This is a genomic window from Acinetobacter sp. YH12058, from assembly GCF_013419805.1.
Classification (GTDB): Bacteria; Pseudomonadota; Gammaproteobacteria; order Pseudomonadales; family Moraxellaceae; genus Acinetobacter; species Acinetobacter towneri.
In genome coordinates, this window is sequence record NZ_VOZL01000005.1 from 57,218 (window position 1) to 114,888 (window position 57,671).

Sequence of the window (57,671 nt, forward strand, 5' to 3'; positions counted from 1 at the left end):
GGACGATTTAAAGTGTTGTATGACCAACCTAAATTTAGGTTATACGTAAGGAAATCACCTTTAAATTCTTTGCCGTAAGGAATTGGATTTGCACAAGGCTCATACCCTACTACATCACCATTTGCATCTTTAATAGGGACTAAATCATCTGGACAATATTCGTCACTTTTGGTTTCTTTACCCCCATGGCGCTCTAAATAGTCTGCGACATAAGTTGAAACATAAGGACCTGTGGTTACTTCGGTCTGATCAATGTTTAAACCTGCACTAATGCTTTGGTTTTCATCAATTGGGTAACCGAAGTTAATTCCACCACCTAAACTGTCAGTCACATAGTTGTTAACGTTATAGTTATCATCTAACTTGGTTTTACGGTAGTACATGTTGTAACCACGACGCACACCATCAATCGTGAAGTATGGATCAGTCACACTCAGGTTATAGTAATCTTGTGTTTCAGAACGTGATAAATCAATCGAAACCGAATTACCCGTACCTAAGAAGTTAGTTTGGCTTAAACCAGCTTGGAACGTCACACCACCGCTTTGCGAGAAACCTACCGCTAAAGTACTGGTACCTGAGTGCTGTTCTTCTACATTAACATTTAAGTCAATTTGGTCTGGCACATTAGGAATACGTACTGGCTTAACATCGACGGTTTTAAAGAAACCTGTACGTTCTAAACGAACTTTAGACAAGTCAATTTTTTCATTGCTTGCCAATGCGCCTTCCATTTGACGCATTTCACGACGTAGCACTTCATCGGCAGTTTTACTGTTACCTGCGAAGTTAATACGACGCACTGTAACTTGCTGACCTGGATTAATGTAGTAGTTTAAATCGACCAGTTTAGTTTCTTTGTCAATTTGCGGAACAATATTCACTTCGGCATAGTAATAGCCTGCATTACCATATTTACGCAGCAACAATTGTTTCACCGCATTCACTTTTTCTTGTGAATAGGTTTCACCATCTTTATAAATTTTCAGTGCCGTAAGTTCTTCTGGTTTGTATAAAGCATCGCCCAAGAACTTGCTTTCGCCAAACTTGAATTGCTCGCCTTCATCCACCGAAACTTCAACAAAAATATGCTTTTTGTCTTCGCTCAAATTCAAGCTAGAGTTAGTGATATTGAAGTTGATATAACCTTTATTAAGATATAACGCACGTAATGCTTCCAAGCTTGCTGCCATTTTTTCGCGTGCATAGCGGTCATTACGGGTAACAATCGAACTCCAGCTACTTTCTTTAACTGCAAACGCCTGCTTAATGTCGCTTTCTTTAAATACCGTATTACCAATGATGTTGATATCTACCACTTTGGCAGCTTTGCCTTCAACAAACTCTACAGTTAAATCTACACGGTTATTTGGACGTGCTGTGGTAATGACACGTACATCCGCATCATAACGACCTTGCTGCATATACTGCTGTTCAAGTTCAGATTCTAAAGTTTGTAGTGCTGACTTTTTCAGTACTTCACCTTCAGCCACACCCATTTTCTTTAAACCATCTTCCAACGCTTCTTTTGGAATCAGTTTATTGCCTTTAAATTCAACCTTAGAAATGATTGGGCGCTCAACCACTTTAAACACTAAAGTGTCGGCTTCACGACTGGCCTGAATGTCATCAAACAAACCTGTGGCATAGAGTGAACGAATCGCATTGGCCAACACTGCTTCATTGACACGATCACCACTATTCACTGGAATCATTCCATAGACATTGGCTGGCGTTAAACGAACAAGACCATCTATTTTTATATCTCGCGCAATAAATTCATCTGCTGCATATACTTGTTGTGTTGCCGCCATTGCACTAACCAGTGCCAAGGGCATAAATAAATGTGTGTGCTGCATGCCAGTCTTTTCCAGTGTTAAATTTATTTCGTATCTACGTTGTTATAAACGCATAATGTCATTAAATAATGCAAGGAGCATCATACTTCCAAGCAGTACCATACCAATTTTTAAACCAACTAATTGTATTTGTTCAGAAACAGGTTTTCCACGAATCAGCTCGATAAAATAATAAACTAAATGCCCGCCATCCAACATTGGAATTGGCAATAAATTTAGAATTCCTAAGCTTACGCTCATAAGTGCCATAAAGGAAATAAAAGTTTGCCACCCCATTTCCGCACTTTGCCCTGCGACTTTGGCAATAGTAATTGGGCCTGATAAGTTATCTAAACCAATTAAACCACGTACCATTTTGACAATAGAATTCAGAATCATGCTAGACAGCTGACCTGTTTTATCTACCGCCATAAATAAAGCTTCACTCGGGCTGTATTGAATGGTTTGCTTAAAATCTTCTGGAATGACAATTTTTCCAGGATCACTTTGCACACCCAATACACCCGAAACATTGCCCATATTGTCACGTTTGCCTTGCGGCATCACTTCCAGTTGCTGTACTTGATTGTTACGCAGCACATCTACTTTCAGTAATTTTTCTGGCGATGCTTGAACAACTTGTACCACATCGTACCAGTCATTCATTTTGACGCCATCAATCGCAATAATTTGATCGCCGACTTGCATACCTTGACGAATGGCCGCACCATCTTCACTTAACTTACTGACAATTGCAGGAATTTGTGGGCGATACGGTGTAAAACCCAAGATATCTAAAGGTGATTGGGATTGATCATTTAAGAAATTTTGAATGGGTAAGCTAAATGTTTTGATTTCACCTGCACGTTCGGCCTGTACCTGAATCTTGCCTGTTTCACCTACACGATCTACCAAGGCAAAGTTCAGCTTTTCCCATGTCGTCACAGGCGTACCATCAATGACGGTAATCTTATCACCTACTTGCATTTGCGCTGCCGCCGCAGGTGTATCTGCCAGTACCTTACCCACACGGGTATTCAACTGTTCTTGAGAGGGTAAAAATAATAGCCAGAACAATAATATGGCAAAAATCAGGTTGATTAACGGACCTGCTGCCACAATCGCAATACGTTTCCACGGATGCTGACGGTTAAAGGCATAAGGTAGGTCTTCTTCTGCAACGCTTTCTTCGCGTTCATCTAGCATTTTGACATAGCCACCCAAAGGCAATGCCGAAAGCTGATATTGAATCCCCGATTTTTTAGAAGTCCATTTTAAAATGGTCGGTCCAAAGCCGATGGAATACACCAAAACTTTGACACCTAATTTACGTGCAACAAAGTAGTGCCCAAACTCATGAATTGCAATTAAAGGTCCTAGCAAAAGAATCGCTGCAACCACAATAAATAAGGCACTCATGCTTTAGCTTCCTTTATTCAACACAAAATGCTGTGCAACAGCACGGGCATTTTGGTCTGCCTGCAAAATCAGTTCAATGCTTTCTGCGGCTGAATTTTGTATTTGGTTCAGGGTATGCTCAACCACTGTCGCGATTTCGGTAAAACGAATTTTTTGCTGCAAGAATGCTGCAACTGCAATTTCGTTTGCTGCGTTTAAAATAGCAGGTGCTAAACCACCTTCTTGCATGGCTTGACGTGCCAGACTTAAAGCAGGAAAACGGGTGGTATCGGGTGCTTGAAAATCAAGCTGATGATTGACAAACAAATCTAAAGGCGGAACATGCGTTTGGATACGCTGCGGCCACGCCAAAGCATGCGCAATTGGCGTACACATATCAGGATTACCCATTTGCGCCAAAGTTGAACCATCCACATATTGAACCATGGAATGAATAATACTCTGTGGATGCACCACCACTGTAACAAAGTGTTCTGAAATTGCAAAAAGATGACACGCTTCGATTAATTCCAAACCTTTGTTCATTAAGGTTGCAGAATCTACCGAAATTTTTTGTCCCATAGACCAATTTGGATGTTTGCAAGCTTGTGCAGGAGTAACGTGTTGCAGTTCTTCTAGGCTGTGGTTTAAAAATGGGCCGCCCGAAGCAGTCAGTAAAATTTGTGATACACCTAACTTAGGTTGTCCATTCCGCTCAGCCTGTAAATAATGTTCAGGCAAACATTGGAAAATCGCGTTATGTTCAGAATCTACAGGCAATAACAAAGCTCCATGTTCACGTGCCGCCTGCATCATGATGTCACCCGACATCACCAAGGCTTCTTTATTGGCCAATAACACGCGCTTACCCGCTTTAACCGCAGCCAGTGTAGGCAATAAACCTGCCGCACCGACAATGGCTGCCATCACCACATCCACTTCAGGATGTTCGGCAACTGCGATTAAACCCGCCTCATCGCTTAAAATTTCAATCCCTGAAATGTGTTGCTGTGCAAGTAACTGCTGCAATTCATCAACTTTTGCCGCAGGTACAACCACAATTTTAGGATGGTACTGTTTGCATATTTGAACCAGTTCTTGAATTCGGCTATGTGCCGTCACGGCAAAAACTGAATACTGCTCAGGATGTTGTTGCAGTACTTTTAGGGTGCTTTGTCCAATTGAACCTGTCACACCCAAGATACAAACAGCTTGTGACATTTATAAATCTACGCCAATAAGTTTTAAAACATACATACCTGCAGCAAAAATTGGAGCTGCTGCAAGTAAAGAATCAATCCGATCTAGCACACCACCATGACCTGGCAAAACTCGCCCAGAGTCTTTAATACCTGCACGGCGCTTGATCATGGATTCAAACAGATCGCCCAATACTGAGCTAAATACCGTAAATACCGAAAGAATCAAAAATAAAATATGTTGTGCCAAAGTTAGGTCCAAATACACCACTTCGACAACAATCACAATTAGCATGGCTGTAAACACACCGCCATATAAGCCTTCTACTGACTTGTTTGGACTGACATTTGGTGCAAGTTTTTTCTTGCCTAGTTTGCGTCCAACAAAATAAGCACCTGAGTCTGCACCCCAAACCAACAAGAACAAGTACATTAACCACCACGGCGAACTATTCCATACGGAAAAAATTGCAGTGACCGCAGCAGAAATTAGAATAAAACCAATAAAACTTAAGCTTGGGTTATACCATGCATCGTATTCTGGATAAGACTTGACCCAATAAATACTGAGTAACCATGTCAAAATAGAAGCTGCCCAAAGTAACAAGGCAATATCACTAAAATAAAGTGCCATTGCTGCCAAAGCGGCAGTCAATACACCAAAGCCCCAAGCCACAGGTTTGAGGACATATTTAGTTTTTCTTGGCATGAGTTTGAACCACTCATAGCCCGCAACCCCTGCTGCAACAATCATCAGCATAAACATTGGATAGTGCGACTGAGTTGCAAACATACAACTCAACACCACAGCAACCAATACCAATGCGGTAATAATCCGCTCTAACATGTATTAATTCTCAATTTTCTCTTGTTGAATTTGCTCAGAAGTTTTACCAAAACGACGTTCGCGACCACCAAATACTGCCAGTGCATCGTCAAATTCTTCTATGCTAAATTCAGGCCACAAGGTTTGGGTAAAATACAATTCAGCATACGCAGCTTGCCAAAGTAAAAAGTTGGACAATCTAAAATCGCCACCTGTACGAATCAACAGATCGACAGGTGGTAGGTCTGCCAGACTGACATATTGACCAAAAAGTTGTGTATCTATTTGTTCAATATCAATTTTATGCGCCACAACATCTGCAGCAATTTGTTTTGCAGCTTGTGCCATATCCCACATACCACCATAACTAATGGCAATTGTGAGTGTCATGCTGTTGAAATTAGCAGTCCTTTGTTCGGCATGCAACATTAACTCACGCAAATGCGGCGACAAACGTGAACGGTCACCAATAAAACGTAAGGCAATATTGAATTTTTCCATGCGTGGTAATTGCTCATGAATTGTGGTTTCCAGCAATTGCATGAGTAAATCCACTTCAAACTGCGGACGATTCCAGTTTTCACTCGAAAAAGCAAAAACGGTTAAAGCTTGAATGTGTTTTTTTCTACAATGTTCAACAATCGGGTCAAGTACATCTTTACCAGAGCGATGTCCTTCCCCTTTTTGCATTTGATTTTTTTTTGCAAAACGATTGTTGCCATCCATAATGATGGCAACATGTTTTGGCAAAGACGCGCTGTCTTCCGATGTGGTCATTGATTAGACCTTCATCAACTCAGCTTCTTTTGCAGCAAGACGCTTGTCTACTTCTGCAACGTATTTGTCTGTGATTTTTTGGATGTCATCTGCTGCACGGCGCTCATCATCTTCAGAAATTTCTTTTTCTTTCAATAATGCTTTGATGTCGCCCAATACATCACGGCGGATGTTACGAATAGCAACTTTGGCATTTTCTGCTTCAGAACGCGCAACTTTTTGCATGTCACGACGAGTTTCTTCAGTCAATGCTGCAAGCGGTACACGAATTGCATCGGCTGTGATTGGGTTTAGACCCAAATCTGACTCACGAATTGCTTTATCAATTGCAGACACCATTGAACGCTCAAATGGCTGAACCAATAAGGTACGTGAATCTTCTACACCAATGTTGGCTACTTGGTTAAGTGGCACATCGGAACCGTAGTAAGAAACCATCACACCATTTAAAATTGATGGATGTGCACGACCTGTACGTACTTTGGCAAAACCATGTTCTAAAGACTCTAAAGTCTTGCTCATACGTTCTTCGCTGTCTTTTTTAAGATCGTTAATCATAAGATCTTCCTTACTGTATTCTAAAATTTGAGTCAAAATATAGGGTTAAATTAAACCGTAGTATAAAGAGCTTTGTGGCTCACGTACATTAGTTCGTAACGTGAGTTCCTTCTTTTTCGCCCATCACTACAGAAAGCAATGCACCTGCTTTATTCATATCAAAAACTTGCAACGGCACATTGTGATCGCGGCATAAGCAGATTGCAGTTAAATCCATAACACCTAATTTTTCATCCAACACCTGGTCAAATGTAAGTGTGTCATATTTCACCGCATCTTCGTATTTGCTTGGATCTTTGTTATATACGCCATCTACTTTGGTCGCTTTTAAGATCAAGTTAGCTTCGATTTCGATACCACGTAAACATGCTGCTGTATCTGTGGTAAAGAATGGATTGCCTGTACCCGCAACGAACACACACACTTCACCTTGAGTCAGGTGACGAATCGCATCACGGCTTGAGTAAGACTCAACCACTGTACCAATAGGCAATGCAGACATTAAACGGGTTTTGATGTTACGGCGCACCAAGGCATCACGCATGGCTAAACCGTTCATCACCGTTGCCAACATACCCATTTGGTCGCCTGTTACACGGCCGACTAAACCATCTTTTTGTAATTGGCTGCCACGGTATAAGTTACCACCACCGACAACAATACCCACTTGCACACCTAAACCGACCAAGTGTGCAATTGCCAAAGACATTTGATCGAGCACTTGCGCATCAATCCCCATGTCTTTATTACCCGCAAGTGCCTCACCCGATAGTTTCAACAAGATACGTGCATAACGTGGCTTTTTTGAATCTAACATTGTCATTACTCCAATTCTAAATTCTAAACTTTAATTTTTTACAATTTGTATGGCTTACAGCTAGCAATCCAAATCTGCAAAGCATTATGCAGATTTGACCTGAATCAGCTTGGCAAATAAGTCGTATTCATCGGCATCGGTAATTTCAACTTCAAGTAAATCACCTGCTTTAATCACGCTCTTGTCAATATCTTCTACAAAGACGTTGCCATCAATTTCTGGCGCATCTGCATAAGAACGTGCCACTGCGACTGGAAATTCTTCTTCCAAATCATCTACCAACACGGTCATGGTTTGACCAATACGTTTTTGCAGTTTAGCTGCTGAAATTTCTTGCTGAACCTGCATAAAACGCTCATAGCGTTCTTGCTTGATTTCTTCTGGCACATGATCTGGCAAGTCGTTTGCTGCCGCACCTTCAACAGGTGAATAAGTAAAGCAACCAACACGGTCTAATTGCGCTTCTTTTAGCCAGTCGAGCAAAATTTGGAAATCTTCTTCTGTTTCGCCTGGAAAACCCACCACAAAGGTTGAACGAATCACCAACTCAGGGCATTTTTCACGCCAAAGTTTTAAACGCTCCAACGTGTTTTCGCTGTGCGCAGGTCGCTTCATCAACTTTAATACTTTCGGGCTGGCATGTTGGAATGGAATATCCAAATAAGGTAAAATTTTGCCTTGTGCCATTAAATCAATTACAGCATCCACATGCGGATATGGATAGACATAGTGCAAACGCACCCAAATACCCAATTGCCCTAAGGCTTCACACATATCATAGAATTTGGTTTTAACAGGCTGACCGTTCCAAAAGTCCAATTTGTATTTGGTATCTACGCCGTAGGCAGAAGTATCTTGAGAAATTACCAATACTTCTTTTACGCCTGCACGTTTCAGTGCTGCAGCTTCTTCTAATACCGAACCCACAGGACGCGAAACTAAATCGCCACGCATGCTTGGAATGATGCAGAAAGTACAGCGATGGTTACAGCCTTCTGAAATTTTAAGATAGGCATAATGTTTAGGCGTCAAACGAATGCCTTGTTCAGGTACCAAATCAATAAATGGATTATGTTTTGGTGGCTCAGGAACATATTGATGCACCGCTTCCATCACGTCCTGATAAGCAGCCGCGCCAGTCACTTTTAATACGTTGGGATGCATTTGACGAATTTTATCTTCATCTTTACCCAAGCAACCTGTCACAATGACACGACCATTGGCATTCATGGCTTCGCCAATCGCGTCTAAGGACTCTTGTACTGCAGATTCAATAAAACCACATGTATTGACAACAACTAAGTCAGCACCTTCATAATCAGATGCGACATCATAACCTTCAGTTTTTAACTGAGTTAAAATTCGTTCGGAATCTACCAATGCCTTAGGACAACCTAAAGAAACAAAACCGACTTTGGGGGATTTCATAGAATCTGCACTCCACTAGAATGCGCGTATTGTATGACTTTTCTTTGCATAAAAATAGAGAAATAGCCGACTCTTTGCATAATGCACCAAAATACAACCATTCAGGCTGAATGATTTAAATATTGCACCATTTTAATGCATTTTTTATTTACAGTGTTTCTGTTATCCGTTATATCTTGAAAATTCAGTCCAGTTCCTGCGCATTTTTCCGATTCTTCAGTGATAAATGCACTAAAAACGAAAAGTTGGCGTGCATTTTGCTTAATTCGCCTCAATTCGATCCAAATTTGGAACATGGCTGACAGATGACAATGCCCTTGCACAATATTTCATACAGGAAGCATTCACGAATGGATCAGACCCAGAGCATTGACTATCGTCTTTTGGTGGATAACCTCAGCACCGCAATTTTACTGGTTGATCGTGACCTGAATATTTTTTATTTAAACTCGTCTTGTGAAGCATTGTTTGATATCAGTTTAATTCGCGCTTCGGGGCAACCCGTTTTAAATTTGCTGCACATGCCTGATGATGAGTTCAATACGCAAGAGGCTTTCCTGAATACCATCAAAACTGGTCAACCCTACACCCGCCGTGAAGCGACCATTAATGTCAATTTTAAAGATATTCATGTCGATTACACTGCATCACAGTTAAATGCAGGCAAGCCTTATCATCCTCTTTTGCTGATTGAATTGAATCCGATTGATCGGATGCTCAAAATTTCCAAAGAAGAAAACTTTATTCAACAGCATCAAGTCGCACGTCAGCTGATTCGTGGTGTGGCACATGAAATTAAAAACCCGCTTGCAGGAATTCGTGGTGCGACACAACTGTTAGCACGAAGTTTAAATGACCCGAAATATGATGAATTTACCGACATTATTATTAGCGAGGTAGATCGTTTAAGAAACTTGGCCGATACCATGCTCGGCTCACGCCAACTACCAAGCTATGAACTGGTCAATATTCACGAACCTTTAGAACGGGTGCGCAGCCTGATCGTCAATCAAACTAAAAACAAAATAAATATTATCCGTGATTATGACCTTTCTTTACCTGAAGTCATGGCAGACCGCGATCAATTGATTCAAGTCATGCTGAATATTTGCGCCAATGCAGTACAAGCCATGACCGAACATCCCGATTTCTTTACCGAGCATCGACCTGAATTGATTTTAAGAACTCGTATTCAACGCTTGGTTACCATTAATGGTGTGCTGAATCGTTCTACCGTACGTGTTGATATTGAAGATAACGGCCCAGGCGTACCTGAAGACATTTTAGAATCCGTGTTTTATCCATTGGTGACTGGACGCGCAAACGGTACAGGACTTGGTTTGAGCATCGCACAAAATATTATGCATCAACATAACGGAATGATTGAATGCCAATCCATTCCAGGAAAAACAATATTTAGCTTATATTTACCTTGGGAGGCGAGTCATGTCGCGAAATAAAATTTGGGTGATTGATGATGACCGTGCAATGCGCTGGGTACTGGAAAAAACTTTTAGAGAAGAAGGTTTTGAAGTCACCAGTTTTGAAGAAGCACAGTCTGCACTAGATGAGTTAAACCAAGATGCACCCGATGTAATTTTGACCGACATTCGCATGCCTGGAATTGATGGTTTAACTTTTCTTGGCAAAGTCAAAGTCAGTTATCCCGACTTGCCTGTGATTATTATGACTGCGCACTCCGATTTAGAATCGGCAGTATCTAGCTATCAAACAGGTGCATTTGAATACCTACCCAAGCCTTTTGATATTGATGAAGCACTTGCTTTAGTCAATCGTGCAATTTTGCATATCACCAAACTACAACAGCAAGAATCTGCAAAATCGACAGTGCAGCCAATTCAATCGACAGAAATTATTGGTGAATCGCCTGCCATGCAGGAAGTGTTTCGTGCGATTGGTCGTTTATCGCAATCACACATTACTGTGCTCATTAATGGTGAATCAGGTACAGGCAAAGAGTTGGTGGCGCATGCACTGCATCGCCACTCACCGCGTAGCAGCAAACTATTTATTGCGCTGAATATGGCAGCCATTCCGAAAGATTTGATTGAAACCGAACTTTTTGGACATGAAAAAGGTGCATTTACAGGTGCCAATACACAACGTCAGGGACGCTTTGAACAAGCCAACGGCGGCACCTTGTTTTTAGATGAAATTGGTGATATGCCTTTTGAAACCCAAACCCGCTTATTGCGCGTCTTGGCAGATGGTGAATTTTATCGGGTTGGTGGACATATTGCTGTCAAAGTGGATGTACGGATTGTCGCAGCAACACATCAGGATTTGGAAAAACTGGTACAAGATGGACGCTTCCGTGAAGACTTATATCATCGCCTGAACGTCATTCGGATTCATATTCCTAAACTGGCGCATCGCAGTGAAGATATTCCAATGTTGGCACAGCACTTTTTGGCACGTGCAGGCAAAGAATTAGGCGTGAGTCCAAAAATATTGCGTCCTGAAACAGTCGAATATATGCAGCAATTGCCGTGGCAAGGTAACGTGCGCCAATTGGAAAACACTTGTCGCTGGCTTACCGTGATGATTACAGGACGTGAGGTCTATCCTGAAGATTTACCAACCGAACTCAAGCAAATTCCAATTGAAAAATTAGCCGAACATTCTGCGCTTCATGTGGCAGATCGGGTATCTATGCAGCATTGGGATGAATTACTTGGGCAATGGGCAGTACAAAAGTTAAAAAATGGCGAGATGAAACTTCTGGATATCGCCATTCCAATGTTTGAACGCACCTTAATTAATGCTGCACTGCAACAAACCCGTGGACGTAAACGTCATGCCGCTGAATTATTGGGTTGGGGACGTAATACTTTGACGCGAAAACTCAAAGAATTAGGAATGGACAGTGCCGATGATGAAATAGAAGAAGATATGGAGAGCTAAACGCAGAAAAAATATCTAATCCATCAAAATATAGGGAAATTCAGCTTTTGAATTTCCCTATTTTTATATCTTAGACTCTCTAAGTTAAGTGCAATTAAGCCGCGGTAAATCCAACATAGCGAGATAAACCTTGCACGCCTAAATCCGTTTTATAAATCAAATATTGCGGATAACGACTTGAAGTCAGTTCTTGCCACATATCCAACTGATCATCATGTGCATGAATTTCATCGACACTGCGTGGCATGCTTTGTTCAAATACATCTGAGGCATATTCAAAACCCAAATCCATTGCGACAAACAAAGTATGCTCGCAAGGCTGAATATATTGTTCTTCTGCCCAATCAATAACAGCATGTTGGCAATGTGGGCAAAGCAAATTTTCAGTCGCAGGCGTATTCAGTTCAATGAGTTGATATGGCATAGAGCAGCATCACCAATAGTAAAATAGATAAACATAAAATCTGTTTGCATCATAACAAGCAATTTCTATATTTTGCGCTAAGCACGGCTTATAATTATAGAAATTTTTTTAATTATACTTATGGCAACTCTAGAAAATGCAATTACACTTGCAGTACAACAACATACAGGGCAGCTAGATAAAGGCGGTCAGCCTTATATTTTGCATCCCTTACGTGTAATGTTGCAATTACAACAGCCCGATCAGCAAATTGTCGCTGTACTGCACGACATTCTTGAAGATACCCACACCACAGCACAAGACCTGCAAAATTTAGGATTTCAAACGCATATTATTCAAGCAATTCAGGCTCTCACCAAACTGCCGCATGAAACTCGTGTTCAAGCGGCTATGCGTACTGCACAAAACCCGCTTGCCTGTGCTGTAAAAATTGCAGATGTGCAAGACAACATGAATTTAACGCGGATTCCCAATCCTACAGCACGTGATTTAGCCCGTTTAGAAGAATACCGACAAGTTTTAGAGATTCTGCAAAAAAGCACAGCAATAAAGCACAATTAAAGATTGACAACATGCAACGATGCCACTTTAATTTAAGTATTGTTGCATAAATGGAATTTAGTCATGCTTACAGATTTGGATGATTTTTATTGTTTTGCCCAAGTGGTCGAACATGGTGGATTTAGTGCAGCAGAACGCGCCACCGATATTCCAAAATCCAAACTTAGCCGACGCGTACACAACCTAGAAGAACGCTTAGGTGTGCGTTTAATTCAGCGCAGCTCACGTCATTTTGCGGTCACAGAAATTGGTATGAATGTGTATCGGCATGCGCAAGTAATGATGAATGCTGCCCAAGCCGCGCACGACTTGGTCGATCACCTAAGTATTCAACCGCGTGGTGTAATTAAAGTCAGCTTACCTGTTTCAATTGCACAAAATGAAATTGCCAAAATCTTGCCTGAGTTTTTGAAAGCCTACCCTGAAATTAAAGTACAGCTAATTGTCAGCAACCGTCGTGTCGATATCGTCAACGAAGGGATCGACATTGCCCTGCGTGTCCGCTCAAATTTAGATGATGATCCAAGTTTGGTGATTCGCAAATTCAGCAACATCGAACAACATCTATTTGCCAGTCAGGCTTATTTGAATGAATTTGGCGATTTGAAAAAACCTGAAGATTTAAGTCATCATAAAATTTTAAGCATGTCGGATGAGCATTTAGATCAATACATGGTTGTGCATGATCAACAACAGCAACCGAAAAAAATTAAGGTCAACCCTACAGTCATGGGTTCAGATTTAATGATGCTAGCGCAATTGGCACGACAAAATTGTGGCATTGTGTTGTTGCCTGACACGATTGTTGAAGATTATGTTGCATCGGGTGAATTGGTTCGTGTTTTACCCGACTGGCACGCACCGCATGGTATTTTCCATGCCGTCTATCCATCACGCCGTGGTTTATTACCTGCTGTACGTGTATTTATCGACTATTTGGTCGAAAAGCTAACCATTCGTTAGCACATAGGATCTTTTGATTTCAGATACGAAACAGCAAAAAAAAAAGCTTATCTAAGACAGATAAGCTTTGAAAACTACAATCTAAAATAAGAAAGCTAAAACAAAGAAACTACAGCAAGTATCTTTGACTTCAATTATAGCGATTGTTCATTTTTTAACAAATAGTTTAAAACTAAAGTCTAAGATGTTTTATCTATCAGTCTTAACCTGAAAGCATTCGTGCATTAAATTTCAGGATAACTCCCCGTACCTTCTGGCCACGGCGATAACACTTCAAAGCCTGTATCAGTCACAGCAACCATGTGTTCCCATTGTGCAGAAAGTGATTTATCTGTCGTCACCACCGTCCAGCCATCTTTCAGTTCTTTCACCCGCGCTTTGCCCGCATTCACCATTGGCTCAATGGTAAATACCATGCCTTTTTTAAGCACCAAGCCTTGTCCAGGCTGACCATAATGCAGCACACTTGGTTGTTCGTGATACACCTGCCCAATACCATGTCCGCAATATTCACGCACAATGCTAAACCCTTCACGATGCGCCACACTTTGAATGGCATAGCCAATATCGCCCAAAGTCGCGCCCGGTTTCACCGCATGAATCCCTGCGCGCATCGCCTCATAAGTGGTATCGACCAGTTTTTTCGCTTCTGGTTTCACCTGACCCACATAGTACATACGACTGGTATCACCATAAAAACCATCTTTAATCACTGCCACATCAATATTAATAATGTCGCCATCTTTTAAAATGGTTTTGGATGATGGAATACCATGACAGACCACTTCATTGGGTGAAATACAGGTGGTTTTGGTATAACCGTGATAGCCCACATTGGCAGGAATGACTTTTAAGATATTTACAATATAATCGTGACACAAATCATCTAAGTATTCTGTCGTGACTCCGGGTTTGACATGCTCACCAATCATCTGCAACACCTGAGCAGCCAAACGCCCCGAAATGCGTAATTTCTCAATATCTTGCTCTGATTTAATGCTGACTTTAAGGGCGCGCATGATGAACTCCTGACCTGAAGCCTGAGATTATAGCCGTTATTTAAAACCTACTCAAACCTACTCAATGTGGGTTTGATGTTTAATTCCTACTTCACCATCAAGAACCTAAAACATTTGCTTTAGGGATTACCTCAATTCCATAGGCTGTCACGGTGTAACTCACCGCCTTAATCACCACTTATGCAGTGATTAAATCTTTATCCGCATATCGCAGGATATTAATTGATGCATTAACATCACGATTTTGGATGGTTTGGCAAACTAAGCACTTCCACTCTCGCGCAGAAAGTGTGAGAGATTGATTTAATTCACCACAGCACGAACACATTTTACTACTTGGGAAGAATCGACCAACCGAAAGTACCGATTTTCCATGCTGTTTGGCTTTATAAATCAACTGCCTTTTAAACTCATAAAAACCCATATCGGATATAGCTCTTGCGAGTTTACGATTCCTCAACATGCCTTTAACATTCAAATCTTCAATCGCAATCACATCAAAACGTGTTACCAAATCCGTTGTGACTTGATGAAGATTATTCTTGCGTAGACAGGCAATTTTATAGTGCAGGCGAGATAGCTTGGCTTTTGCTTTTTCTCGATTCTGACTACCTTTTTTCTTACGACTAAAAGACTTGTTGAGTCGCCTTAGTTTTGCAAGCTGTCTTTTAAGTGGTGCGTTAGAAGGAATAACCTCACCATTTGAAAGGGTGGCAAGATTAGAGACACCCAAATCAACACCGATACTTAAACCTGTTTTCGGTTTAAGCTTTTCGATCTGGGTGAGTTCGACAGCGATTGATACAAACCACTTACCACCTTGTTTAAATATTTTGGCCGAGAGAATTTTACCCTTATAGCGCAGATTCTCAGTCATTTTCACCCAACCCAAATTAGGGATTTTAATAGACCGACCCTTTACGCTAAATTGATCATTTGATAATGAAAAACGGTCATCCTTGCCTTTTTTTCTTGGCTTGGGGTATCCTGATTTGCCGTTAAAAAATCTATCAAAAGCACTACCCAACTGCTTAATCGCCAACTGTGGTGCGCACTTAGTCACTTTCTTCATGAAAGGATATTTTTCAAATTTAAAAGTGTTTAGGTGCTTTCTTAATTTACTCTCTTTAGGTCTATTAAGAAGCATTTCATTCACCGCAACATCATAATACTCACACTGATCTCGATATTCCTTATCAGCCTTGTATTGTCGCTGCCACTCTCTTAAAGCCCAATTATACGACAAACGAGCAACACCACTTGCCTGAGCAAAATGGCTTGCTTGTTTATTATTGGGCATCAATTCAATGATATGCCCTCGTATAAATCGACTCATAGTGCTTCTTTGACCACCTGTATTAGCTTTTGGTTCTTTTTACTTCGGCTTCCATATAATCGTGCTGAAAATACAGTGATAATTTCCAGGACATCTTGAGACAGTTCCTCCTCAAAACTCAAATTTTCACCCTGATTAATAATTACAATTTCAACATTCCGAGCTTCACATAAAGCAAAAACCAATTCAGCACCAAAACGTAATAATCGATCTTTGTGGGTTAAAACCAATCGACCAATTTCATTATTAATAATTCCATCCAAAAGAGCCTTAAGCCCTTTTTTGTGATAATTCATCCCTGAGCCTAAATCACTAATAATCTCAAATGTCCATCCCTGCTTGGCACAGTACATTTCCAAAACTTGTTTTTGTCGCTCAAGATCAGCCTTTTGATCGTGACTAGATACTCTTGCATAAGCAATAGTTTTTCGGCTGTTCTGAATTGATAGATCATGGATAAGTTCAGGTGTGATCTTGCTTAGATCGTAACGTCTGTGATTTTTTGGGGTTCTATCTGCGACTAAAGTGCCTTCCTCATCCCATCTTCTTAGGGTTTGGATGGAAACACCCAGTGTTTTAGCTGCAACGCCAATACTAACATATCTACTCATTTGTATATAATAATATAGAAATAGGTAGATTTCAACTAGCAGTTATTAACCCTTTCGGCTTGTAAAATCAGCTCAAGCTGCCAAACAAGTATCCATCGTCATGCGACCAACAGTTTTGTTTAAGAACTGCGCATTTAAAATAGCAACCAAAACTTATACTAGATAAGCCATCTATACTATGTGGGATCAGCATTTTTCAAAAATACATCAGATAAACAGTAAGTTATTTAATTTTTATAGTGAAGATTAAAATAGCCTACAAACACATATCATAAAAAATATTCATATGACCTATAAAATAAATTAGAAAATCATAGCTCGATCTACTAAAATCGCTTTCTTTTGTTTACATCTTATTTCTCTCCCATGACGAATTTACGCACACGGGATATTATTGCCTTGGGTTTTATGACCTTTGCGCTGTTTATTGGTGCAGGTAATATTATTTTCCCACCTATCGTGGCACAGCAAGCGGGCGAACACGTCTGGCTTGCTGCGCTCGGTTTTCTCATTACCGCAGTTGGCTTACCCGTGATTACCATTATGGCGTTGTCACGTGTCGAAGGTTCTATACAAATTTTAAGTTCGCCTTTAGGCAAAATCGCGAGCTTAATTTTAACAGTCGTCTGTTATTTAGCGGTTGGCCCGCTTTTCGCCACACCACGTACCGCTACCGTATCTTATGAAATTGGTTTCTCTGCCTATTTTGGCGATTCCGCGAGCACCTTATTCATTTATAGCGCCATCTATTTTGCCTTGGTGATGTTAGTTTCACTGTATCCACACAAAATTTTAGATACAGTGGGCTATGTACTTTCCCCGCTTAAAATTCTGTCATTACTAATTTTAGGCATCACTGCATTTATTATTCCGACAGGTACAATTTCACCTGCCATTCACAATTATGTGAACAGTCCTGTATCTGAAGGCTTTATTAACGGTTATCTCACTATGGATACCTTAGGTGCATTGGTATTCGGGATTGTGATTATTAATGCGATTCGTTCACGTGGCGTAACTGATAAAAAACTCATCACCCGCTATGCGGTATGGGCAAGTTTAATTTCAGGGATCGGTTTAACTTTAGTTTATCTAAGCCTATTTAAACTGGGGATGGGCAGTCACGATGTTGCCGCCAATGCCAGTAATGGTGCAGTCATTTTACATGCCTATGTGCAACATGCTTTTGGCGGATTTGGCTCGGTATTTTTAGCTGCAATGATTTTTATTGCCTGCATGGTTACGGCAATTGGACTGACATGCGCATGTGCTGGATATTTTGAGCAAATTACTAAAATTCATTATCGCCGTTGGGTATTTATTTTAGTGGGCTTTGCCTTTGTTATTTCCAATCTTGGACTCACCAAACTCATTGCAGTTTCAGTGCCTATTTTAAGCGCGATTTATCCACCTGCAATTGTGGTCATTCTACTCAGCTTTTTCTGGGGATTATTCCGTATTCCAACCCGCGTGATTGCACCTACTGCCGTAGTTGCATTGCTCTTTGGCATCATTGATGCAATGAAGGCCGCAGACTTAGCTAGATTCTTGCCAACCACACTGACCAATTTTCCCCTGAGTGAACAAAACCTCGCTTGGTTGATTCCTGCATTACTGATTTTTGTATTCGCTACAATTCATGATCGAATGAAAAAATAGCCAGTACGGACTTCGAGCTCGGCTATTTTTTCAAGTCATGCTCTATTTTCGAGCTGTATTGTATTAAAGTCGTGTTTTATCCAAATACGAATTTAAGTTAGACAATAATTGTCAGGTTTTACCCAAACCCGCACTTATTGTTTCTTGTGCTAAAACTGCCTCTTTTTAAGGCAATTTATCAGTCATGATAATAGCAACCCAAATAATTATTTGGTATAAATAAACAAATGAAATTAAAATATTTTCAATAAAAAACTAAAACAAAATAAATCATTCACCCATTTTAAGCAGAGCTCAAATTAACGCTAAAGTCGTATAGTCGCCCTCAAAATTAGCTGGCATAAAATATGCAAGTACGATTGAAATCGTATTTAAATGGCTTAAAAAACACACTACTTTTTATTATTTTGTAAATAAATGATAATAAATAGTGGTATTTCATATGAAAATGATGTTTTTTATCAAAATATGACTATAAGGACTTGAAATAGTTTGCTAAACAAGGTAGAACAATAAAACCAATCTGACTGAAATGCTCTGATTTTAGTGATTTATAACAAGGAGGGATGGAGATGTTTTCACATTTCAATACGCAAGTCTTCATTAACGCTCTGAAGGCTAACCAAAATCTAGTTACTTTTTTAAGCACCACTTTTGCACTGATGCTTACCCTATTGCTCCAAGGCTCAATTCAAGGCAACTTGAAACCAACCTATTTTTTATATGCCTTATTGGTATGTATAGCCTTTGCGATTTGGACATCCATTGACCAAAAGTTTCGTGAACATAAAAACGTAGAAGTTCATTAATCTTACCCTAGCACCCACTCATTTTAGCTTTTTCGCTTTCACTTTGCGGCAGATGGATCACTCCTCTGCCGCCAAACTCAAAAAGTAGATTCTAATCATCATTCCTGATCTACAGCAAAAATCTCAAAATCTTCTACGGGCTACCAAGAAAAAATTAAACTGAGCAATTAGAATTACAACAATCCATAGATTGCGCCAAGCAATAACACACTAGTCCCACCCAATTCAGCCACAATCAATAACAGCATCGCCAAACTCATGCACCAACTTGGCAATGTCCATGCTGCAATTTGATGCGGTTGTTTAAATTGATTAGTGGTATCTTTAAGCAATCCATGCAAGATATAACTCAGAATAGAAAAGCTAAAAAATACTAAATTTAGAATCACACAAATTAAAATTACAGTGGCATCCCAAATACAAAAATAAGCCAAGACCGCTAAAATTAAACTTGCAGGTGCATATAACAAACTACTGCGATGTGCGATATCCACATAATAATGAGCACGCGCTTGGGCAGAAGCACGAATTTGCCAATATTTCCACACGCCTGTAAGCATCCCCACCCACAAAAATATTCCACTGAAAATAATCGCAAGGCGCACTGCCAAAGATAAACTTTCCATGTTTAACACTCTTTTATTTTTCGTGTGGCTATTTAACTACACTCGCAGACTACTAAGCTTGACTTTAGAGTCAGAATAAATACAAGTTTCTTTTTGGAACTCGTGTAAAGTAACTTTATTCTCATCATCCTTAAAACATTATGAGCACATTTGAAAGCTTAAATATTATATGTGCAGATGGTTATGCCCTCGCTGCCCGTTATTATCCAAATCAATATACACAAGCACAGCGTCTACCCGTCTTGATTTGTCCCGCGACAGGCATTACCAAGAATTTTTATCACGCTTTTGCCACATGGCTAAATGAACAAGGCTATGCTGTGCTGTGTTTTGATTTTCGTGGTATTGGTGATTCGTTACACGAACCATTGAAACAATGTGAAGCCAGTATTGTTGATTGGGGGCAGTTAGATATTCCTGCAGCAGTAAATACTTTGCTGCAAAAAACGCAAGCTGAACAAGTGGTTTTATTGGGACACAGCGCAGGCGGACAATTACTGGGGATTAATCCTGAATATCATAAAGTGGCAAAAGTCGTAGCTGTTTCAGGCTCTACAGGCCACACAAAAGGTTTAAAAGGTCGTACTCGCCTACTTGCCCCTGTGATGTTTAAAGTTATTTTTCCACTTGCCAGAATCACACATGGTTATGGCCCAACCAATGCAATTGGCATGGGCGAAAACCTACCTAAAAATGTGGCCCAACAATGGGCACAATTTTGTAGCAAACCCGGCTATGTCATCAATGCTATAGGCAAAACAGTTTCACAGCATTATCACGATGAAATTCGTTGCCCGATTACTGCTATTTGGAGTTCGGATGATGAGATTGCCACCGAAGCCAATGTGAAAGATTTACTCCGTCTCTATCCCCATGCATCGACTAATATGATTGAACTTAAACCAAAGCGTTATCAGCATAAAGCCATTGGGCATATGGCGATGTTTAAAAAGTCACATCGAAATTTATGGAATGTGATTGAAAATCAATTGGCAGTTTAATTTTTAGTGGCGAAGTCACATACAAATTAAACATTTGTTTTAGTTTCTCGCATTTTCTTTTCCCTGTTTAAGCAACCAAATTTGTAATCCTGTTTGGTTGTTTCTTTTTTTCTATTCCATGCCACATTTCATGTTCAGCTTTTAAAATCCAGACTTATCGCTGATACACATTTTCAGGATGAAACATCACAATCTTTTTATTACACCATAAAAAAGCTCCACCATTTCGGTAGAGCTTTTTGAGTGATTTAATTCAAAGCTTAGTAATTAGCGTAAGCGAATCATCACAGTTTTAATACGGTTACCATCAAGTTCTGTCACTTCAAAGTGCACACCTTGATAATCCAACTGCGTGCCGACCTGAACTTCACCTTGGGTTTTATCTAAAATCAAACCTGCAACGCTAATGTAGCCTGCATCTTCTTCAATCAGATCCATCATACCCAGTTCAAGTTCAAGCTGGTATAAATCCAGCATACCTGTTGCTTTCCATTCGTTTTCATTGGTTTTAACCAAATCTAACTGTTCGTCTGCATCAGGGAATTCACCTGCAATCGCTTCAAACACATCAAGCGGTGAAATCAAACCTTGAACATTACCAAACTCATCGCTGACTAAAACCAAAGAACCTTTAGAGGTACGTAACGTATTGATCGCATCAATCACTTTCATTTTTTCAAAAATGTAAATTGGACGCTGACGTTTAATTAAAGCTTTAAGCTCTTCTTCTTCGTCCAATACATCCAACAACTCTTTGGCACGTACAATACTAATGACTTTATCTAAACTACCACGACACACTGGGAATAAGCTGTGTGGTACAGATAGAATCTGTTCGCGGATTTGTTCAGGTGAATCTTCAATATCGACCCATGAAATTTGGCTACGTGGCGTCATAATTGATGCGACTGAACGCTCTGCCAAGGTCAAGACACCACCAATCATGTAGCGTTCTTCATCTGCAAACGCTTCTTGCGCTTCGTTATGCAAATCAGGGCTACTGGTTTCAACTCGCCCCCCCATCAATTTTAAAATTGAATCTGCAGTACGGTGACGTAACGGAATTTTTGCTTCATGTTTTGCAACATTGCGCTGACCAAATTGGTTAAACGCTTCAATAGCAATCGCAACACCAATACCCGAATAGATATAACCTTTAGGGATATGGAAGCCAAAACCTTCTGCAATCAAGCTGATACCAATTAATAGTAAGAAGCTTAAACACAAAATCACCACTGTTGGATGACGGTTCACAAAAGCAGTTAATGGCTTAGATGCAAGTAACATCACCAACATTGCAACCACCATGGCAACCATCATCACATAGATGTTGTCGACCATGCCAATTGCGGTAATGACTGAGTCTAAAGAGAAAACTGCATCTAGAACAACAATTTGTGCTACAACTGCGGCAAAACTTGCATAAACCACATTGGTCGTGACTTTGACTTCGGGTTTGCCTTCCATCTTCTCATGCAACTCTCCTACCGCCTTATAGACGAGGAACAAACCGCCACCCAAGAGAATGAGGTCACGCCCTGAAAAGGTTTTTTCAAATAAGGTAATTAACGGTTCGGTTAAAGTAACCAACCAAGAGATTGCAAATAACAATCCTAAACGCATAAACAACGCTAAAGATAAGCCAATCACACGGGCTTTATCACGCTGTTCTGGGGGTAATTTTTCTGCAAGAATTGCAATAAAGACTAGGTTATCAATACCTAATACGATTTCTAGAATAATAAGTGTAATTAAACCAACCCATATTCCCGGATCTAATAAAAACTCCATTAGTTCATAGCTCCGAGATAGTTAGCAGAAATCGAAATATAAAGTAGACCTGCGCACGGCGACGGATCCATAAAAGTAACCTTTTTAGCAATAGATAGCTTAATTATGCACAATCTTGAACATTTGTAATTAAATTTTTAATTTTTTTGAATAAAACTAAACAGTACGATCTATAAGATGGTTTTTACTTTATTTTTCACATTCTTAATTTTTTTAGAGCGATGACAGCCAAACAAAAGCCGTGAGAATGGATTAAAAATGTCAAATGAATTGTAATGTATTTTTAGACGCATTAGTCATAGATTACAACTGTAAGCCAACCCACACTTTAATCTAAACTTAAAATATTGATAAAAAACAACTATTGTTAAAAGATTAGACCAAAGCTTATAATTTTTTTGCAAAATTCAACGCAATAACCCGCACTTTTACCTAAAAGCCAAGTGTACAAATGTATTTTTTTAACTAAAATGCAGCCTAAGTTGATGGTTAAATTGATAATTCAACTTATAAAACCAGATAACTCACTACTAATCCAAACTAAAACAATTCTATAGGATTAATTGATATGACACATGAATATGGATTGAACTTAAACAAATGCCTACGCGCTTGGAAAAATAGCCATTTCAAAGCCAGCTTCTAAATCGAGATTCATCATATTTCGTCAGATTTCAACCAAATTTTAGCCACTGAAAGCATCTTGCTAAGCACATGAGTTTTCACATAAAATGTGAAATATCAAAAATACAATTAAAACAATGCAGGGAATATGCAATGTCCAAGAAATATTCAAAATTTCTACCATCCGCCGACCAATATGATATTGAACAATTTCCGTATTATTGGGTCACACAAGTACATGCTCAATATGTACAGAATGTCGATCAGGCACTTAAAAAGTATGGTTTAGATAATTCTCGCCGTCGTATTTTATTGGCATTAAGGTCAAATGCACATGCGAGTGTGTCTGATTTGTCAGACATGGTGGTGTCAAAAATGTCAACTACAACTAAAATTGTTTATCGTTTAAAAGATGAAGGTTTGGTTGAAACTTATTCTTGTGATGATGATGCGCGTATCACTCGTGTCGTGCTTACTGAAAAAGGTAATGAGATGACCAACAAAATTAATGATCTGACTAGCGTTGTTTTAGAGCAGTCATTTGATGGTTTAACTCCACTACAAATTGAAAAAATGATGGAAAGTTTACGTCATATTTTTAATAATTTAGCACGCTAAACATCACGTTATTGTTCCACATCTGTTCTTATCCTATATAAGCACAAGATGTACTTAAAGATCGAAAAAATTGAGCTGGGGGCTTACTTTTTCGATCTTTGCTTTTGGTACATGTGAACACTCAAACTCGTCTACAGGAAAGCCCTGCACAAAGCTGTGTATGTTCGGTGTTTTCAAACTTAGCCATTCATCTAAACGTGCATGTGGAATAACAATAACAGAACGTTTGACTGGCCCAGGCTCATGAAATTCCTTCATCATCGCGTGATCAATTGCGTCCATGGTAATCATACTCGCAGAACGGACAATTTCTTCCGTGCCTTGCCCATCCTTTAAACGGCAAATTTCATACAGTGCTGCAATAAAAAAGGCCTGTCCATCTTTACGACGTACACCCCAACGCTGCGGTTTACTGTCTATATATTTGGATTCATAAAATTCTGACACAACAATCGCGCCAAATTTACACTTATAAGCAGCTTCACTAAAACTTGGTTTTTCTAATAAAGTTTCGTTACGGCAATTATAGGTTTTTTGCGCAATACTTCTGTCTTCCGCCCATTTGGGAATCAAGCCAAAATTCACCGAGCGCCACTCTAAACCTTGTTCAGACTTAAACAATAGTGGCACACTCGAATTTGGATACGCTTCTTCAGCATATTCAAACGGAATTTCAGGCAGACCTAATGCAGATAATTGCGCTATGCTTATTGGTTTAAAATTGGCACACATATACAAATTGGATGATTAGACACACGCACTATATTATGCGTTTTGATCATGAACAGTAAGTGCGCACCCACGCATTCCTTCTTACTCAAACAAAACGCAGGACAAATAATTACCGTTAAGCTGGCAATGTCAGCCAATGCGTGCGGGTAAATTCTTCAAATATCCAGCGCCCATTAAAACGACCTAAGCCTGAGTTTTTCTCACCACCAAACGGTGCATTGGCATGATCGGCAACGGTAATACCATTAATATGTGTCATTCCAACATCAAACTGTGCTGCAAATTCTGCACCGCGTTCTACATTTGTAGTGCATACAGCAGCAGATAAACCATAGCGTGTACCGTTCGCTAACTGTAAGGCATGTGCGGTATCTGCTGCTTTGAGAATCGGTAAAATAGGTCCAAAACTTTCATTTTGTACAATTTCTGAATCGGCAGCGACATTCACAAAAACATGTGGTGCAACTAAGTTCCCCGTAACCCCGCCCGCATAAACCAATTCTGCACCCTGCGCCTGTGCTTTTTGAATAATATGCTGATGCTTTTTCACCTGTTCTGCATTAATAATTGGCCCAATCAAGGTGTCATTTTTATTCGGATCACCTACTACTAATTGCGACACACTTGCTAACAATTTTTCAAGATAGGCTGCATAAATAGACTGATCGACAATGACCCGATTGGTACTCATGCAAATTTGACCTTGATGCAAAAAGCGCCCCATCACAGTTAGTTCTACGGCCAAATCTATATCTGCATCATCCAAAATGACTAAAGGTGCATTGCCACCGAGTTCTAAGGCGACACGTTTTAAATGCTCACCCGCAACGGCCAGTTGCCCTACATGCTGTCCAACTTCTGTAGAGCCTGTAAATGAAATCATTTTAGGAGTTACATGCTCAACAAAGTAATCACCAATTTCACGACTCGCACCCGCCACCACATTGAGTACGCCTGCAGGCAAGTCTGCTTCTTCGAACAGTTTACCGAGTATAGTTCCACCTGTGACTGGCGTATCACTGGCAGGTTTGAGCACTACACTATTACCACAAGCAATCGCTGTAACCACTGAACGCATAGACAAATGGAAAGGGAAATTCCACGGACTGATCACAGCAATAACACCCAAAGGTTTACGCAAAACAACACTACGGACTTTCGGATCTTTGCTTTCCAGTTGCGTCGTGGTCATTTGCTCGGGAAATTGTGCAGCTTCTTGAATAATCCCTAAAGCAGCATCGACTTCGATATTGGCTTTTAAACGGGTACTGCCCGACTCATCAATCAGCCACTGGATAATTTCTTCGCGTCGTTGCTGAATGACTTGCTCTAAGTTCTTAATGATGTATTGACGCAGACTTGTGGATTGAATCAATTGTTCATCAAAAGCTTTTTGCGCTGTACTATAGGCACTATCAACATCTACCACGCTGGCGCCCTGCATCTCAAAAATTGTAGTTTGATGATATGGATTCAAGTTTGGAATGGTTTTAGTAGATGTCCCAACCGACCACTTGCCGCCAATAAATTGTTGATTCAAATCTTGATATGCTGGCATGTATTTGTCCTTGCGCTACTTTTTATATATGACTTTCACTCTACTCCGCAGCTTGATGTTTTTCTAGCAGCAAGTACATCCTGTAACTATTCAGCTGCAAAATTTTCAAAAAACCATAAGCAAAATACAGGCAACAAAAAAGCCTCCGAAGAGGCTCATTTGTTTGTATTACACAATCAGTAAATCAAATCCTAAAGGATTAATCACCTGTATAACCTTTTAACTTTAAACGCGCTGCGTGTAAAAGTGGCTCTGTGTAACCAGAAGGTTGCTCGCCACCTTTGAAGATCAAGTCAGATGCAGCTTGGAATGCAATGTTATTAGCAAAGTCGTTAGACATAGGCGTGTATAGTGGATCATCAGCATTTTGTTGATCTACAATTTTCGCCATGCGCTGCATTACTTCTTCAACCTGTTCACGCGTTACAATTCCGTGACGTAACCAGTTGGCAACGTGCTGAGAAGAAATACGTAAAGTTGCACGGTCTTCCATCAGGCCCACATCATTGATGTCTGGAACTTTAGAACAACCTACACCCAGATCAACCCAACGAACGACATAACCCAAGATACCTTGGCAGTTATTTTCCAGTTCTTTTAGTTTCTCTTCTTCAGACCAGTTGGTATCAGTTGCAAGAGGTGGAGTTAACAAATCATCTAAAGGCAATGCTTCAGTTGCAAGCAATTCTTGCTGACGGTTTGCTACATTAATTTGATGGTAGTGAATCGCGTGAATCACTGCACCTGTTGGAGACGGAACCCATGCACAGCTTGCGCCTGCTTCAGGATGTTCAGTCTTGGTTTTGTACATGTCTAACAGCATGTCTGGTTTTGGCCACATGCCTTTACCAATCTGTGCTTTACCACGTAGACCTGTTTGTAGACCTACCATGACGTTACGGTTTTCGTAAGCTGGGAACCATTTTTGGCCTTTGATTTCGCCTTTACGAACAAATGGACCTGCTTCCATGAAGGTATGGATTTCATCACCTGTACGATCCATGAAACCGGTGTTAATAAAGATGGTACGGTCTTTCGCCTGAGCAATACAGTTTTTCAGGTTAACAGAGGTACGACGCTCTTCATCCATGATACCGATTTTCAGGGTTTTAGCAGGTAAGCCAAGCGCTTGTTCAGCACGTTCAAACAGCTCAACCGCAAATGCTACTTCTTCTGGACCGTGCATTTTTGGCTTAACGATATACATAGAACCGGTACGTGAGTTCTTGATCGTGTTCTCACCACGGATATCAGCCACAGAAAGCAATGGAGTGACCAATGCATCCATGATGCCTTCATAAATTTCTTCGCCATCTACAAGGATCGCCGGGTTTGTCATCAAGTGACCCACGTTACGAAGCAGCATCAATGAACGGCCATGAACCTTGGTCTCACCGCCTTCAACATTTTTGAAGGTGCGGTCAGCATTTAGTTTACGGGTAATGGTCTTGCCATTTTTCTCGATAGACTCTTCAAGCGTACCTTTCATCAAGCCTAACCAGTTACGGTAGCCTTCAACTTTTTCTTCAGCATCAACTGCTGCAACAGAGTCTTCCAAGTCTTGAATCGTCGTTACAGCCGCTTCAAGCACAACATCTTTCACGCCAGCTGCATCTGTCTGTCCAATTGGGCTGTTTGCATCAATCTGGATGATTGCGTGCAGGCCGTTATTTTTCAGTACGATTTCAGTTGGTGCAGAAGCTTCGCCATTGTAACCAACGAATTTAGAGCTATCCGCAACAGTTGTTGTAGAACCATCTTTTAGGCGAACAACAAGTTTGTTTGCTTCTACAGCATATTGAGTCGCGTCGGCATGTGAACCTTGCGCCAATGGGAAAGTTTCATTTAAGAAGTTTTTCGCGAATGCAATTACTTTTTCACCACGAACTGGGTTGTAGCCTTTACCTTTTTCTGCGCCATTTTCTTCAGAAATAACGTCAAAACCGTAAAGTGCGTCATATAACGAACCCCAACGTGCGTTTGCTGCGTTCAAGCAATAACGTGCGTTACGTACAGGTACTACGAGCTGTGGACCAGCCAATAATGCGATTTCTTCATCAACATTTTCGGTGGTAATTTGAAAATCTTCTACTTCTGGTAATAAGTAGCCAATTTCAGTCAAGAAAGCTTTGTAAGCTTCTAATTCAAATGTATTATTGCGGTGCCATTCATCAATTTTAGCCTGAAGCTCATCACGCTTTGCGAGTAATGTTTTGTTCTTAGGGCTAAGATCGACAACGACTTGCTCAAAGTTTTTCCAGTATGTATCACTGTCCAAACCAGAACCTGGTAATGCTTCATTTTCGATGAAATCGTAAAGTTCTTTAGCAATCGCTAACTTGCCTTTTTGAATACGTGCAGTCATTGTCTTTCCTGATATTGCTACTTTTTATACAAGAGATTCTAGTATACTGATTTATATTTAGCTGAATAGTATTATCACATTTCAAAATAACGATCATTTATTACAAGATGAATGACAACAATCATCATAAATCCTGATCAGAAACACGACACTATTACTCATCTAAATACACTTTTACAGTGTATAAAGTTTTTGAAATGTCGAAATTAGACTTAAGTTCAGATTTTGTTGTAAAAATCGGCGTCAGTCTTATTGCAACCCTTCAAGATTAAGCCATGTTTATGACAAAATGTCGATAAAACCAACAGTCACATCTTTTCTATCATAAAAAAGCGCCTAGTTCTAGGCGCTTAAAAGATCAACTGATTTGATGTTTGGCTTCGGTGGCCTGTATCTGTCGATGTTCTTCATTTAAGTAATCATCAGACTGCATTTCCAATAAACGTGAACGTGTGCGTTCAATTTCAAATGCCAGTTTTTCGCCCTGATAAATTTCAATAATCGAATCTTCAGAAGTCAGTAATAACTTGACACCACGATCATAAAATTCATCGACCAAATAAATAAAACGACGTGTTCCTTCAGACAAGAAGTCTGTTAAATGCGGTACATTGCTCACCAAAACCGTGTTGTAGATGTTGGCAATTTCAATAAAGTCTGCAGGACTACGCGGTTTAAAGCACAGTTCTGAAAATTCACACCACAACACATCTTCAGTATGCGCAATTGTTTCAACAATACGTTGGTTGATAATAATTGGCTCAGAAGAATAATGTTGTGTATTACTCAAAGCACTGAAACGCTGTGCCATCCAGTTTTGATTATCATGCGTTAAAGGCGATTTAAATAATTGCGCCTGTTTCAAAACACGTAAGCGATAATCTACACCAGCATCGACATTTAGCACTTGGCAATGTTTTTTGACCATTTCAATGGTTGGAATAAAACGATCTCGATGGATACCATTTTTATATAAACCGTCTGGGGCGATGTTAGATGTTGCCACCAAAGTAATGCCACGATGGAATAATTTTTGGAACAAGTCACTCAGAATCATCGCATCAGTCACGTTAGATACGAAAAATTCATCGAAACAAATCACCACTGCATCTTTATAAATTTGGTCTGCAACAGAATCGAGCGGGTTACGCTGCCCTGAAAGTTTGTTCAGTTCACGATGCACATGCTGCATAAAGTGGTGAAAGTGCATACGTGTTTTACGTCTAAATGGAATCGAGTCGTAAAACTGATCCATGAGCCATGTTTTACCACGACCTACACCACCCCACATATAAACACCCTGTGGTGCTGTTTGGCGGCGGAAACGGCGGAACGCTTTTTTTGATGCTTTATAGCGTTGAATTAATTCCTGCCACACACGCTCAAGTTCGTGTACAGCCTGCGCCTGCGCATCATCTGGCATAAATTGTCCAGAGGCTAACGCTTGTGCATAACGCTCCGCAGGCGATAATGGAGTAAAGGCTGTGGTTTGTGGCGAATTAAAATCAGACATATTCATCAGTACTTATTTGGGCAAATAGATTATAACGAAGATCGAATCACGAGATATAGCACTTTGGCATAGTTTGCAAAATACTTAGGCTATTTTGTATATTGGCGTGGACTTTGTCCAAACCACCGCTTAAAGGCATGATTAAATGCTGCGGGTTCTGAATAACCAAGTAACTCTGCAATCATTTCAATTGAATATTCCTGATATTCAATTAATCGCAATGCTTTATCTTTGATAAGATCTTCACGAATTTGTTTGTAACTAGTGTTCAATTGTTGCAGTTGATGGCGCAATGTCCGTTCAGGAATTTGCAAAGCATGTGCTGTTTCTGCCATGCTCGGCATACTGCCTTGTTGTAATTCCAAATAATCTTTTACGCGCTGTACCACCGAAGGCGCATCATCTTCGAGTTTAAGTCGCTCTAACTCAATCACGCATTTGGCTTCATAACTACTAAAAGTGACTGCATCGGCAGATGGAATACGTGCTGTGAGAACTGCATCATCAAACCAAAACGCTGCTTGGGGTTGATTAAAAACAATATCTTGACCGTAATAATCATAAAAAGTTTGCAAAACTTCACTTTGCTGCGGCTGTGCAAATGGCAATTCTATGCGAATACGTGGCGCACTCATCCCCATCATTTTATATAGGTCTTGAATAAATTTGAACGTGCCTGAAATTTCACACTGCGCACGCAATACACCTAAACTACTATGTAAATCATTGGGTTGATAACACAAGGCAATATGTCGCGTGCTATGGTGCAAACTCAGTTTCCCGCTTAAATGCGTCAATCCCTGATATTGAATCCCTTTTTCTAATGCAGTGGCAATATCTGGACTGGTCACCAATAACATCAGTAAAGGACCATAACCTGCCAAAGCATAATGCTGTCCAATAAACAGCCCCATTTCAGGCTCTACATCTTCACCAATGACTTTGAGAATATCCCATTCCAAACTCGGATGAATAATTGAACTGGTATCCAGCGCATCTGCACGCAAGCCGATACTTTGCAATTTTGCATCGACATCAACGCCTGCTTTACGCATGCCTTGTATTAAATACATTAAGCCAAGTATGGATCTTTTCATAAAATGAACAGTGCGAAACGGAATATCCTTTTTACCCGATTCATCCACAGATAGAAATTGCCGAAAATATCAATTTTTATGTCAGCACGATCATGTTACCACATGCTGGCTTATTCTATCCTGACTCAAACAAACTCAAGTCAAACAAAATAAATATAAGGATGTCTTCATGCAGGATGCAGCAGCTCATTATCAAGTCGCAATTATTGGCGCAGGCTTTGGTGGATTAGCCATGGCGATTCGTTTGCTACAACGCAACATTCATAACTTTGTGATTTTAGAAAAGTCTAATGAAGTGGGTGGTACTTGGCGTGAAAATCAATACCCTGGCGCGGCTTGTGATGTGCAGTCGCATCTGTATTCATTGTCATTTGCACCCAAAACTGACTGGTCAAAACGCTATGCCGAAGCACCAGAAATTTTTCAGTATATTCAAGATGTGGTGCAACAGTTTAATCTGCGCGAATATTGCCAATTTAACAGCGAAGTGGTGCATACCGAATACCATGAAAAAGACTGTGTATGGCATGTTGCGTTAAAAGATGGCAGACAATTGAGTTGCCAATATTTAGTCTTTGCTTCTGGCCCACTGCATGTGCCACAAATCCCGCACATTAAAGGCATTGAAAAGTTTCAGGGCAAGGTTTTTCACTCGTCTCAATGGGATCATCAATACAACTTAAATAGCAAAGTTGTGGCATCTATTGGCACAGGCGGCAGCGCGATTCAATACATTCCTGAAATTGCACCTCAAGTTAAACAGTTATATGTCATGCAACGTACAGCTGCATGGGTCATTCCACGAGATGAACGCAAATATCTGAATATTGAGAAAAAACTGTTTAAACAAGCAGACTGGTTTAGAAAGTTGCATCGTGCGCGTTTGTATTGGTCGAATGAATCACGTGCAATTCCAATCATGCAACCTAGCGTGATGAAATATACCCAAAAACTGGCAGAAGCCTTTATTCGTTTTCAGGTCAAAGACAAACAATTGGCACAAAAACTCACGCCTGACTACATTATGGGATGTAAACGTATTTTAGTGTCCAATAAATACTTCCCAACTTTTAACCGTGACAACGTCGAATTAGTGACTGATGCAATACAGGAATTGACTGCAGACAGCATCATCACCAAAGATGGTAAAATGCGAAAAATTGATTGTCTGATTTATGGCACAGGCTTTATTACCGATCCGCGTATCTATCTACAGCCATTTAGCTGCATTGGTGAACATGGCGTTGAATTAAAACAGGCATGGAAAGATGGCGCAGAAAGCTATTACGGCATTAGCCACAAAGGTTTTCCGAACCTGTTTCAGTTGCTTGGGCCAAATACAGTTTTGGCGCATAACTCGGTTATTTTTATGATCGAATCGCAAGTCGATTACATTCTGCAAATGATGGATTTGGTGGCACAATCACAGAGCAATGCAATTGTAGTAAAAGATCAAGTACAAGATCAATTTAACCACGATGTGCAAGACATGCTAAATAACACGGTTTGGCAATCTGGCTGTGTAAGTTGGTATCAACAAGATGGTGGAAAAAACTTTGCACTTTGGCCAACCTATACTTGGAAATATTGGCTAAAAACCAAGTCGCTGCATCCGAGTGATTTCAGATTAATCAGTAAAGCGGCATAAATTTCCGCTTTTAAAAGCAAACTGGCATAATCAACAGGTTTTTATCTAACTCCCACCTGTTGATCTCATGCAATCTCTTTGGCTGATTTTCCAATTACTCTGCTGTTTATGTCTAGGCTTTGTACTGGCAAAACGCCTCCCTCGAATAATCGAAAAAATTGCGTTTCAACTGCTTCCATATTTTAGCTATATCCTGCTAATTGCAATTGCGATGGAATTTTCACAAACGCTCGGTTCACTACAGCAGCCATCGCATATTCTATCTACAGCTTTACAGATTGCATTTGCTACATCAATTGGTGCTTTTCTGTGTTGTTATTTGCTTTACAAAGGTTTGGGGCTGCAAGCAACGCAAGGCAAAGTTTCATTACAGTTGTTGATTCAATCCTGCATCAACATCAGTTATGCCTTTTTTGCACTTTTGGCAGGCTACGTGCTGCATCTACTTTTTAGTGCTATGGATTTCCAAGTTCAGATCAACACTTGGTATTTACTGTTGCTGTTTATGTGGATGATTGGACTCGATCTCGCTTATTCGCCTTTAGATCGTTCTTGGCTGAATTGGAAAATTTTAATGGTGCCCGTAGGCTGTATTTTCGGTTCAGTTGCAGGGGTACTACTTTGCGCACTTTGGCTCCCCATCGCTCTACAAGATTTGCTTATGCTCTCACAAGGTTATGGATTTTATTCCATGAGCGGGATTGTGGTGTCGGAACTTCGCAATGCCGAATTGGGTAGTATTGCGTTAATGAATGATTTATTCAGAGAGATTTTTGCGATATTGCTGATGTATATTTTGGGATGGCGTTATCCACGTGCTGCAATTTCTGCCGCAGGCGCAACTGCCATGGACGTCACTTTGCCCATGGTAAAACAAGCCTGTGGCAACGATTTTATTCCACATGCCATGGTCAGTGGATTTGTATTGTCAATCCTTGCACCCATTGCTGTAAGTGTATTGGCTGCTATTTAAAAAGAATCAACAATTGTCCTCTCTCCCTCTGGGAGAGAGTTGGAGAGAGGGTTTGCGCTCTATTTAGGCGAGAGTTAGAGCGAGGGCTTATCTCCCTTTTAGAGAGTCAGCGATAGTAAAATTAAAGCGTCGCTAAAATATCTTTCAAAGTCTGACGTGGATTTTCAGATTTTGTAATTGGACGACCAATCACCAAATGCGTAGAACCATCCAGCATAGCTTGTTTGGGAGTCACAATACGTTTTTGATCATCGGCATTTGAGCCTTCAGGACGAATCCCTGGAGTTACTAAGGCAAAATTCTGCCCTAAGATTTCACGCAACATTTTGGCTTCTTGCGCAGAACACACCACACCATCTAAACCACTTTCTTGAGTGAGTTTAGCTAAACGCTGAACTTGCTCAAAAGGCTCAATATCTAAACCTAAATCTTTTAAATCTTCACGCCCCATAGAGGTTAGTACAGTCACTGCAATCAGTTGAGTCTGATAATTCCCTGCTTTTAAACGCTCCACACAGGTTTCCATCATTTTACGACCACCTGAGGCATGCACGTTGACCATCCATACGCCTAAATCTGCTGCAGCACATACAGCCTGAGCCGTTGTATTTGGAATATCGTGAAATTTCAAATCTAGAAAAACCTCAAAACCTTTGTCATGCAAGGCTTTCACGACTGCAGGACCTTCATGGGTAAATAACTCTTTACCAACTTTTACTCGACATAATGCAGGGTCTAATTGTTCTGCAATGGTTAAGGCGTCATATTGGCTTTTAGCATCGAGGGCAACAATGATACTCAAGAGAATTACCTATGGATTTGACAAAGAGTCGCTATTATAAAGTGATTCGTGCCAAGCAGATAGTCAAAAAGACAGCTTATCCCCCATCGCAGCGATAATCAGCCATTCGTCAAAGGCACACATAAAAAAACACCCCAAGATAACCTTGAGGTGTTGATGATCAATTCGCTCAACAGAGCAAATTAAAGTGCATTAGAAGAACGATCTTCAGTATGCACATCTAATACCGTTTTTTCATGACGAGTATGCGCAGCAGCTTCAGCAGCAGCCAGTTGAGCTGCATGAATTTGCTCTTTGCGTAGGTATTCAATATCTTTACGTAGTCGCTTAATTTCCCAACTATTTTGGAATACACGGAAAACCTGCACGCCCAACAATAACCCTAGCACCAAACCAAGTGCCAATGTAATCAGTAGCAATAGACCCAAACGCATTGCAGGCACTTGAGTAAATAACAGGTCAACTGAAAGTTCAGTGCCGTTTTGCAAAACCAATGCAAGAGAATATCCAAATAGAATAACTAAAATAGCGACTAGAACGTAACGCATAAACACCCCTAGGAATTTTATTTATTTACAGACTCGTTTACTGCATCACGTAGTGCTTTACCTGGTTTAAAGTGCGGTACAGCTTTAGCCGCAACTTCTACAGACTTACCTGTTTTTGGGTTACGACCTACACGTGGTTCACGGTGATGCAATGCAAAACTACCGAATCCACGAATTTCAATTCGGTTATCTGCCGATAGTGATGCAATCATTTGATCAATCATGATCTTCACAGCTTCTTCCACCAATGGCTCAGCCAAATGTGGATTTTTCAAAGCAATTCGTTCTATCAAGTCAGACTTATTAAGTGCTTCAGTAGTCATCTGCGACCTCTTTAATTATCAAGCTACTTTTACCTAAACTGATAATAACCTGTTTAAATACAAAACGGTAGCGTAATAATTGAATACTACGCTACCGTTTACAGTATTTGTGTAAAAAGTATGTGCTAATTTACATTAACCATACAGTTTACCCGCAACTTAGTTGCCCATTTGAGCTTTGATCAAGTCACCAATTGTCTTAGGACCATTGTCTTGACCGCTAGTTGCAGTTTTCAAGTTAGCAACAGCTTCTTTCTCTTCAGCTTCGTCTTTCGCTTTGATAGACAAGTTGATAGAGCGAGATTTACGGTCTACGTTGATGATTTTCGCTTCAACTTCTTGACCAACTTCCAAGAACTTAGTTGCATCTTCAACGCGATCACGGTTGATTTCAGATGCTTTAAGTGTTGCTTCAACTTCGTCAGCTAACTTAACAGTTGCGCCACGAGCATCAACAGCAGTTACAGTACCTTTAACCAAAGCACCACGTTCGTTAGCAGCTAAGAAATCGTTGAATGGATCGCTGTTCAATTGCTTGATACCAAGGCTGATACGGTTGCCTTCAGCGTCTACAGAAAGGATAACCGCTTCAACAGTGTCACCTTTCTTGTAACGACGAATAGCTTCTTCGCCTTGCTCGTTCCAAGAAATGTCAGACAAGTGAACTAGGCCATCGATACCGCCTGGTAAACCGATGAAGATACCGAAGTCAGTGATTGACTTGATTGTACCTGAAACTTTTTCACCTTTGTCGTGGTTCTTAGCAAACTCTTCCCATGGGTTAGCACGAGTTTGTTTGATACCAAGAGAAATACGACGACGCTCTTCGTCCACTTCAAGAACCATAACGTCAACTTCGTCACCAATCTGAACAACTTTAGATGGGTGGATGTTTTTGTTAGTGTGGTCCATTTCTGAAACGTGTACTAAACCTTCAACGCCTTCAGCGATTTCTGCGAAACAGCCGTAGTCAGTTAAGTTTGTTACGCGAGCTTTAACGATAGAACCTTTAGGATAACGGCTCATGATCGCTAACCATGGATCTTCGCCTAATTGCTTAAGACCTAAAGATACGCGGTTACGCTCTTTGTCAAATTTAAGTACTTTAACAGTAACTTCTTGACCCACTTCAACCACTTCTGATGGATGCTTGATACGTTTCCAAGCCATGTCAGTGATGTGAAGAAGACCGTCAATACCGCCAAGGTCAACGAATGCACCGTAGTCAGTAAGGTTCTTAATCGTACCAGTAACAGTTTGACCTTCTTCAAGCTGAGCAAGAAGCGCTTCACGGTCAGCTGAAGATTCAGCTTCCATAACTGCACGACGAGATACAACAACGTTGTTACGTTTAGCATCAAGTTTGATAACTTTGAACTCTAACTCTTTACCTTCAAGGTGAGTTGTGTCACGGATAGGACGAGTGTCTACCAAAGAACCTGGTAAGAACGCACGAACTGGACCGATGTCTACAGTGAAACCGCCTTTAACTTTACCAGAGATAACACCAGTAACGATTTCGCCGTCTTCAAAGATTTTTTCAAGTTTAGTCCAAGTTTCAGCACGTTTCGCTTTTTCACGTGATAAAACAGTTTGGCCCATACCGTTGTCAAGTGCTTCAACAACAACATCAACGGTGTCACCAACTTGAACTTCAAGTTCGCGTTGTTCGTTTAAGAATTCAGCGCGGTCAACAACGCCTTCTGATTTAAGGCCAGTATCAACTGTTACCCAGTCAGAGTCGATGCTTACTACAACGCCTTGGATGACAGCACCCTTTTCAACGTTGAGGTTTAATTCGCTTTCTTCAAAGAGGGCTGCAAAAGATTCGGTCATGATATACCTGATAAAGTCAGCGGTCTTGGATCAGACAAGGCCGGTTTAGTTAAGCGTCTACATAGTCCGTATAGAACTGATCAAGCTATGCGTTCGCTGAATAGGTTTATTTCACGCGGTTAAGCGCGGCAAATAGCAAGCTTCTGATCGACATAAGCTGTCATTAATGCAAATACTTCATCAATGTTCAACTCAGAACTATCAATGATGTAAGCATCTTCTGCAGGCTTGAGCGGAGCAACTGTGCGCTCCATGTCTCGTTTGTCGCGAGCCTGTATATTCGCTAAAATGTCGCTTATTTTAGCATCCAGCCCCATACCCTGCAACTGTTTTACACGTCTTTGTGCACGTGACTCTGCCGAAGCAGTTAAATAAATTTTAGCCTGCGCATTTGGGAAAATACTGGTCGCCATATCGCGTCCATCTGCAACCAAGCCCGGTGCTTGGGCAAAGGCATGCTGACGTGCAAGTAATGCTGTGCGCAATTCAGGTACTGCCGCAACTTTTGAGGCATATTCCCCCACACGTTCGGTACGTATGGTTTGCGTGACATCTTCACCATCAAGCAACACTTGTGTGCCATCTGGCTGGGTCACAAATTGAATATTGAGCTGTGTTGCAATGGCAACGCATTGACTCAGTTCAGTATCAAGTTGATCTAGCAAATTCTGCTTATGTAACGCCAAACCCAACAAACGATACAACGCACCAGAGTCGAGCAAATGAAACTGATAATGTGCTGCCAATTTTGCCGCGAGTGTGCCTTTACCTGAACCGCTAGGGCCATCAATGGTTATAATTTGAACCGTCATGCTGTTTCCGAAATGATTAAAGAGATTTTGCGAGTTTGGATAAACCAATTTTAATTGCAGTTTTCAATTGCGCAAGAATAGCTTTACTCACAAATGGAACACGCGCTTGTAGCTCAATGCGATACGTGACCAAGGTTTTGTGATCTGCCACTTGCTGAAATTCAATGGTACCCAAATGATGTTTGATCAATGGATTTTTAATGATTTTATATTCAATCCGCTGATTCGGTTCAAGCACGGTAATTTGCTCTTGCAAAGGTTTAATTGGCCCAATCCCCATACGACGCACCGAACCCACCCCATCTGGACGTTCAGGATCGGCAGAATCTTTAATGCGTACCACTTGCATTGGTGCAAATGCGATATTATAAGTTGCATGTTTAGAAAGTAATTCAAATACTTGCGCAACTGGCGCATTAAATTCTTTTTTAATTTGAATAGCGTGCATAGTTTGCCCTGATGATGAATGCTGTGTTGTATTTGATTTAGTTTAACGCAAATCAAGCCTAAAACTCAGAACTGGTTTTGATCATGAAGGTCATTTATCAACAGTTGCTGTTTTTGTTGTTTCTTTTGCGCCCGGCGCAGCTTAAAAAAGTCGCTCAATTGGGCTGAACATTGCTGTTCTAAACAACCTGATTGATACTCAAAAATATGATTGTAATAACCCGACTCTAAAAGCTTTCTGGCACTGATCAATGAGCCAGCTTTGGGTTCAGTTGCTCCAAACACTACTCGTTTAATTCGCGCGTGAATGAGCGCACCCACACACATGGTACAAGGCTCCAGTGTGACATAAAGCGTGGCATCTTCAGGTAAACGATAATTTTGAATATGATCACATGCTGCACGGATTGCCACAATTTCGGCATGTGCGGTTGCGTCGTGTAAGGAAATAGGCGCGTTATAACCCGCGCCAATCACTTGATTTTGACTAACGATGACAGCCCCCACAGGAATTTCCCCCTGTGCTGCAGCCAAAGCAGCCTGCGCATAGGCAAGCTGCATCCAGTCTTCATCACTATAGTTCTGTTCTGACATTTAAATATGAGTAAAAATCAATACGAATTAAATAATCTCGTATTGTTTCAATAAATCATTCCAGCTTTCAATGCTCGTCACAGGTGGATTGTCTGCAAAAATGGTTTTGAGCTGCACTGGCCCATTTTGCTGCCAAGCTGGTGCAAGGTCTTTATCGACCAAACGTGCGCGCACACCTTCGACAAAATCTGCGTGGCGAATTTTCCAGTCTGAAATTTGCGTTTCCAGTTCAAACACTTCATTCCAAGCGTGAACCTTCTTACCCCATTGCCATAGTAACCACGTTAAAGCTGCTGTGGTTGGTGAACCTTTTTGCAAGTTTTCACTGGCTTGACGTAACCAATCGCTACGTGCATCGCTTAGACCAATGATGGATTCATAATCACTTTCAAAACTCACACCACGGCACACGCTTTGAATCACATCCAAAGAATTCTGTAGCGGCCCAGGCCCTACAGGACGGTGCATGCTGTTCAAGGTATCATCAATGGCACGGAAGTCACCTGCAGGGTAATGATTCCAGTCAATATTAATGACTTTTTCTAATACAGAAGCGCGTTGTGCATCACAAATATGGGTTGCCCAACCAATACCATACGCACCTGCAGCAGTCATAATTGAACCCGTTAAACCTGTGAACAAGCCAATCGCACCACGGTCAGCCAAGAAACGAGTTGCCCCTACATCTGGGTATAAACCAATGTTAATTTCTGGCATAGCTAAACGTGAATACGGTGTCACCAAACGGAATGGTGCAGCCATAAATAGACCTAAGCCACCACCCATGACATAACCTTCACCCCACACTAAAACAGGCTTGGCATAGTTATGTAGCAACAAGTCCAACGCATATTCTTGCTCAAAGAATTTATTGGCAGTTGCAACCTCATCATTAATGACAAGCTGACGTAATTTACGCACATCACCGCCTGCACAAAATGCTTTTGGTGTGGTCGAATCTAGCCAAATTGCTTTTACGCTATCATCGGTATGAAAGTCTTCAAATACTGCCAATAATGCAGAAACAATAGATTCATCTAAAGCATGCAAAGATTTTGGGCGATTCAAACGTACAATGCGCCAACCGTTATTTGCTTCTTCGACAATTAAATCCAGATGATATTCTTTAGAAATGGGAGAATGTGTCATGCGTCCAGCTGCCAGTCTATAGGCTCAATGCCATTTTGTTTAAGATAATTATTTGATTTTGAAAATACTTTACATCCAAAAAAACCACCGCGGTTTGCTGCCAATGGGGATGGATGCGCTGCCTTCAAAATCAGATGTTTATTTGGATCTATACGTTGTCCTTTACGTTGTGCATACGCGCCCCACAAAATAAACACAATATGCTCACGTTGTTGATTTAACACATCAATCACATGATCTGTAAAATCTTCCCAACCCTGCTTTTGGTGCGAGGTTGGTTGTCCTGCTTCTACCGTTAACACGCTGTTGAGCAGCAATACCCCTTGCTCTGCCCAATGGGTTAAATCACCGTGTCTTGGAATAGGCACACCTAAATCTGTATGTAACTCATGGAAAATATTACGCAAAGATGGTGGCAATGCAACCCCTCTTTGTACAGAAAAACTAAGTCCATGTGCCTGATTAGGTCCATGATAAGGGTCTTGCCCAATAATCACGACTTTCACCTGATTTAAAGGCGTGGTATTTAGAGCATTAAATATCAGTGAACTTGGTGGATAAATCACCTTATTCTGTTGTTTTTCCTGCAACAAAAAATCGCGTAGCGCATCCATTTGTGGACTCAATAAAAATTCAGCTAGATTGTATTTCCAACTCTCATCTAACTGAACTTTATTTAAGCTCGCATATTGCTGCTCAGTAAAAGACATACCGCTATCAATCCTTGTTGATGTCTAATGATGTGATTTAAAGTTTAACTTGTAACTCGACATTCGGGTTTTGGAATGTCATCCCCTGTTTTAATTTTTCATACATTTGTGGGTCTGACCACTCTGTCTGTACTTGCTCAGAGAAATGAATTTGATCCAGACTTAGCAATCCCATCTGCGCATTTTCAATATCTTCCAAAAAGCTTTGTGCATAGCCTGTATCAGTTTCATGTACAATCACAGAATAGACCTCTACATCACCTTCCCCATTTTGTGTGATGGTTGATGCCAAAACTTGTTGTGCCAAATAAAAGAAAATACGTGAAAACTGCTCTGCTGATGGCGATACTGGTAAAGATACCCAACGTGCGCTGAACGTTTTGCAGGCTTGAATATATGCAGGGTCATCCTGCTCCCAAAAACAAATGGCATGATCGAAGGCATCAAATAATTCTTTGATTACACCTTTAAGCAAACCAAAGTCATACACCATTTGTCCATGATCAAGTTTTGAAGCTTTCAGTAATAATTCTACTTTATAGCTATGACCATGAATCGAGCGCTTACAGCGGTCTGAAGTGCAATTACGCACAATATGCGCATTTTCAAACTTAAATAACTTTCGAATTAACATGGGTCTTAACGTCATCAAAATATTTGGGGGATATTCTTTTTAATTATAATGCAAAACGTGAACAATAAGCCAATTTTAGTCCGCAGATTGCCAGACAAAAATCGTAATGATCAGTTTCAGTACAGATATGCAATGCATTTGCATCCGAATAACAGCAACTAAGTCAAGGTTAATGCTAATACTTAAAATGGCGCCAGACTTCGCCCACTGACATTGACAGATTTTTCGCTACGCACCAAATCACTGCTAAATTGACGTTTGCGCTCGCCCAATACCACTTCAATTTTGGCTTTAAAATAATGGGATTGCACACCCAATAAACTTGTAAATTCATTGCGTATCGCGCTATCGACAGCTTGAAAGCCATCTAACTCCCACAAAGCATTTACATTGCTAAAGTGCTCTAAATTGGCATTACGATGATCAAGTAGATTTTGCACAGCAACCACATCCAATTTTTCATCAAAGCTCGCCAAAACTAAAGCAGGTGCGGTATTAATATTGATAGTGGTATCTCGTTTTGGCAAGGCACTCACATAAGGTGCAATTTGCTGATACTTCGCACCTTCAAAACCACGGACTTGTTTTAATTCTTCCGCACTATGAAACAAGCTATTGGGCGGTAAATAAGGAATTGGCAAACCTTGGTAATAACTCGACTCTGCACCCATAGCACCACTCGGTTCATCATCTGCATCTTGCCAATCAATCACAGCTTCACTTAATTGCGCAGGTAGCCCAACACGCTGCAATAATTTTTCAAAATATTTTTTTGCTTTTTCGTTTACTTGATCTTCGGTTGTCAGCAAACTATTTAAATTAAATTTCCCTGACTCATCTTGCAGCACGCCCGATACATAACCATCTTCGACTGGAAATGGCGGCATCGGTTTTGCCCAGTTCTCTTGTAAGTGATCAACTTGGCCTGCATTTTCAGCATCATCTTGCAGTAATTCTGCAAAAAATACTTCAGCACTTTTGGCATATAACAATGCCTGATTTTGACGCATCAAATAGGCGGTATTTTCACTGGTGTACATTTGCCGCTTGGCAATGGTCGCTGCCAAAATCGTAGCTAAGGCAACCAACATCAAAATCGTAATCAAGGCGATGCCTTGTTGTGATTTGATGATGCTACCTAAGCGCTGAGTCGATTTTGAATACATTGCCACTGTGCCTTTAATTGTCTTTCTTCTTTAAAAAATCAGTCTGCAATAAGCTAAATATCCATTCGTATTGCACGTCACGCACGGTTAAATTTATTTTTATTCCTTTCGGGAGTAGCCTTAATTGTTCAGTTTGCTGCGAATCGACACTGCTTTCAGGCCAACTGCTCAATTCATTTGGATTCAAAACCATAATCTCAAAGGCTTCGACTTCATCCAACATCACGCTCGACTCAGGCTGATCATTGCCCGTTTGATGCAAATTACGATATTTTAAACGATACAATTTTTTTTCATCGGCACGATATTGATATTCTACGCGCTCATGGGGTGAAATACCCTGCTGCAAGGGATCGGTCACACCAGTTTTACTGAAATTAAAACGTCCATTTTGTAAAACCAAAGCAGGTTGTTGCTGCCCTTTGACATTGGCCGTTAATGGAACAGCCTGCATCGTGTCACGTAATATTTGTTGATAGCTTTCTTGCAACTGTTCTAGATTGGCTTCATGCATCGCATTGCGATCTTTGACTTTGGCGAGATAATCAAATACTTTCCAACCCAAAGCAGACAGCACTGCAAAAATTGCAATAGCGACTAGCAACTCAACTAAAGTGAAGCCTTTCTTTGTACTCATGATTGCTGCTCACGGGCATTAAAAAACACCAAAGAAGTCACTCCTGCTTCAACTTGTCCTGTGTCTTGATTATATAAACTGATTTGAAGATCGACACGTTGCACATTCGGACTAATGGTTGGCTGTGTGGACTTGTCAATTTGCCATGTTTCGCCCTGTTGTGTCACTTGCTTTGACTCTGTTCCACTTAACCATTGCCGATTCATTTCCATCAATGCCACTTCATTCAAAGCCACAAATTGTGCTTTGGTTCTTAAAATTGCATTGGCGGTGGATTGGGTATATTGCATCGCCACTTTGGTCATTGCCATAGCTGCTGTTGCAAAAATTGCCAAAGCCACCATAACTTCAAGTAGTGTAAATCCTTTAGCTTTCATGGATTTTTCCTAAATGATCGACCTCTATTTCCGCACCCACAGGACGCTGTTCTAAATAGAACTGAATACGCACAGGTTTGGCTTCACCATTGCCCAGCCAAATCAGTGCAGGCACATTACCTTGCAACAACTCACTGTTGTTAGCATTTGGATAGCTTTGTTCTAAAGATAAAATTTGGATAGAAACTTGTTCAGGTAAAGTTCTTCTTTTAAATTCGCTATAGCTTTGCCATTTTTGATTATTTTGTAGGCTTAATTGTTGTTCTGTGGCATAAGGCTGATATTCCAACACATCATAACGCGCAGGCGAAACATCGGTTGCTTGATGCAAATTGAGTGCAAAAATACGCGCTTGATCATTGGCTTCACGATTCAGCTTACGTAAATCCAATAAAAACACTTCCCGCGCCTGCATAGCTTTACGCTGATCGACACCGCCAATATTCATTAAAACCAGCGATGCCATAATCGCCATAATGACTATCACCACCATCAATTCAATGAGCGTAAAACCGCGAACCGAAGACAGTGGTGTGTTCATAGCGTATTAATTCAATTGCTCGAAAGATTGTGCTTGTTTGGGCATCGCCAACGCTTGATCGATATAGGCCACACGTAAAGTATCCCGCGAACCTAAATAACGCTGATAGAAACTTGAGTTTAAAATGGCTGCCGCACCATGCGTAAGTGCCCAAATTGAAGCCAGATAATCACGCACTTCCATCTGACTATTAATAGATTCCAAATATTGTTCAGTCATACGGATAATGATGCGTAATCGGCTTTTACGAACCTGATATAGTTCACTAAACAACAAGCCAATGCCAACACCCGTTGTAGAAAGGCGTTCTTCAATTTGATGAAAAAGCACAGTACGTTCAGGATGATGTAAGTGATGCAGCATAAAAAATGCTAGATGTTCAGGAAACTGTTTTTCCGCATCTTTAATCATTTCTAGCAACATGCGCTCATTACGAATAATAAGCAACATATAGAGTTCATCTTTACTTTGAAAGTGTTTATATAGAGTACCTTTGGCCAAATCCAGTTCTGCTGCCAAAGCATCAAGGGTCATTCCTGCTTCACCATTTTCCAAAAGCAACTGCTCTGCCACTTGGAAAATTAACGTTTCTCTTGCTCGAAACTGAGCCTGACGATCCATCTTCACCCGATAAACTCTCTTTTCACTATTCAATCAATGGAAATTTTTAATATCACCAGAACATTAAATTTTTGCATCATTCCACTATGCAAATTAATGTCCTTTGAGCAGGTTTTCAAAGTTTTGTGTTGTTATGAAAGCCATTTCCTCTAAGGACTTATCATATACATCACTTAGGGCTTTGGCTACATACGGAACGTATTTTGGCTCATTTGTCTTACCGCGATATGGCACAGGTGCCAAATATGGACTATCAGTTTCAATTAAGACACGGTCTAAAGGTACTTGCTTAGCCACATCACGTAAATCTTGCGCATTTTTAAAGGAAACAATGCCTGAAAACGACACATAATAACCACAATCTAAGACCGCTTTGGCGGTTGCCCAGTCTTCAGTAAAGCAATGTAATACACCATGCGTCGATTTTTCTGCACGGATAATATCTACCGTATCTTGCTTAGCAGCACGGGTATGTACCACCACAGGTTTTTTTACAGCTTGTGACGCATGAATATGCCGTGCAAAACAGGCTTTTTGCTCTGCGACAAAATCGGTACTGTGAAAATAGTCCAAACCTGTTTCGCCCAAAGCCCAGACTTTGTCTGCTTGTGCCAAAGCAATCAGTTGCTCGGTGGTGGCGCGTGCCATATTTTCAGCATTTTCACAAGGATGCACACCCACGCTATAACCGACATCGGCATGACGTGCTGCAATTTTTGACAATGCAATATGATCGTCTAAATCGACAGAGATACCCATAATTTTAGACACACCCGCTAGGCGTGCCTGTGCAATTGCTGCATCTAAGTCACCATCATAAAGGCTTAAATCCAGCATCGTTAAATGACAATGTGTATCTACAAACACGATTTTTTCCTAAAAGCAAACAACCTACATAGTGTAACTGTTACGGTTGTCAGACTTAAGCCCCGCAAGGATTCTTTCGGCTTCAGATTTGTAATAAACGCCTTTTTCACCGCTCAGTTGAATGCCAAAGCCCTGCAATTTGATGCCGTTTTGCTTTTGCGAAATCCAGATGACTTTTCCTGTAAGTGGAATTTTTTGTGATTGTTCAGGCAAAGTTGCAAGCACGAAGATTTCTTCACCCATTTTTACAGGTTGTTTTGAGGGTACAAATAAGCCACCGCCAACAACGTATGGCATATAACTTAAATATAGCGTTTCGACATCAGGAATATTGGCCTGAATAATACCGCCCATACGTGGTTGCATCATGTTCCCCTTAAATATTCATTAACTTAACACATAATTGATCAAGCACCAGATTACTTTGCACGTTTTGCTCAAGCATTGGCTTGGCTTGCTGTAATTCTGCATATAAACCAAACAGACTTTCTAAGTCATATTGTTCAGCCAAATGCTGCAAAGCGGTGCTTAAATCCAAATTTTTAATGCTTTGATTTAGCTTGACACAAATTAAATCACACAACAAGTATTCAAACATCTGACTAAAATCAGTAAAGCTCAGCGCCTTGTTCCACTTGGTTGCGATTGCCATCGGCATATTTTTTTGCGTCACCAGTTTATACCAGTCTTTCAGAAAATCTGTACGCTGTTCCAGCCATTCTGCCTGTGCCAACTGCAAAGCCTGCAATGGCATTTGATTAGACAAATTCATCAACAATTGCTGTTTGTTCGCATCTAAATCGGGCAAATGCTGCTGCAAATATGCCGTAGCCTGTGCAGCATCAATACGGTCTAAAGCAAAATGCTGCAAACGGCTACGAATGGTTGCAGGTAATTTAAGATAATGATCTGCCAGCAAAATAATCACGATGCGATCACCCGGTTCTTCGAGGGTTTTCAGCAACGCATTGGAAGATGCAATATTTAAGGCTTCAGCAGGTTCAATCACAATCACCCGCCAGCCATCTACCGTTTGCTGGACAAAAGGTAATAAATCACGGATCTTCTCGATCTTAATTTTCGCGTTTTGCTTTTTATTCTCTTCATCGGTACTGATATAGACATAATTCGGATGTGTATCTGATTTTAACCACTGACAACTGCTACATTCACCACAAGGCTGTGACTGCACATCACGCTGTTGGCATAAAATCCAAGCCACAAATTGCTGTGCAAAGGCTTCTTTACCACAACCCTGTTTGCCAAAAAACAATAAACCATGCCCCATTTTGGGAAATCGCCCTGTCAGGTTTTCCCAAACTTGTTGCTGCCAAGGATATACTTGTCCAATTACATCACGTTGCATGGTCGGTGATTCACTTACTCAAAATGGGCAATATCCATTGCATTTAAACGGTCTAAGTCTGCTTGGGTATCTACACCCGGTGGTAAATTGGCTTCTGCAACTGCAATGGCAATACGATGTCCATTTTCCAAGACACGCAATTGCTCTAGGCTTTCCAGCTTTTCCAATGTTCCCATTTCCCAAGTCACATATTCTTGCAGCAATTCCACACGGTACGCATACAAACCTAAATGGCGATACGCATGTGCATGCAATTGTGGTGTCGCTGCTTTCGCACCATCACGGTCATAAGGAATCGTGGCACGGCTAAAATACAAAGCCTGATTGTGTTTAGACATGACCACTTTAACAATGCTGTCGCGAGTAAATTCATCTAGTTGCTGAATCGGCTCACATAGCGTAGACATCGAGCATTCAGGTTGAGCTTCTAACAACTGCGCCACTTGTTGCACCAATTGCGCAGGCAAAAGTGGCTCATCGCCCTGCACATTGACGATAATATCGTTTTTATCCCAACCTTTAATGCGCGCCACTTCACTTAAACGATCTGTACCTGATGGATGGTCTGCCGAAGTCAGCACTACATCTACACCTTCGGCACGGCATAATTCTGCAATACGAGCATCATCGGTCGCCACACACAAGTCATCAAAACCTGCCACTTTTTTTGCCTGATCAACCACACGTAAAATCATGGCACGACCATGAATTTCCAGTAAAGGTTTGCCTGGCAGGCGTGAACTAGCATAACGTGCAGGGATAACAATGTGCTTCATAATTTTCCTTATCATGGTCTTTCAGGCAGGTTTAAACCCAATTGTTTCAATTGTTGATGTAAGGTGACATAGCAGGCCGATGACAATACTGCATCTACAGGTACAACCCAAATTTCACGCTGAAAATCTGGATATTGTTTTAACAGAGGCAATAACTTTACTGCATCTTTTTCTGTGGTAATAATCGGTTGCGAATCTTCAAACTGCAAATCGGTAATTTCATAGTCATGATGGTCTGGAAACTCATGACATTGAAATTGGGTCACACCCATCGACTCTAAAGTTTTATAAAACCGCTCAGGAAAGCCAATGCCCACGACAGCATAAAAATTTTGGGTCGGATCAAAAATTAATTCTTGTGCGGGATGCAATAAGTATGGCGCTGCAACGGCCAAATGCATATTTAATTCAGAACTCGGTTGCGCTGCATGTTCAATCACCGTGGCATGCTCTAATCGAGATTTTGGTTCACGCAAATAACCTTCGGGCAATATTTTCTCGTTACCCAAACCACGATTATTATCTAAAACAATCCATTCCAATTGACGGTTTAAAGCCAAATGCTGCAAACCATCATCACTAATAATTAAATCCAATTCATGCTGTGCAAGTAACAATTCAATACTTTTTTGACGATTTGGCCCCACAGCCATCGGTACGCCTGTAGATTGCACAATCAAAGTCGGTTCATCGCCCACTACGTCAACATTAGCGTCAATGCTGACATAGGCTGGAAATGGGCCTTTTCCGCCATAACCACGGCTAATCACGCCAACACGAACATCTAAACTTTGTAGATATTTGACCAAGTGAATCAGCAAAGGGGTTTTGCCGCTGCCACCCACAGTAATATTGCCAATCACCATCACAGGTACGGGCGCGGTATAAGCGGTTTTAATACCTGAACGATATAAATTTTGATTGAGCAAACTCACGCCACGGTACAATAAAGACAAGGGCCTAAGCACAACTAGCCATTTGGCCTGTTGCTGCCAAGCGTCCTGAATAAATTGTGCCAAAGACATGAATTAATGTTCCTCGAAGTTACGCTGATGCAACTGAAAGTACGCGCCTTTTTGCGCCATGAGTTCCTGATGAGCACCTTGTTCTAAAATACGTCCCTGATCCATCACTACAATACGGTCAGCATTTTCGATGGTAGATAAACGGTGTGCAATGACAATGGTGGTACGGTCTTGCATAGCCGCATCAAATGCACGTTGAATAAAGTATTCAGATTCATTGTCTAAAGCACTGGTGGCTTCATCTAAAATTAAAATTGGTGCATTTTTTAAGATTGCACGTGCAATGGCAATACGTTGTCGCTGACCACCAGACAAATTCAAACCTTGCGCACCTAATGCTGTGTCGTAGCCTTGCGGTAAAGCCATAATAAAGTCATGTGCATAAGCCGCTTTGGCTGCAGCAATCACTGCTTCATCACTCGCACCTTCAAGCTGACCATAGGCAATATTTTCACGCACCGTACGGTTAAACAATACCACTTGCTGATTGACCATAGCAATTTGTGAACGCAGGCTATTCAGCTCAATGTCACGAATATCCTGCTGATCAAACAAAATTTGCCCTGAAGATACTTCCTGAAAACGTACCAACAGATTGACCAATGAGGTTTTACCCGCACCTGAACGCCCAACTAAAGCCACAGTTTCACCTGCTTTGACATCCAGATTAAAATCATGAATGGCATGATGCCCATCGGAATACACCAAATTCACATTCTTAAATTGCAAATTACCTTTTAAGTCTGGTGTAAGCGTCCCGTGATTATCTTCTTCAGGCATATCGAGCAATTCAAAAACCGAATGCGCTGCTGCCAAACCGCGTTGTAATTTTTCATTAATATCGGTAAGGGCTTTAATTGGTTTGCTCAACATACCTGCGGCAGTAATGTAGGCTACAAACTCGCCTGCTGAAATATCACGTAGAATTTCTGGGCGTAAGGCAATCCAGATAATAATTGCCAAAGCAATGGACATAATGAACTGCACCACAGGGCTGTTCAATTGCTGCACTGCCACCATCTTTAAACCACGACGCAGGTTTTCTAAAGAGTTTTCTTTAAATCGGCTTTGTTCATAGGTCTGACCACCAAAACCTTTGACGACCAAATTACCATTCACCGTTTCTTGCACCACGTGGTTTACATCCCCCATGGTGTCTTGTACTTGAATAGATAAACGACGCATGCGTTTTGCAGCTTTACGAATCAGCAAGCCAATTAATGGGCCAAATACCAAAATACAGAGGGTCAAACGCCAGTTGGTATACAGCAAATAGCCGAGCAAGCCGAGTGTAATCAAACCCTGTTGTACCAATGTACGCAGCGATTCTGTAGATGCAGCGGTCAACTGCTCTACGTTATACATAATTTTGGCAGTAATGTGCCCACTGGTATTATCTAAGTAATACTGTGCAGGTAAACGCAGCAATTTAGCAAAGACTTCCTGACGGATATTGAATACCAAATTACGTGAAATCACTGCGGTATAGTAACCGCCAATAAAAGTTCCCAAACCACGGAAAAACATCAGTGCAATGACTAATAGCGGAAATAGTGTGGTGAAAGATTGGTCACGCTCCTGAATGGCATTAATAATTTTTTCCAAGAGTTTTGCCACAGATACTTCTGTGGCTGCATTAATGGCGAAACCGATAATCACCAAGATTGCCAAGCCCCAAAATGGGAGCAAATATCTCAGAAGACGGCGATAGACCTGTAAATCCTTCTTCACTAATAACCTCGAGTTGGGACTTTCGTACTGATATTGATGTTGACGAAACCAAGTTGTCCTGCGACATCCATCACTCGAATCACATCTTGATGAGTGGCTTTGGCATCTGCAGCAATGATAAACATTAAATCACGTCGATCTTGAGAAATTTGTTTAATTGCTGTGCTTAAATCTGCCACTTCCTTAGTCGAAAGTGCCTGACCATTGACAGAATAATGCCCTGAAGAATCTACCACGACTTCAATTTTATGTTCATAAGATTTTGGTGGTACGCCTTGCGCATCTGGCAAAGTTAAATTCATACGGCTAAATTGGTTAAATGTGGTCGAAAGCAACAAAAACACCAAGATGAACAGTAAACAGTCAATCATTGGAGTCAGGTTAATATGAATATCTTCAACTTGCGAGCGTTTGAATTTCATAAACTCACCTTAGCTTACTTTTTTCACATCTTGCACATCCGCATCAAGCTGATGAGGTTGACTCTGATGAAATAATCCTGCGTGAAACAAAGTCGCTTGCTGCTCTAACTCAGCAGTATATTCTTGCACCAAACGCTGAAAATAACGATAGGCAAATAAGGCTGGAATTGCAATTAACATACCTGCAGCAGTGGTAATTAAGGCTTTAGAAATCCCTGGAATCATTAAGGTTGGATTACTTGCACCCACATCAATCACTAAAAATGATTCAATAATCCCAAGCACTGTACCCAATAAACCCAATAATGGCGCAACTGCACTGAGCGTACCCAAGAAGTTGATATTTTTTTCTAAATAACCAATTTCTTGTGAAGCTGTCGCTTCCATTTGTGCACGCGCATAGTGTTCTGATTGTTGTTTGTTACGCGCACCCGCCTCAAAAATACGGCCTAATGTACTGTTTTTTAAGTTGGCACTTTGATTCAGTTGTTGCAACACAGTCGCTAAACTTTGCCCGCGGTTGAGCAACAACGCATTGGGCAAAATACCTGCTCTCTTTAAACGCATAAAACGCTCAATGGTAATTGCAACGGTAAATACCGAGCACAATACCAACGGCAGCATCAGCCAGCCACCTGCTTTTACCAATTCCCACATTCGCTTTTCCCCAATAAAATACGAATTAAAATTAATCGGACAGGCAAATATTTAAAATACCATCCAGCTCTTCCAGAGAGTGATAACTGATGGTCAATTTGCCCTTACCTTGCTTGTTATAATCAATTTTAACATCTGCACTAAAACGCTCAGAAAGACGTTGCGTGAGTTGTTGAATATCAGGCGCAATAGCCGTTTTCGGCTTATCTTGTTTTGGCGCATTAAAGTCACGTACCAACTGTTCGGTTTGACGTACCGATAAATTCTTTTCAATTACATGCTGCGCGACTTTGAGCTGATCTTTAGCTTTCAAAGTTAAAATAGCACGTGCATGCCCCATATCTAGCAAGCCTTGCTGCATCAACTCTTTAACAGGCTCAGCCAAAGTGAGTAAACGCAATAAATTACTGACCGTGGTACGTGCTTTACCTACTGTTTCGGCAATTTCCTGATGACTCAAGCCAAACTCATCGTGAAAGCGTTGTAACGCCATTGCCTGATCAATTGGGTTGAGGTCTTGACGCTGAATGTTTTCAATTAATGCCAAAGCAATCGCGACCTGATCGGTCAAATCACGCACAATTGCAGGAATTTCAGTTAAACCTGCCAACTGTGCAGCACGCCAGCGACGCTCACCTGCAATAATTTCATAAGGATGTTGTTCGTCATCTATCGGACGAATCACAATTGGCTGCATTACACCATGTTTTTCAATAGATGCCGCCAATTCCTGTAAATCTTGCTCTTGAATAAAGCGACGCGGTTGATATTCACCACGTTTTAATAAATTGACATCAATTTGTTTGAGCTGACCATGATCTAAAGATTGCACTTCAAGTTGTAATTTTTCTTTCTGGATTGACCCCAATAAGGCATCCAAACCACGACCTTTGGCTAATCCGCGTTTTTTTGTGGTCATGCTTTACTTCCTTTTTTCACTTTGCTTTTTTTCAACATTTCAGCTGCTAAATTCAGGTAGGCAACTGCACCCTTCGAGCTTTTTTCAAAATAAATGACGGGTAAACCGTGTGCAGGTGCTTCTGCCAAGCGTACATTACGCGGAATCACGGTATCGTATAATTTTTTACCAAAATAGTGCGATAATTCTTCAGACACGTCACGGGTTAAGGCATTGCGCGCATCATACATGGTGCGTAATACACCAATAATTTCTAAATCAGGATTGAGTGCTTGTTGAATACGGTCAATGGTTTGCGTCAGGTCAGCCAAACCTTCAAGTGCATAATATTCGCACTGCATTGGAATGATTACACTTTGCACTGCTGCTAAAGCGTTTACTGTAATTAAGCTTAAACTTGGTGCACAGTCGACAATAATATAATCAAAGTCTTTGGCAACTTCTTGCAAGGCATTGCGCAAAATAAACTCACGCCCCTCTTGCTCAGCAATCACCAATTCAACCCCAGCCAAATCACGATTGGCACCCAAAACTTTATAACCAACTTCTGCCTTGCTAATTGCAGTTTCAATCGGCACTTCGCCCAACAATACATCGGTCACTGAATACAGCAAATCATTTTTTTGAATGCCTGAACCCATGGTGGCATTGCCTTGTGAGTCCATATCGACCAATAAAATGCGCTTTTTCAAAACAGCCAAAGATGCTGCCAAATTTACTGCGGTTGTGGTTTTTCCGACACCACCTTTTTGGTTCGCAATCGCAATAATTTGTGCCATGATCACCCCAGTCCTTTGAAAATTAGATACGTTTTAATAAAAGTAAATGACGTTGTTCGTCTAAGCGCGGAACTTTAAGCTCGATAATTTCACAGCTGAATTCATCTTTCAATGCCTCTACTTCATCGGCAGGAATCAAACCTTTCATAGATGCAATAATACTTTGCTCATGCATAAATGGTTTTGACGCGGCTACAAAGTCAGTTAAAGATGCAAAAGCACGACTGGTAATTACATCAAACTGACCTAACTCGCGGATGCTGTCTTCATTTTCAACACGGGTCTGAACTGCCACGACGTTTTTCAGTTTTAAATCGGCAATAAACTGTTTTAAGAAACGAATCTTTTTACCATTCGAGTCCAATAACACGCAATCGCGCTCAGGCTGACACAAGGCAATAATCATGCCCGGCATACCACCGCCAGTACCAATATCCAGTAAACGACCTGCAGGCAAATCTTTGAGGATGCTCAGACTATCTAGCAAATGCTTCACTAGCATTTCTTTCGGGTCACGAATTGCAGTGAGGTTGTACGCTTTGTTCCATAGCACCAAAGCATCTTGGTATTTGAGTAATAAATTTAAAGCCTCATCACTGAGCTCTAAACCTAAAGCCTGACTACCTTGCTTGAGTTCCTGAAAAAACGAATGCATCACAATTCACATCTCGAAAAAGTTAATGGAAGTATACCGATTTATAGTTGCAGTCATAGGGGCGAATGCTTAGTGAATATGCACTTAAGCGTACACACCCTGCTGAATTTGTTGATCTAGCGTATTTAATCGTTCAGGAGTGCCAACATCCACCCAAACACCCTGCAATTTCTGTGCAGAAATTTTTTCTTGCTGCATGGCTTGTTTGAGCAATGGCGCAAGCGGACGTTTGCCCGATTCCAAACCGTTAAACATTTGCGGATGCATCACCGCCACGCCACTATAAGTCAGATTTTCACCTGAGCGTGCTTGCTCAAAAGTATAGGCTTTGTTTGCAGCCAAAGTGAAATCACCTTGCGGATGCTGCACAGGGTTTTCCACCAAAACCAAATGTGCCAAGTCGTCTTGAAGCTGCACATTTAATAGTGGCGCAAAATCCATGGTGGTCCAAACATCGCCATTCACCAATATAAAAGGTTCATTGCCCAATAATGGCAACGCATTGATGATGCCACCTGCAGTTTCTAAGCCTTCGCCTTCATGCGACCACAAAATTTTCACACCAAATTGCGAACCATCACCCAAAGCATCTGCAAGTTTTTCACCCAACCATGCCGTATTGATGACAATTTCCTGCACACCCATCTTTTGTAATTTTTCGATGTGCCACACAATTAAAGGCTTACCACCGACTTCCAATAATGGCTTAGGTGTATGCAACGTTAAAGGACGCATACGATTACCCATGCCTGCAGCAAGAATCATGGCTTTCATTTAGGCAACCACCTCATACTGACCATATTTGGCTGTAAATTTTGGCATTACTGTCGTGTGAATAAAGTGCATAAATGGTTGTAATTCTGGATAAGATTTACTTTCTTCAAGTAAATACCACATTACGCGCGGTAAATCCTTGAGATAACCCGATTTACCATCACGCTCAAATAAACGCACAAAAATACCTAAAATTTTGATATGACGCTGAATCGCCATCATATCGGCATCTTTTTTAAATTGTTCAAAATCACGGTCTTGCTTAGATGCTGCCGGCAACAAGTCATAAAACATTTTAAACCAGCGATACACACGCTCAGCATTCCACTGTACATAAGCATCACGCGTAATTGAAATCAGGTCATAGGTGTCTGCACCAATCACTGCATCCTGAAAATCGATTACACCTAGCTCGGTATCATCATTAATTTTCATTAAGTTACGACTATGAAAATCGCGATGCACAATCACTTGTGGCTGAGCCAAAGCGGCATTGGCCAAAATTGCAAATGTACGTTTAATTAATGCACTTTCTTCAGCCGTTGGCTGAATCTGTAAGGCAGGCAATAACCAATCGGTGAGTAACTCCATTTCACTGATGAGTTTGTCATAGGAATATTCAGGGAAATGTGCCGTACCATCAATATCTTGTAATTGAATTAACTGCTTAAAACACTGCGCATAGTAGTCATCTACAGTCTGATCATTCAGCAAGGTAGATAATAAGACATCACCAAAATCTTCAAGCAACAAAAAGCCTTGTGTCAGGTCTTTGGCTACAATTTTTGGCACGCGCACGCCATGGGCAGCAAAAAATTCATCAATCGTCACAAAAGGACCACAATCTTCTTTTTCTGGTGGTGCATCCATGAGCATAAATGTTTTATTATTCAACTTGATTCGTGCGTAACGACGAAAACTTGCATCGCCTGCTAAAAAATGAGTTTCAAATTGATCTGAACCAAGTACAGATGTTATCCATGTTTGTATCAATTGTTCGCGTTGTGTATTCATTTGCAATAAATTCTAATACAGGCTGAGTTTTTAAAGTGCTAAGTGTAGCTACTTCTGCGCTTTTTCTCTATGATGCGACAATAATTAATTGCGATTAAGCATTCTTGGTTGATGAGATAAATGAAGCATCAGTTTAAATTTAATCCTTTAGCGACTGCGGTCTTAACTCTGTTATGTGGTCACTCTGTTTCCAGCTATGCGCAGACCACAGATCAGACTTCATCTGTCACAAATCTCAATAACCAGCAGCTTAAACACACCATTCAGGAAGCTTATCCTGGGCAGCAGTTCTTTGAGCAATATTATGTTGATAAAGCTGCACCTGAAGCACAACAACAATTTGGGCACACTCAAAGTTCTGCCTATTGTGAAGGTGCATGGCTAACGCCAATCAGCTCAAGCACCGTTGCCGTAGATGCTGCAGAAGCGACCTCTACCGTTACTGCCGATTATGGTCACTATGACCCAAATGGCGATTCCGTCTTGGAAGGCAATGTCCTGATTGACCAGCAAGGCCGTCAAATTCGCGCCGATAAAATTACCATTGATCAAACCCAAACCTTTGCCAAAGCCGAAGGTCGTGTACAAATGGCACAAGCTGGTTTACTTGCGCAAAGTGATGAAATTAACTACAACCTTAAAACTCAGCAAGGCGATTTAAATAACAGTTTTTATATTGCTGAAGAACAGCATGCGCATGGCATGGCAGAAAAAATTGCACGCACCTCAACCAATACGATGGTGCTGAATAATGCCACTTACAGTACTTGCCCGCCTGAACAAGCCCCGACTTGGAAAATTCAAGCCAATGAAATTAAGCTGAATCAGGAAACGGGACGCGGTGAAACACGTGGCACCAAATTGTATGTGAAAAATGTACCAGTTTTGGCTGTACCCTACTTCAATTTCCCAATTGATGACCGCCGTACCACAGGTATTTTGACGCCTAGTTTTGGCTTTACCAATGATGGTGGTGTCGAGCTATCTGTGCCTGTATATTTAAACCTTGCACCGAATTTTGATGCTACCGTTAGCCCACGTTATATTGCTGATCGTGGCGCGATGCTAGAAGGTGAATTCCGTTATTTAACTGAAAATTTTGGTTCAGGTAAAATTTGGGGCGGTTATTTAGCATCGGATGCCAAATATGATGACCAAGACCGTAAAGACTTACATTTTTTACACGGCTGGCAAATCAACGAACAATTTTCAACCAACTTAGAATATAACTATGCATCGGACAAAGACTACTTTGCCGATTTAAATAACAACCCGAACTCTAAAACCGACCTAAATTTACGTCGTGCTTGGGAGTTGAATTATCGTAACGGTATACCGGGTTTAAAAGCACAGCTCAAAGTTGAAGATTTCCAAACCCTGGATAAGACGATTCCATCTGTGGATCGCCCTTATGCACGCCTACCACAATTTTTATTGAACTATAAAACGGGCAATCCTCAAGGCTTCCAAGTCGAATTTAATAACGACACAGCTTACTTCAAAAAAGATCTAGCTGCGCAAGATGGGGAACCAAGTGGTACGCGTATTTATAATGACTTTGCTGTGCGTTACAACTACCGCAACCCGTGGTCATTTGTAATTCCTGAAGTATCGTTACGTAACATCAACACCTTCTATGACAAAGAGACCCTAAGTACAGATACGTATAAATCTTCAAAAAGTGAGTCAGTTACTGTTCCGCAATTCACTTTAGACACAGGGATTACCTTTGAAAAAAATGGTCGCTTCCTACAAACGATTACGCCACGTGCATTCTATGCCTATGCACCGTATA

General features: G+C 40.9%; 58 protein-coding genes (2 of these 58 running past the window's edge). 11 read left to right on the plus strand and 47 right to left on the minus strand.

The features are described 5' to 3' along the window. From bamA to rimO, 8 genes are all read right to left on the minus strand, one after another. Window positions 1–1,859, minus strand: the 5' portion of a protein-coding gene (gene bamA / locus FTU09_RS05025; RefSeq protein ID WP_180052074.1) for an outer membrane protein assembly factor BamA. 652 nt of this gene lie to the left of the window's left edge; only the first 1,859 of its 2,511 coding nucleotides appear in the window; the start codon lies at window positions 1,857–1,859; its stop codon lies off the left edge, out of view. Between the two features lie 42 nt (window positions 1,860–1,901). Next, entirely contained in the window at window positions 1,902–3,257 is a 1,356-nt protein-coding gene (gene rseP, locus FTU09_RS05030) for an RIP metalloprotease RseP (protein WP_180079670.1), read from the minus strand. Window positions 3,258–3,260: 3 nt separating this feature from the next. Next, window positions 3,261–4,457, minus strand: coding sequence for a 1-deoxy-D-xylulose-5-phosphate reductoisomerase (gene ispC / locus FTU09_RS05035; protein WP_180079672.1), 1,197 nt, complete (start codon window positions 4,455–4,457; stop codon window positions 3,261–3,263). Then, the gene (locus tag FTU09_RS05040; RefSeq protein WP_004976707.1) at window positions 4,458–5,282 is read right to left on the minus strand and encodes a phosphatidate cytidylyltransferase; all 825 of its coding nucleotides are present in this window, start codon (window positions 5,280–5,282) and stop codon (window positions 4,458–4,460) included. Window positions 5,283–5,285: 3 nt separating this feature from the next. Continuing rightward, a complete protein-coding gene (uppS, locus tag FTU09_RS05045) occupies window positions 5,286–6,038 on the minus strand; it encodes a polyprenyl diphosphate synthase (RefSeq protein WP_004976709.1) in 753 nt (250 codons plus the stop codon). Window positions 6,039–6,041: 3 nt separating this feature from the next. After that, window positions 6,042–6,596, minus strand: a complete 555-nt coding sequence (frr, locus tag FTU09_RS05050) for a ribosome recycling factor (RefSeq protein WP_004976711.1) — start codon at window positions 6,594–6,596, stop codon at window positions 6,042–6,044. 88 nt (window positions 6,597–6,684) lie between these two features. Continuing rightward, window positions 6,685–7,413 (minus strand): UMP kinase, encoded by a 729-nt coding sequence (gene pyrH, locus FTU09_RS05055; protein WP_004976712.1) that lies wholly within the window; start codon window positions 7,411–7,413, stop codon window positions 6,685–6,687. An 84-nt stretch (window positions 7,414–7,497) separates the two neighbouring features. Then, window positions 7,498–8,841, minus strand: a complete 1,344-nt coding sequence (gene rimO, locus FTU09_RS05060; RefSeq protein WP_096901422.1) for a 30S ribosomal protein S12 methylthiotransferase RimO — start codon at window positions 8,839–8,841, stop codon at window positions 7,498–7,500. A gap of 350 nt (window positions 8,842–9,191) precedes the next feature. On the opposite strand from rimO, the gene glnL reads away from it, so the two are divergent. Together glnL and glnG are read left to right on the plus strand one after the other, a co-directional pair. Next, entirely contained in the window at window positions 9,192–10,301 is a 1,110-nt protein-coding gene (gene glnL / locus FTU09_RS05065; protein ID WP_004976718.1) for a nitrogen regulation protein NR(II), read from the plus strand. Further along, on the plus strand, window positions 10,288–11,766 hold the full coding sequence (gene glnG / locus FTU09_RS05070; protein WP_180079673.1) for a nitrogen regulation protein NR(I): 1,479 nt from the start codon (window positions 10,288–10,290) through the stop codon (window positions 11,764–11,766). The genes glnL and glnG overlap by 14 nt, the downstream gene beginning before the upstream one ends. Window positions 11,767–11,860: 94 nt before the next feature. Here glnG and FTU09_RS05075 read toward each other — a convergent pair whose 3' ends face one another. Then, the gene (locus FTU09_RS05075) at window positions 11,861–12,190 is read right to left on the minus strand and encodes a hypothetical protein (protein WP_004976724.1); all 330 of its coding nucleotides are present in this window, start codon (window positions 12,188–12,190) and stop codon (window positions 11,861–11,863) included. 120 nt (window positions 12,191–12,310) lie between these two features. Here FTU09_RS05075 and FTU09_RS05080 point away from each other — a divergent pair, with 120 nt between their 5' ends. Together FTU09_RS05080 and FTU09_RS05085 are read left to right on the plus strand one after the other, a co-directional pair. Further along, complete coding sequence (locus FTU09_RS05080) at window positions 12,311–12,751, plus strand: HD domain-containing protein (protein ID WP_136143954.1); 441 nt, start codon at window positions 12,311–12,313, stop codon at window positions 12,749–12,751. 63 nt (window positions 12,752–12,814) lie between these two features. Continuing rightward, complete coding sequence (locus tag FTU09_RS05085) at window positions 12,815–13,714, plus strand: LysR substrate-binding domain-containing protein (protein ID WP_004976726.1); 900 nt, start codon at window positions 12,815–12,817, stop codon at window positions 13,712–13,714. Window positions 13,715–13,938: 224 nt separating this feature from the next. Here FTU09_RS05085 and map read toward each other — a convergent pair whose 3' ends face one another. The 3 genes from map to FTU09_RS05100 all read right to left on the minus strand — a co-directional run bounded on the left by map (window position 13,939) and on the right by FTU09_RS05100 (window position 16,680). After that, the gene (map, locus tag FTU09_RS05090; protein WP_180079675.1) at window positions 13,939–14,733 is read right to left on the minus strand and encodes a type I methionyl aminopeptidase; all 795 of its coding nucleotides are present in this window, start codon (window positions 14,731–14,733) and stop codon (window positions 13,939–13,941) included. 178 nt (window positions 14,734–14,911) lie between these two features. Next, entirely contained in the window at window positions 14,912–16,069 is a 1,158-nt protein-coding gene (locus FTU09_RS05095; protein WP_154320786.1) for an RNA-guided endonuclease TnpB family protein, read from the minus strand. After that, the gene (locus FTU09_RS05100) at window positions 16,066–16,680 is read right to left on the minus strand and encodes an IS607 family transposase (RefSeq protein ID WP_004976741.1); all 615 of its coding nucleotides are present in this window, start codon (window positions 16,678–16,680) and stop codon (window positions 16,066–16,068) included. Before FTU09_RS05100 ends, FTU09_RS05095 begins: the two co-directional genes overlap by 4 nt. 366 nt (window positions 16,681–17,046) lie before the next feature. Here FTU09_RS05100 and brnQ point away from each other — a divergent pair, with 366 nt between their 5' ends. Next, window positions 17,047–18,339, plus strand: a complete 1,293-nt coding sequence (brnQ, locus tag FTU09_RS05105; RefSeq protein ID WP_180079677.1) for a branched-chain amino acid transport system II carrier protein — start codon at window positions 17,047–17,049, stop codon at window positions 18,337–18,339. A gap of 572 nt (window positions 18,340–18,911) precedes the next feature. Then, window positions 18,912–19,148 (plus strand): hypothetical protein, encoded by a 237-nt coding sequence (locus FTU09_RS05110; RefSeq protein ID WP_004976747.1) that lies wholly within the window; start codon window positions 18,912–18,914, stop codon window positions 19,146–19,148. A 173-nt stretch (window positions 19,149–19,321) separates the two neighbouring features. Here the strand turns inward: FTU09_RS05110 and FTU09_RS05115 are convergent, their stop codons facing one another. Continuing rightward, a complete protein-coding gene (locus FTU09_RS05115; protein WP_004976749.1) occupies window positions 19,322–19,774 on the minus strand; it encodes a hypothetical protein in 453 nt (150 codons plus the stop codon). 140 nt (window positions 19,775–19,914) lie between these two features. On the opposite strand from FTU09_RS05115, the gene FTU09_RS05120 reads away from it, so the two are divergent. Beyond that, window positions 19,915–20,775 carry an alpha/beta fold hydrolase gene (locus FTU09_RS05120; RefSeq protein ID WP_096901415.1) on the plus strand — a complete coding sequence of 287 codons (861 nt, stop codon included), beginning with the start codon at window positions 19,915–19,917 and terminating at the stop codon, window positions 20,773–20,775. Window positions 20,776–21,042: 267 nt separating this feature from the next. On the opposite strand, the gene FTU09_RS05125 is transcribed toward FTU09_RS05120, so the two are convergent. Further along, entirely contained in the window at window positions 21,043–22,566 is a 1,524-nt protein-coding gene (locus FTU09_RS05125) for a TerC family protein (RefSeq protein WP_004976753.1), read from the minus strand. Window positions 22,567–23,343: 777 nt separating this feature from the next. Here FTU09_RS05125 and FTU09_RS05130 point away from each other — a divergent pair. Next, the gene (locus tag FTU09_RS05130) at window positions 23,344–23,808 is read left to right on the plus strand and encodes a MarR family winged helix-turn-helix transcriptional regulator (protein WP_180079679.1); all 465 of its coding nucleotides are present in this window, start codon (window positions 23,344–23,346) and stop codon (window positions 23,806–23,808) included. A 54-nt stretch (window positions 23,809–23,862) separates the two neighbouring features. Here the strand turns inward: FTU09_RS05130 and FTU09_RS05135 are convergent, their stop codons facing one another. The 5 genes from FTU09_RS05135 to FTU09_RS05155 form a co-directional block, all read right to left on the minus strand. Next, window positions 23,863–24,540, minus strand: a complete 678-nt coding sequence (locus tag FTU09_RS05135; protein WP_154320789.1) for an SOS response-associated peptidase family protein — start codon at window positions 24,538–24,540, stop codon at window positions 23,863–23,865. A gap of 115 nt (window positions 24,541–24,655) precedes the next feature. After that, entirely contained in the window at window positions 24,656–26,098 is a 1,443-nt protein-coding gene (locus tag FTU09_RS05140) for an aldehyde dehydrogenase family protein (RefSeq protein WP_180079681.1), read from the minus strand. A gap of 199 nt (window positions 26,099–26,297) precedes the next feature. After that, window positions 26,298–28,463 carry a malate synthase G gene (locus FTU09_RS05145; protein ID WP_096901411.1) on the minus strand — a complete coding sequence of 722 codons (2,166 nt, stop codon included), beginning with the start codon at window positions 28,461–28,463 and terminating at the stop codon, window positions 26,298–26,300. 358 nt (window positions 28,464–28,821) lie between these two features. Next, window positions 28,822–29,976, minus strand: a complete 1,155-nt coding sequence (gene zapE, locus FTU09_RS05150) for a cell division protein ZapE (protein WP_004976758.1) — start codon at window positions 29,974–29,976, stop codon at window positions 28,822–28,824. Window positions 29,977–30,065: 89 nt separating this feature from the next. Then, window positions 30,066–31,073: an AraC family transcriptional regulator gene (locus FTU09_RS05155; RefSeq protein WP_180079683.1), complete on the minus strand. Its 1,008-nt coding sequence runs from the start codon at window positions 31,071–31,073 to the stop codon at window positions 30,066–30,068. A gap of 169 nt (window positions 31,074–31,242) precedes the next feature. On the opposite strand from FTU09_RS05155, the gene FTU09_RS05160 reads away from it, so the two are divergent. Then, window positions 31,243–32,721: an NAD(P)/FAD-dependent oxidoreductase gene (locus FTU09_RS05160; protein WP_131261473.1), complete on the plus strand. Its 1,479-nt coding sequence runs from the start codon at window positions 31,243–31,245 to the stop codon at window positions 32,719–32,721. A gap of 67 nt (window positions 32,722–32,788) precedes the next feature. Continuing rightward, entirely contained in the window at window positions 32,789–33,694 is a 906-nt protein-coding gene (locus FTU09_RS05165; RefSeq protein WP_004976767.1) for a lysine exporter LysO family protein, read from the plus strand. Between the two features lie 121 nt (window positions 33,695–33,815). Here the strand turns inward: FTU09_RS05165 and pyrF are convergent, their stop codons facing one another. The 28 genes from pyrF to FTU09_RS05305 all read right to left on the minus strand — a co-directional run bounded on the left by pyrF (window position 33,816) and on the right by FTU09_RS05305 (window position 55,876). Continuing rightward, a complete protein-coding gene (gene pyrF / locus FTU09_RS05170) occupies window positions 33,816–34,496 on the minus strand; it encodes an orotidine-5'-phosphate decarboxylase (protein WP_178867766.1) in 681 nt (226 codons plus the stop codon). Window positions 34,497–34,678: 182 nt separating this feature from the next. Further along, window positions 34,679–35,044: a lipopolysaccharide assembly protein LapA domain-containing protein gene (locus tag FTU09_RS05175; protein ID WP_004976771.1), complete on the minus strand. Its 366-nt coding sequence runs from the start codon at window positions 35,042–35,044 to the stop codon at window positions 34,679–34,681. Between the two features lie 17 nt (window positions 35,045–35,061). Further along, the gene (locus FTU09_RS05180; protein ID WP_004976773.1) at window positions 35,062–35,367 is read right to left on the minus strand and encodes an integration host factor subunit beta; all 306 of its coding nucleotides are present in this window, start codon (window positions 35,365–35,367) and stop codon (window positions 35,062–35,064) included. A gap of 159 nt (window positions 35,368–35,526) precedes the next feature. After that, window positions 35,527–37,203, minus strand: coding sequence for a 30S ribosomal protein S1 (rpsA, locus tag FTU09_RS05185; RefSeq protein WP_004976774.1), 1,677 nt, complete (start codon window positions 37,201–37,203; stop codon window positions 35,527–35,529). Between the two features lie 119 nt (window positions 37,204–37,322). Continuing rightward, window positions 37,323–38,015, minus strand: coding sequence for a (d)CMP kinase (gene cmk / locus FTU09_RS05190; protein WP_180079685.1), 693 nt, complete (start codon window positions 38,013–38,015; stop codon window positions 37,323–37,325). Between the two features lie 16 nt (window positions 38,016–38,031). Then, window positions 38,032–38,463, minus strand: coding sequence for an SRPBCC family protein (locus tag FTU09_RS05195; protein ID WP_004976780.1), 432 nt, complete (start codon window positions 38,461–38,463; stop codon window positions 38,032–38,034). A gap of 65 nt (window positions 38,464–38,528) precedes the next feature. Beyond that, window positions 38,529–39,056: a tRNA adenosine(34) deaminase TadA gene (gene tadA, locus FTU09_RS05200; RefSeq protein ID WP_136144582.1), complete on the minus strand. Its 528-nt coding sequence runs from the start codon at window positions 39,054–39,056 to the stop codon at window positions 38,529–38,531. 27 nt (window positions 39,057–39,083) lie between these two features. Next, window positions 39,084–40,205 (minus strand): enoyl-CoA hydratase/isomerase family protein, encoded by a 1,122-nt coding sequence (locus FTU09_RS05205; RefSeq protein ID WP_180079686.1) that lies wholly within the window; start codon window positions 40,203–40,205, stop codon window positions 39,084–39,086. After that, on the minus strand, window positions 40,202–40,915 hold the full coding sequence (gene ung / locus FTU09_RS05210; protein ID WP_004976786.1) for a uracil-DNA glycosylase: 714 nt from the start codon (window positions 40,913–40,915) through the stop codon (window positions 40,202–40,204). The genes FTU09_RS05205 and ung overlap by 4 nt, the downstream gene beginning before the upstream one ends. 37 nt (window positions 40,916–40,952) lie before the next feature. Continuing rightward, window positions 40,953–41,549: a 6-carboxytetrahydropterin synthase gene (locus FTU09_RS05215; protein ID WP_104851897.1), complete on the minus strand. Its 597-nt coding sequence runs from the start codon at window positions 41,547–41,549 to the stop codon at window positions 40,953–40,955. A gap of 182 nt (window positions 41,550–41,731) precedes the next feature. Then, complete coding sequence (gene gspK / locus FTU09_RS05220; RefSeq protein WP_180079688.1) at window positions 41,732–42,715, minus strand: type II secretion system minor pseudopilin GspK; 984 nt, start codon at window positions 42,713–42,715, stop codon at window positions 41,732–41,734. 13 nt (window positions 42,716–42,728) lie between these two features. Further along, window positions 42,729–43,352 carry a type II secretion system minor pseudopilin GspJ gene (gspJ, locus tag FTU09_RS05225; protein WP_004976791.1) on the minus strand — a complete coding sequence of 208 codons (624 nt, stop codon included), beginning with the start codon at window positions 43,350–43,352 and terminating at the stop codon, window positions 42,729–42,731. Beyond that, complete coding sequence (gene gspI / locus FTU09_RS05230) at window positions 43,349–43,729, minus strand: type II secretion system minor pseudopilin GspI (RefSeq protein ID WP_004976793.1); 381 nt, start codon at window positions 43,727–43,729, stop codon at window positions 43,349–43,351. The genes gspJ and gspI overlap by 4 nt, the downstream gene beginning before the upstream one ends. Next, entirely contained in the window at window positions 43,719–44,270 is a 552-nt protein-coding gene (locus tag FTU09_RS05235) for a prepilin-type N-terminal cleavage/methylation domain-containing protein (RefSeq protein WP_178318413.1), read from the minus strand. Before FTU09_RS05235 ends, gspI begins: the two co-directional genes overlap by 11 nt. Window positions 44,271–44,276: 6 nt before the next feature. Continuing rightward, window positions 44,277–44,891 (minus strand): TetR/AcrR family transcriptional regulator, encoded by a 615-nt coding sequence (locus tag FTU09_RS05240; protein ID WP_096901168.1) that lies wholly within the window; start codon window positions 44,889–44,891, stop codon window positions 44,277–44,279. 93 nt (window positions 44,892–44,984) lie between these two features. Next, window positions 44,985–45,758 (minus strand): TatD family hydrolase, encoded by a 774-nt coding sequence (locus FTU09_RS05245; RefSeq protein ID WP_154320797.1) that lies wholly within the window; start codon window positions 45,756–45,758, stop codon window positions 44,985–44,987. Between the two features lie 24 nt (window positions 45,759–45,782). Then, window positions 45,783–46,124, minus strand: a complete 342-nt coding sequence (locus FTU09_RS05250; RefSeq protein ID WP_026438361.1) for a PilZ domain-containing protein — start codon at window positions 46,122–46,124, stop codon at window positions 45,783–45,785. Between the two features lie 10 nt (window positions 46,125–46,134). Further along, the gene (locus FTU09_RS05255) at window positions 46,135–47,124 is read right to left on the minus strand and encodes a DNA polymerase III subunit delta' C-terminal domain-containing protein (protein ID WP_180079690.1); all 990 of its coding nucleotides are present in this window, start codon (window positions 47,122–47,124) and stop codon (window positions 46,135–46,137) included. 14 nt (window positions 47,125–47,138) lie between these two features. Next, window positions 47,139–47,900 carry a 3-deoxy-manno-octulosonate cytidylyltransferase gene (gene kdsB, locus FTU09_RS05260; RefSeq protein WP_004976805.1) on the minus strand — a complete coding sequence of 254 codons (762 nt, stop codon included), beginning with the start codon at window positions 47,898–47,900 and terminating at the stop codon, window positions 47,139–47,141. Window positions 47,901–47,911: 11 nt separating this feature from the next. After that, window positions 47,912–48,925 carry a tetraacyldisaccharide 4'-kinase gene (lpxK, locus tag FTU09_RS05265; RefSeq protein WP_131261483.1) on the minus strand — a complete coding sequence of 338 codons (1,014 nt, stop codon included), beginning with the start codon at window positions 48,923–48,925 and terminating at the stop codon, window positions 47,912–47,914. Window positions 48,926–48,928: 3 nt separating this feature from the next. Then, window positions 48,929–50,656, minus strand: coding sequence for a lipid A export permease/ATP-binding protein MsbA (gene msbA, locus FTU09_RS05270; RefSeq protein WP_180079692.1), 1,728 nt, complete (start codon window positions 50,654–50,656; stop codon window positions 48,929–48,931). Beyond that, on the minus strand, window positions 50,656–51,078 hold the full coding sequence (locus tag FTU09_RS05275; protein WP_004976812.1) for a biopolymer transporter ExbD: 423 nt from the start codon (window positions 51,076–51,078) through the stop codon (window positions 50,656–50,658). The genes msbA and FTU09_RS05275 overlap by 1 nt, the downstream gene beginning before the upstream one ends. A gap of 9 nt (window positions 51,079–51,087) precedes the next feature. Beyond that, window positions 51,088–51,735, minus strand: coding sequence for a MotA/TolQ/ExbB proton channel family protein (locus FTU09_RS05280; RefSeq protein WP_004976814.1), 648 nt, complete (start codon window positions 51,733–51,735; stop codon window positions 51,088–51,090). Window positions 51,736–51,766: 31 nt separating this feature from the next. Next, window positions 51,767–52,654 (minus strand): ParB/RepB/Spo0J family partition protein, encoded by an 888-nt coding sequence (locus FTU09_RS05285; protein WP_180079694.1) that lies wholly within the window; start codon window positions 52,652–52,654, stop codon window positions 51,767–51,769. Next, entirely contained in the window at window positions 52,651–53,433 is a 783-nt protein-coding gene (locus FTU09_RS05290; RefSeq protein ID WP_096901175.1) for a ParA family protein, read from the minus strand. The genes FTU09_RS05285 and FTU09_RS05290 overlap by 4 nt, the downstream gene beginning before the upstream one ends. 22 nt (window positions 53,434–53,455) lie before the next feature. After that, window positions 53,456–54,088, minus strand: a complete 633-nt coding sequence (rsmG, locus tag FTU09_RS05295) for a 16S rRNA (guanine(527)-N(7))-methyltransferase RsmG (protein WP_131261485.1) — start codon at window positions 54,086–54,088, stop codon at window positions 53,456–53,458. Window positions 54,089–54,172: 84 nt separating this feature from the next. Then, complete coding sequence (murU, locus tag FTU09_RS05300; protein ID WP_131261486.1) at window positions 54,173–54,862, minus strand: N-acetylmuramate alpha-1-phosphate uridylyltransferase MurU; 690 nt, start codon at window positions 54,860–54,862, stop codon at window positions 54,173–54,175. Continuing rightward, window positions 54,863–55,876, minus strand: a complete 1,014-nt coding sequence (locus FTU09_RS05305; RefSeq protein WP_180079696.1) for an aminoglycoside phosphotransferase family protein — start codon at window positions 55,874–55,876, stop codon at window positions 54,863–54,865. It abuts the gene before it with no gap. A gap of 120 nt (window positions 55,877–55,996) precedes the next feature. Between FTU09_RS05305 and FTU09_RS05310 the strand changes: the two genes are divergently transcribed. After that, window positions 55,997–57,671: the 5' portion of an LPS-assembly protein LptD gene (locus tag FTU09_RS05310; RefSeq protein WP_180079698.1), read on the plus strand. 770 nt of this gene lie beyond the right edge of the window; 1,675 of the gene's 2,445 nt are visible here — the first part of the coding sequence; it begins with the start codon at window positions 55,997–55,999; its stop codon lies beyond the right edge, outside the window.

Bases quoted from the DNA above. Each gene is read 5' to 3' on its own strand.
- rseP (WP_180079670.1), bottom strand. From the start codon at position 3,257: ATGAGTGCCTTATTTATTGTGGTTGCAGCGATTCTTTTGCTAGGACCT.
- ispC (WP_180079672.1), bottom strand. From the start codon at position 4,457: ATGTCACAAGCTGTTTGTATCTTGGGTGTGACAGGTTCAATTGGACAA.
- FTU09_RS05040 (WP_004976707.1), bottom strand. From the start codon at position 5,282: ATGTTAGAGCGGATTATTACCGCATTGGTATTGGTTGCTGTGGTGTTG.
- uppS (WP_004976709.1), bottom strand. From the start codon at position 6,038: ATGACCACATCGGAAGACAGCGCGTCTTTGCCAAAACATGTTGCCATC.
- frr (WP_004976711.1), bottom strand. From the start codon at position 6,596: ATGATTAACGATCTTAAAAAAGACAGCGAAGAACGTATGAGCAAGACT.
- pyrH (WP_004976712.1), bottom strand. From the start codon at position 7,413: ATGTTAGATTCAAAAAAGCCACGTTATGCACGTATCTTGTTGAAACTA.
- rimO (WP_096901422.1), bottom strand. From the start codon at position 8,841: ATGAAATCCCCCAAAGTCGGTTTTGTTTCTTTAGGTTGTCCTAAGGCA.
- glnL (WP_004976718.1), top strand. From the start codon at position 9,192: ATGGATCAGACCCAGAGCATTGACTATCGTCTTTTGGTGGATAACCTC.
- glnG (WP_180079673.1), top strand. From the start codon at position 10,288: ATGTCGCGAAATAAAATTTGGGTGATTGATGATGACCGTGCAATGCGC.
- FTU09_RS05075 (WP_004976724.1), bottom strand. From the start codon at position 12,190: ATGCCATATCAACTCATTGAACTGAATACGCCTGCGACTGAAAATTTG.
- FTU09_RS05080 (WP_136143954.1), top strand. From the start codon at position 12,311: ATGGCAACTCTAGAAAATGCAATTACACTTGCAGTACAACAACATACA.
- FTU09_RS05085 (WP_004976726.1), top strand. From the start codon at position 12,815: ATGCTTACAGATTTGGATGATTTTTATTGTTTTGCCCAAGTGGTCGAA.
- map (WP_180079675.1), bottom strand. From the start codon at position 14,733: ATGCGCGCCCTTAAAGTCAGCATTAAATCAGAGCAAGATATTGAGAAA.
- FTU09_RS05095 (WP_154320786.1), bottom strand. From the start codon at position 16,069: ATGAGTCGATTTATACGAGGGCATATCATTGAATTGATGCCCAATAAT.
- FTU09_RS05100 (WP_004976741.1), bottom strand. From the start codon at position 16,680: ATGAGTAGATATGTTAGTATTGGCGTTGCAGCTAAAACACTGGGTGTT.
- brnQ (WP_180079677.1), top strand. From the start codon at position 17,047: ATGACGAATTTACGCACACGGGATATTATTGCCTTGGGTTTTATGACC.
- FTU09_RS05110 (WP_004976747.1), top strand. From the start codon at position 18,912: ATGTTTTCACATTTCAATACGCAAGTCTTCATTAACGCTCTGAAGGCT.
- FTU09_RS05115 (WP_004976749.1), bottom strand. From the start codon at position 19,774: ATGGAAAGTTTATCTTTGGCAGTGCGCCTTGCGATTATTTTCAGTGGA.
- FTU09_RS05120 (WP_096901415.1), top strand. From the start codon at position 19,915: ATGAGCACATTTGAAAGCTTAAATATTATATGTGCAGATGGTTATGCC.
- FTU09_RS05125 (WP_004976753.1), bottom strand. From the start codon at position 22,566: ATGGAGTTTTTATTAGATCCGGGAATATGGGTTGGTTTAATTACACTT.
- FTU09_RS05130 (WP_180079679.1), top strand. From the start codon at position 23,344: ATGTCCAAGAAATATTCAAAATTTCTACCATCCGCCGACCAATATGAT.
- FTU09_RS05135 (WP_154320789.1), bottom strand. From the start codon at position 24,540: ATGTGTGCCAATTTTAAACCAATAAGCATAGCGCAATTATCTGCATTA.
- FTU09_RS05140 (WP_180079681.1), bottom strand. From the start codon at position 26,098: ATGCCAGCATATCAAGATTTGAATCAACAATTTATTGGCGGCAAGTGG.
- FTU09_RS05145 (WP_096901411.1), bottom strand. From the start codon at position 28,463: ATGACTGCACGTATTCAAAAAGGCAAGTTAGCGATTGCTAAAGAACTT.
- zapE (WP_004976758.1), bottom strand. From the start codon at position 29,976: ATGTCTGATTTTAATTCGCCACAAACCACAGCCTTTACTCCATTATCG.
- FTU09_RS05155 (WP_180079683.1), bottom strand. From the start codon at position 31,073: ATGAAAAGATCCATACTTGGCTTAATGTATTTAATACAAGGCATGCGT.
- FTU09_RS05160 (WP_131261473.1), top strand. From the start codon at position 31,243: ATGCAGGATGCAGCAGCTCATTATCAAGTCGCAATTATTGGCGCAGGC.
- FTU09_RS05165 (WP_004976767.1), top strand. From the start codon at position 32,789: ATGCAATCTCTTTGGCTGATTTTCCAATTACTCTGCTGTTTATGTCTA.
- FTU09_RS05175 (WP_004976771.1), bottom strand. From the start codon at position 35,044: ATGCGTTACGTTCTAGTCGCTATTTTAGTTATTCTATTTGGATATTCT.
- FTU09_RS05180 (WP_004976773.1), bottom strand. From the start codon at position 35,367: ATGACTACTGAAGCACTTAATAAGTCTGACTTGATAGAACGAATTGCT.
- rpsA (WP_004976774.1), bottom strand. From the start codon at position 37,203: ATGACCGAATCTTTTGCAGCCCTCTTTGAAGAAAGCGAATTAAACCTC.
- cmk (WP_180079685.1), bottom strand. From the start codon at position 38,015: ATGACGGTTCAAATTATAACCATTGATGGCCCTAGCGGTTCAGGTAAA.
- FTU09_RS05195 (WP_004976780.1), bottom strand. From the start codon at position 38,463: ATGCACGCTATTCAAATTAAAAAAGAATTTAATGCGCCAGTTGCGCAA.
- tadA (WP_136144582.1), bottom strand. From the start codon at position 39,056: ATGTCAGAACAGAACTATAGTGATGAAGACTGGATGCAGCTTGCCTAT.
- FTU09_RS05205 (WP_180079686.1), bottom strand. From the start codon at position 40,205: ATGACACATTCTCCCATTTCTAAAGAATATCATCTGGATTTAATTGTC.
- ung (WP_004976786.1), bottom strand. From the start codon at position 40,915: ATGTCTTTTACTGAGCAGCAATATGCGAGCTTAAATAAAGTTCAGTTA.
- FTU09_RS05215 (WP_104851897.1), bottom strand. From the start codon at position 41,549: ATGTTAATTCGAAAGTTATTTAAGTTTGAAAATGCGCATATTGTGCGT.
- gspK (WP_180079688.1), bottom strand. From the start codon at position 42,715: ATGTATTCAAAATCGACTCAGCGCTTAGGTAGCATCATCAAATCACAA.
- gspJ (WP_004976791.1), bottom strand. From the start codon at position 43,352: ATGAGTACAAAGAAAGGCTTCACTTTAGTTGAGTTGCTAGTCGCTATT.
- gspI (WP_004976793.1), bottom strand. From the start codon at position 43,729: ATGAAAGCTAAAGGATTTACACTACTTGAAGTTATGGTGGCTTTGGCA.
- FTU09_RS05235 (WP_178318413.1), bottom strand. From the start codon at position 44,270: ATGAACACACCACTGTCTTCGGTTCGCGGTTTTACGCTCATTGAATTG.
- FTU09_RS05240 (WP_096901168.1), bottom strand. From the start codon at position 44,891: ATGGATCGTCAGGCTCAGTTTCGAGCAAGAGAAACGTTAATTTTCCAA.
- FTU09_RS05250 (WP_026438361.1), bottom strand. From the start codon at position 46,124: ATGCAACCACGTATGGGCGGTATTATTCAGGCCAATATTCCTGATGTC.
- FTU09_RS05255 (WP_180079690.1), bottom strand. From the start codon at position 47,124: ATGCAACGTGATGTAATTGGACAAGTATATCCTTGGCAGCAACAAGTT.
- kdsB (WP_004976805.1), bottom strand. From the start codon at position 47,900: ATGAAGCACATTGTTATCCCTGCACGTTATGCTAGTTCACGCCTGCCA.
- lpxK (WP_131261483.1), bottom strand. From the start codon at position 48,925: ATGTCTTTGGCACAATTTATTCAGGACGCTTGGCAGCAACAGGCCAAA.
- FTU09_RS05275 (WP_004976812.1), bottom strand. From the start codon at position 51,078: ATGAAATTCAAACGCTCGCAAGTTGAAGATATTCATATTAACCTGACT.
- FTU09_RS05280 (WP_004976814.1), bottom strand. From the start codon at position 51,735: ATGTGGGAATTGGTAAAAGCAGGTGGCTGGCTGATGCTGCCGTTGGTA.
- FTU09_RS05285 (WP_180079694.1), bottom strand. From the start codon at position 52,654: ATGACCACAAAAAAACGCGGATTAGCCAAAGGTCGTGGTTTGGATGCC.
- FTU09_RS05290 (WP_096901175.1), bottom strand. From the start codon at position 53,433: ATGGCACAAATTATTGCGATTGCGAACCAAAAAGGTGGTGTCGGAAAA.
- rsmG (WP_131261485.1), bottom strand. From the start codon at position 54,088: ATGCATTCGTTTTTTCAGGAACTCAAGCAAGGTAGTCAGGCTTTAGGT.
- murU (WP_131261486.1), bottom strand. From the start codon at position 54,862: ATGAAAGCCATGATTCTTGCTGCAGGCATGGGTAATCGTATGCGTCCT.
- FTU09_RS05305 (WP_180079696.1), bottom strand. From the start codon at position 55,876: ATGAATACACAACGCGAACAATTGATACAAACATGGATAACATCTGTA.